The organism is Pseudomonas floridensis (assembly GCF_002087235.1).
Lineage (GTDB): Bacteria > Pseudomonadota > Gammaproteobacteria > Pseudomonadales > Pseudomonadaceae > Aquipseudomonas > Aquipseudomonas floridensis.
The window spans coordinates 1-43081 of the sequence record NZ_MUIO01000097.1 but is presented as its reverse complement, the minus strand read 5'-3'; the positions used below and the strand labels follow the sequence as shown (position 1 = coordinate 43081).

38 protein-coding genes, 2 tRNA genes and 1 pseudogene are annotated in these 43081 nt (G+C 58.8%); 18 read left to right on the top strand and 23 right to left on the bottom strand.

The features are described 5' to 3' along the window. Positions 1–156 precede the first annotated feature (156 nt). Together BZK31_RS22855 and BZK31_RS22850 are read left to right on the top strand one after the other, a co-directional pair. On the top strand, positions 157–1872 hold the full coding sequence (locus tag BZK31_RS22855) for a proline--tRNA ligase (RefSeq protein WP_083185575.1): 1716 nt from the start codon (positions 157–159) through the stop codon (positions 1870–1872). 68 nt (positions 1873–1940) lie between these two features. Further along, positions 1941–2897, top strand: coding sequence for a hypothetical protein (locus BZK31_RS22850; RefSeq protein ID WP_083185574.1), 957 nt, complete (start codon positions 1941–1943; stop codon positions 2895–2897). Positions 2898–2942: 45 nt separating this feature from the next. Here BZK31_RS22850 and dinB read toward each other — a convergent pair whose 3' ends face one another. Further along, a complete protein-coding gene (gene dinB, locus BZK31_RS22845) occupies positions 2943–4004 on the bottom strand; it encodes a DNA polymerase IV (RefSeq protein ID WP_083185573.1) in 1062 nt (353 codons plus the stop codon). A gap of 261 nt (positions 4005–4265) precedes the next feature. On the opposite strand from dinB, the gene BZK31_RS22840 reads away from it, so the two are divergent. From BZK31_RS22840 to BZK31_RS22825, 4 genes are all read left to right on the top strand, one after another. Next, positions 4266–4342: transfer RNA gene (locus BZK31_RS22840), tRNA-Met, on the top strand. Between the two features lie 182 nt (positions 4343–4524). Beyond that, positions 4525–4601 (top strand) — tRNA-Met (locus BZK31_RS22835). Positions 4602–4952: 351 nt separating this feature from the next. Beyond that, complete coding sequence (mprF, locus tag BZK31_RS22830) at positions 4953–7595, top strand: bifunctional lysylphosphatidylglycerol flippase/synthetase MprF (protein WP_083185572.1); 2643 nt, start codon at positions 4953–4955, stop codon at positions 7593–7595. Then, on the top strand, positions 7595–8941 hold the full coding sequence (locus BZK31_RS22825) for a virulence factor family protein (protein WP_083185571.1): 1347 nt from the start codon (positions 7595–7597) through the stop codon (positions 8939–8941). Before mprF ends, BZK31_RS22825 begins: the two co-directional genes overlap by 1 nt. Before the next feature lie 86 nt (positions 8942–9027). Here BZK31_RS22825 and BZK31_RS22820 read toward each other — a convergent pair whose 3' ends face one another. Next, a complete protein-coding gene (locus BZK31_RS22820; protein ID WP_083185570.1) occupies positions 9028–10923 on the bottom strand; it encodes a potassium transporter Kup in 1896 nt (631 codons plus the stop codon). A gap of 566 nt (positions 10924–11489) precedes the next feature. Here BZK31_RS22820 and BZK31_RS22810 point away from each other — a divergent pair. The 6 genes and pseudogenes from BZK31_RS22810 to tsaA form a co-directional block, all read left to right on the top strand. Continuing rightward, positions 11490–11924, top strand: a pseudogene (locus BZK31_RS22810) (T3SS effector HopA1 family protein); the annotation flags it as partial. Between the two features lie 298 nt (positions 11925–12222). Beyond that, positions 12223–13566 carry a 30S ribosomal protein S12 methylthiotransferase RimO gene (gene rimO / locus BZK31_RS22800; RefSeq protein WP_083185568.1) on the top strand — a complete coding sequence of 448 codons (1344 nt, stop codon included), beginning with the start codon at positions 12223–12225 and terminating at the stop codon, positions 13564–13566. A gap of 103 nt (positions 13567–13669) precedes the next feature. After that, on the top strand, positions 13670–14110 hold the full coding sequence (locus BZK31_RS22795; protein WP_083185567.1) for a GNAT family N-acetyltransferase: 441 nt from the start codon (positions 13670–13672) through the stop codon (positions 14108–14110). A gap of 94 nt (positions 14111–14204) precedes the next feature. Next, positions 14205–14915 (top strand): rRNA pseudouridine synthase, encoded by a 711-nt coding sequence (locus tag BZK31_RS22790; RefSeq protein ID WP_083185566.1) that lies wholly within the window; start codon positions 14205–14207, stop codon positions 14913–14915. A gap of 67 nt (positions 14916–14982) precedes the next feature. Continuing rightward, a complete protein-coding gene (locus BZK31_RS22785) occupies positions 14983–15444 on the top strand; it encodes a YehS family protein (protein WP_083185565.1) in 462 nt (153 codons plus the stop codon). A 13-nt stretch (positions 15445–15457) separates the two neighbouring features. After that, positions 15458–16204: a tRNA (N6-threonylcarbamoyladenosine(37)-N6)-methyltransferase TrmO gene (gene tsaA, locus BZK31_RS22780; protein ID WP_083185564.1), complete on the top strand. Its 747-nt coding sequence runs from the start codon at positions 15458–15460 to the stop codon at positions 16202–16204. A 10-nt stretch (positions 16205–16214) separates the two neighbouring features. Here the strand turns inward: tsaA and fpr are convergent, their stop codons facing one another. After that, the gene (gene fpr, locus BZK31_RS22775) at positions 16215–16994 is read right to left on the bottom strand and encodes a ferredoxin-NADP reductase (RefSeq protein ID WP_002554680.1); all 780 of its coding nucleotides are present in this window, start codon (positions 16992–16994) and stop codon (positions 16215–16217) included. A gap of 123 nt (positions 16995–17117) precedes the next feature. Between fpr and BZK31_RS22770 the strand changes: the two genes are divergently transcribed. Beyond that, entirely contained in the window at positions 17118–18044 is a 927-nt protein-coding gene (locus BZK31_RS22770; RefSeq protein ID WP_083185563.1) for a LysR family transcriptional regulator, read from the top strand. Positions 18045–18059: 15 nt separating this feature from the next. On the opposite strand, the gene BZK31_RS22765 is transcribed toward BZK31_RS22770, so the two are convergent. The 3 genes from BZK31_RS22765 to BZK31_RS22750 all read right to left on the bottom strand — a co-directional run bounded on the left by BZK31_RS22765 (position 18060) and on the right by BZK31_RS22750 (position 20102). Then, entirely contained in the window at positions 18060–18425 is a 366-nt protein-coding gene (locus BZK31_RS22765) for a diacylglycerol kinase (protein ID WP_083185562.1), read from the bottom strand. A gap of 81 nt (positions 18426–18506) precedes the next feature. Next, positions 18507–19154 (bottom strand): response regulator transcription factor ErdR, encoded by a 648-nt coding sequence (gene erdR / locus BZK31_RS22760; RefSeq protein ID WP_083185561.1) that lies wholly within the window; start codon positions 19152–19154, stop codon positions 18507–18509. A 237-nt stretch (positions 19155–19391) separates the two neighbouring features. Further along, entirely contained in the window at positions 19392–20102 is a 711-nt protein-coding gene (locus tag BZK31_RS22750) for a tRNA-uridine aminocarboxypropyltransferase (protein ID WP_083185576.1), read from the bottom strand. Positions 20103–20323: 221 nt separating this feature from the next. On the opposite strand from BZK31_RS22750, the gene BZK31_RS22745 reads away from it, so the two are divergent. Continuing rightward, positions 20324–20740 carry a quorum-sensing-regulated virulence factor family protein gene (locus BZK31_RS22745; RefSeq protein WP_083185559.1) on the top strand — a complete coding sequence of 139 codons (417 nt, stop codon included), beginning with the start codon at positions 20324–20326 and terminating at the stop codon, positions 20738–20740. A gap of 349 nt (positions 20741–21089) precedes the next feature. Beyond that, positions 21090–22208, top strand: a complete 1119-nt coding sequence (locus BZK31_RS22740; protein ID WP_083185558.1) for an LOG family protein — start codon at positions 21090–21092, stop codon at positions 22206–22208. 2 nt (positions 22209–22210) lie between these two features. On the opposite strand, the gene recX is transcribed toward BZK31_RS22740, so the two are convergent. The 3 genes from recX to BZK31_RS22725 all read right to left on the bottom strand — a co-directional run bounded on the left by recX (position 22211) and on the right by BZK31_RS22725 (position 24342). Then, the gene (recX, locus tag BZK31_RS22735; protein ID WP_083185557.1) at positions 22211–22678 is read right to left on the bottom strand and encodes a recombination regulator RecX; all 468 of its coding nucleotides are present in this window, start codon (positions 22676–22678) and stop codon (positions 22211–22213) included. Positions 22679–22683: 5 nt separating this feature from the next. Continuing rightward, positions 22684–23748: a recombinase RecA gene (gene recA / locus BZK31_RS22730; protein ID WP_083185556.1), complete on the bottom strand. Its 1065-nt coding sequence runs from the start codon at positions 23746–23748 to the stop codon at positions 22684–22686. 93 nt (positions 23749–23841) lie between these two features. Continuing rightward, complete coding sequence (locus BZK31_RS22725) at positions 23842–24342, bottom strand: CinA family protein (RefSeq protein ID WP_083185555.1); 501 nt, start codon at positions 24340–24342, stop codon at positions 23842–23844. A gap of 485 nt (positions 24343–24827) precedes the next feature. Here BZK31_RS22725 and mutS point away from each other — a divergent pair, with 485 nt between their 5' ends. Beyond that, positions 24828–27395, top strand: coding sequence for a DNA mismatch repair protein MutS (gene mutS, locus BZK31_RS22720; protein WP_167378087.1), 2568 nt, complete (start codon positions 24828–24830; stop codon positions 27393–27395). A gap of 246 nt (positions 27396–27641) precedes the next feature. Continuing rightward, on the top strand, positions 27642–27965 hold the full coding sequence (gene fdxA, locus BZK31_RS22715; protein ID WP_083185553.1) for a ferredoxin FdxA: 324 nt from the start codon (positions 27642–27644) through the stop codon (positions 27963–27965). 512 nt (positions 27966–28477) lie between these two features. On the opposite strand, the gene rpoS is transcribed toward fdxA, so the two are convergent. From rpoS to BZK31_RS22675, 8 genes are all read right to left on the bottom strand, one after another. Continuing rightward, positions 28478–29488 (bottom strand): RNA polymerase sigma factor RpoS, encoded by a 1011-nt coding sequence (gene rpoS / locus BZK31_RS22710; RefSeq protein WP_083185552.1) that lies wholly within the window; start codon positions 29486–29488, stop codon positions 28478–28480. A 103-nt stretch (positions 29489–29591) separates the two neighbouring features. Next, positions 29592–30458, bottom strand: coding sequence for a peptidoglycan DD-metalloendopeptidase family protein (locus BZK31_RS22705; protein ID WP_083185551.1), 867 nt, complete (start codon positions 30456–30458; stop codon positions 29592–29594). Positions 30459–30661: 203 nt separating this feature from the next. Next, positions 30662–31297: a protein-L-isoaspartate(D-aspartate) O-methyltransferase gene (locus tag BZK31_RS22700; RefSeq protein ID WP_208617227.1), complete on the bottom strand. Its 636-nt coding sequence runs from the start codon at positions 31295–31297 to the stop codon at positions 30662–30664. A gap of 41 nt (positions 31298–31338) precedes the next feature. Then, a complete protein-coding gene (surE, locus tag BZK31_RS22695; RefSeq protein WP_083185549.1) occupies positions 31339–32088 on the bottom strand; it encodes a 5'/3'-nucleotidase SurE in 750 nt (249 codons plus the stop codon). Next, positions 32076–33134 (bottom strand): tRNA pseudouridine(13) synthase TruD, encoded by a 1059-nt coding sequence (truD, locus tag BZK31_RS22690; protein WP_083185548.1) that lies wholly within the window; start codon positions 33132–33134, stop codon positions 32076–32078. The genes surE and truD overlap by 13 nt, the downstream gene beginning before the upstream one ends. Then, complete coding sequence (gene ispF / locus BZK31_RS22685) at positions 33131–33604, bottom strand: 2-C-methyl-D-erythritol 2,4-cyclodiphosphate synthase (RefSeq protein ID WP_083185547.1); 474 nt, start codon at positions 33602–33604, stop codon at positions 33131–33133. Before ispF ends, truD begins: the two co-directional genes overlap by 4 nt. A 98-nt stretch (positions 33605–33702) precedes the next feature. Beyond that, positions 33703–34548 (bottom strand): S-formylglutathione hydrolase, encoded by an 846-nt coding sequence (fghA, locus tag BZK31_RS22680; RefSeq protein WP_083185546.1) that lies wholly within the window; start codon positions 34546–34548, stop codon positions 33703–33705. Between the two features lie 60 nt (positions 34549–34608). Beyond that, entirely contained in the window at positions 34609–35721 is a 1113-nt protein-coding gene (locus tag BZK31_RS22675; RefSeq protein WP_083185545.1) for an S-(hydroxymethyl)glutathione dehydrogenase/class III alcohol dehydrogenase, read from the bottom strand. Between the two features lie 104 nt (positions 35722–35825). Here BZK31_RS22675 and BZK31_RS22670 point away from each other — a divergent pair, with 104 nt between their 5' ends. Continuing rightward, on the top strand, positions 35826–36722 hold the full coding sequence (locus BZK31_RS22670) for a LysR substrate-binding domain-containing protein (protein WP_083185544.1): 897 nt from the start codon (positions 35826–35828) through the stop codon (positions 36720–36722). Between the two features lie 12 nt (positions 36723–36734). On the opposite strand, the gene ispD is transcribed toward BZK31_RS22670, so the two are convergent. The 6 genes from ispD to tilS form a co-directional block, all read right to left on the bottom strand. Then, positions 36735–37445, bottom strand: a complete 711-nt coding sequence (gene ispD, locus BZK31_RS22665) for a 2-C-methyl-D-erythritol 4-phosphate cytidylyltransferase (protein WP_083185543.1) — start codon at positions 37443–37445, stop codon at positions 36735–36737. Positions 37446–37459: 14 nt separating this feature from the next. Then, positions 37460–37738 carry a cell division protein FtsB gene (gene ftsB, locus BZK31_RS22660; RefSeq protein ID WP_083185542.1) on the bottom strand — a complete coding sequence of 93 codons (279 nt, stop codon included), beginning with the start codon at positions 37736–37738 and terminating at the stop codon, positions 37460–37462. Between the two features lie 189 nt (positions 37739–37927). Next, positions 37928–39214, bottom strand: a complete 1287-nt coding sequence (gene eno / locus BZK31_RS22655) for a phosphopyruvate hydratase (RefSeq protein WP_083185541.1) — start codon at positions 39212–39214, stop codon at positions 37928–37930. Positions 39215–39352: 138 nt separating this feature from the next. After that, positions 39353–40198: a 3-deoxy-8-phosphooctulonate synthase gene (gene kdsA, locus BZK31_RS22650; RefSeq protein ID WP_083185540.1), complete on the bottom strand. Its 846-nt coding sequence runs from the start codon at positions 40196–40198 to the stop codon at positions 39353–39355. 15 nt (positions 40199–40213) lie between these two features. Continuing rightward, a complete protein-coding gene (locus BZK31_RS22645) occupies positions 40214–41845 on the bottom strand; it encodes a CTP synthase (protein WP_083185539.1) in 1632 nt (543 codons plus the stop codon). Positions 41846–42110: 265 nt separating this feature from the next. Then, on the bottom strand, positions 42111–43081 hold a 971-nt coding region (gene tilS, locus BZK31_RS22640; protein WP_102136520.1), incomplete at its 5' end, for a tRNA lysidine(34) synthetase TilS.

Below are 43081 nucleotides of genomic sequence, written 5' to 3'. Positions count from 1 at the left end.
AGTGAACAGCATTACGGCACATGCCGGGCTTTCTGTATTGCCCCCCTCGAACGCACTTGCGCACAACCGCACCGCCCGTCCCGCCCTGTACGCGACCGGCACATCACCGTACAATCGCGAGTCATTTCCAGTCTCAGCAACCGACAACGGCCAACCATGCGCACCAGTCAATTTTTGCTCGCCACACAGAAAGAAACCCCTTCCGACGCGGTCGTGGTCAGCCATCAGCTGATGCTGCGTGCCGGCATGATCCGCAAGCTGGCCTCAGGCCTTTACACCTGGCTGCCGATGGGCCTGCGCGTGCTGCGTAAAGTAGAAGCCATCGTCCGCGAAGAAATGGACGCCGCCGGCGCGCTTGAAATTCTCATGCCTGGTATCCAGCCTGCGGAACTGTGGCAGGAATCCGGCCGCTGGGTACAGTACGGCCCGGAGCTGATGCGTCTGGTGGACCGCCACAATCGTGACTTCTGCCTGGGCCCGACCCATGAAGAGGTCATCACTGATCTGGCGCGCAACGAGCTGAATAGCTACAAGCAGTTGCCGATCAACATGTACCAGATCCAGACCAAATTCCGCGACGAGATCCGTCCGCGTTTCGGCCTGATGCGTGGCCGCGAGTTCGTCATGAAAGACGCCTATTCCTTTCATGCCGATCATGCGTCGCTGCAGGAAACCTACGACCGCATGCACCAGGCGTACAGCAACATCTTTACGCGCCTGGGCCTGAAGTTCCGTCCTGTCGAAGCTGACAACGGCTCGATCGGCGGCGCAGGTTCACACGAATTCCACGTGCTGGCCGAATCCGGCGAAGACGACATCGTGTTCAGCGACGGCTCCGACTACGCCGCCAACATCGAGAAAGCCGAAGCGGTGCCGCGCGAGACCTCCCGCCCTGCCGCTACAGAAGAGCTTCGCCTGGTGGACACGCCGAACGCCAAGACCATTGCGCAACTGGTCGAAGGCTTCAACCTGCCAATCGAAAAAACCGTCAAGACACTGGTGGTGCATGCGGCGGAAGAAGGCAAGCTGATAGCGCTGATCATTCGTGGCGATCATGATCTCAACGAGATCAAGGCCAGCAAACTCGAGCAGGTCGCAAGTCCACTGGTCATGGCGTCCGAAGCCGAACTGCGTGACGCCATTGGCGCAGGCGCAGGTTCTCTGGGCCCGCTCAATCTGCCACTGCCATGCGTCATCGATCGCTCGGTCGAACTGATGAGCGACTTCAGTGTCGGCGCCAATATCGACGACAAGCATTACTTTGGGGTCAACTGGGAGCGCGATCTGCCGGTTCCGACCGTCGCCGACCTGCGCAATGTCGTTGCAGGCGACCCAAGCCCGGATGGCAAAGGCACGCTGGAAATCAAACGCGGCATCGAAGTCGGCCATATCTTCCAGTTGGGCACCAAATACAGCGAAGCGATGAAGTGCCAGGTGCTGGGCGAGAACGGCAAGCCGGTGAACCTGTCGATGGGTTGCTACGGCATTGGCGTATCCCGCGTCGTCGCCGCAGCCATCGAGCAGAACAGCGACGAAAACGGCATCATCTGGAACGACACCCTGGCACCGTTCCAGATCGCCCTGATACCGCTGCGCTATGAAACCGACGCCGTGCGTGAAGCCACAGACAAACTGTACGCCGATCTGAAAGCCGCCGGTTTTGAAGTGCTGCTCGACGACCGCGACAAGAAAACCAGCCCCGGCATCAAGTTTGCCGACATGGAATTAATCGGTATCCCGCATCGCATCGTTGTCAGCGACCGCGGCCTGGCCGAAGGGAATCTGGAATACAAGAGCCGTACCGAGTCGCAACCGCAAGCCATTGCGGTCGCTGACGTGCTGTCGTTCATCCAGGGCCGCGTGAAACGCTGAGTCGGAAGGCGCGCCGACCTGCGTCGGCGCGTTACTCATCACCTGCCCCATCCGCATCAAGAGATCCCATGCTCAAACGAAGCACCTTAAGCCTCGGCAGCGCCGTTCTCTGCGGCACCTTCCTCGTCGGCGGCTGCGCCAATCAGTTGTCGCAGCGCAGCGAGCACGAAGAACGCGTCGAGCGAAAACTGCTCGAGCATACGCTGCAGGTCGATATCGGCGAGCCCAAGACGCTGGAATTGCCCCAACGTCGTGTGCGCATTCACGAGCACAAATCGTTCGAAGTCACCGACTTCGAAGTAACGCGTCATTATGATCGCTACACCCCTTATCAACCCTGGCGGGAAATCTATGAGATTCCGCTGGGTGCCGTCGCGGTCGTGGCTGGCGTGGGTGCCAACGTGGTCAACGTATTCGCGCTGGGCAGTCTGCCCGAGAGCGTGACCAAGGACTGGATCAGCTACGGAGTCGCCGGACTGAACCCGTTCATGAACGCCCCGTCCCACGGTCGCGCCCAGCAGAACCTGGCCGGCATCGATGAAGTCCAGAAGGACAAACGCATCGAGAACTCGACCCTGCCCTGGAACGAGCGCTCGGTGATGGTCAAGGCTGGCAATGAAACCCATGAGATGGCCACCGACCGCAACGGCGTGCTGCGCCTGAACCTGCTGGACAGCCCGTTTGCCGAGCAGGACCTGAGTCGCGTCACGCGTCTCTATATAAATGTAGAAGACGAGCAGGATAATGCTCACGCCAACGCCAGCCTGCCCATCAGCCACTCGCTGCGTGGCAAACTTCTGGAGGCCCACGCATTGATCTACGACGATCTGGAAGATGACGAAGTGAGCCAGTGGGTGCATCGGGTCAAGCGTTTGTCGGACCTGGGTCTTGAAGAAGAGGCCAGCGAGCTTGAACAAAGCCTCATCGAGCTGACCCGCAACGATCCGCAACTGCAGAACGAGTTTCTGAAGTCACTCGCCAAGGACGCCGGCCGCCTGGTTGCAGTCCCGGCCGAAGCACCTTGAGTCCTGAGGCTCCGTGCTTGCGCGGAGCCTCAGGATTGCCGACTGTCAGCGTGCGAACAGCTCAAGCTGCTCATGCGCGGCGCGCAAGTCGTGCAACCGCACACCCACGCCTAACAGCCGAACCGGCTTCCCTCCCCGCGCGAAGGCTTGCGACAGCAGTTGCTCATAGCTGCCCAGGTCTCTGCCCGCACCGGTCTGCTCCAGCGTGGTCTGCGTGAAATCATGGAATTTGACTTTGACGAACGGTTTGCCGGGGCGGTACTGGCCTTCCATGCGTGCCATTCGGTTGCTCAGTGTCTCCAGCAAGGCCGGCAGCTTTTCAAGGCAGCTGGCGAGATCAGGCAAATCCTTGTCGTAGGTGTTTTCCACACTGACCGATTGCCGTCGGCTGTCATTCTCCACAGGCCTGTCGTCGATGCCGTGGGCAAGACTCCAGAGCCGCTCGCCGAAACTGCCGAACTCGCGGACCAGCGCAAGCTTGTTCCGGCTGCGAAGATCCGCGCAGTCAACGATACCCAGCCGCCCCAGTTTGTCAGCGGTGACCTTGCCTACTCCATGCAGCTTGTTGACGGGCAGCGAAGCAACGAAATCCTCGACCTGATCGGGCGTAATCACAAACAGTCCGTTGGGCTTTTTCCAGTCACTGGCGATCTTGGCCAGAAACTTGTTGGGTGCCACGCCTGCTGAGACGGTGATGTGCAACTGATTCGACACCCTGCGCCGGATATCCTGAGCGATACGTGTCGCACTGCCCGAGAAGTGGCTCGCGTCGGACACGTCCAGAAAAGCCTCGTCCAGGGACAGGGGCTCGATCAGGTCGGTGTAATCGCGAAAGATGGTCTGGATTTCCCGCGACGCTTCCTTATAGGCATCCATGCGCGGCTTGACGATGGTCAGGTCCGGACAGAGCTTGAGAGCATGACGGGAAGACATCGCAGAACGCACACCGTAAGCGCGTGCTTCGTAATTGCAGGTCGCAATCACCCCTCGCCGCTCCGCCGAGCCCCCTACCGCCAGTGGCTTGGCGGCAAGACTGGGGTCGTCGCGCATTTCGATGGCTGCATAAAAGCAGTCACAGTCGATGTGGATGATTTTGCGCTGCGTCATGACCTGATGAGATTTTGATATCCATGGCCGCGCAGTATCTCACTGCTATCAATTCGTGACACGTCCGTCCTGAAGATGGGCGATGAAATGGCAACCCAGATGGCTTTTTAGCCATGCCAATAGTGCTGAAAGCCCCATAGAACGGGCGTCAACAGTCATTCTCCCCTGCGTTTCGTCTCGCTAACCATTTGAAGGAAAAGCAGTTTTTCAAAACTAAACGTTGACAGCCCGCCAACTCTCTGTAGAATGCCGCCACACAGACGCGGGATGGAGCAGTCTGGTAGCTCGTCGGGCTCATAACCCGAAGGTCGTCGGTTCAAATCCGGCTCCCGCAACCAAACATCAAAAAAGGCTACTCGAAAGAGTGGCCTTTTTTGTGCGCGTCGATAAAACCTCTGTTCACGCCTCAACCGCAGGCAAACGCTTATTGCCGAACAGCCTGCGGATCAGAGTTATTTTCAGATTTCCAGCATTAAGACTTGACACTTTGGTGTTCGGCTGTAGAATGCCGCCACACAGACGCGGGATGGAGCAGTCTGGTAGCTCGTCGGGCTCATAACCCGAAGGTCGTCGGTTCAAATCCGGCTCCCGCAACCAAACATCAAGAAAGGCTGCTCGAAAGAGCGGCCTTTTTTGTGCCTGATGAAAAATCCTCTCGCATCACCCGTAACTGTCTGACAAAAAAGACTATTTGATCCAGGCGCTGAAGCCCTATCATCACTGCCGTCACGCAATGTTTTCATTTGCGACAGTTTTTTCACATCCTGCCGATAGGCTTATAGCTAAGCTGAATCAGACCTGAATCACGGCTGAACAGCGGCGACCCGGTCTATTCGCTATTCGCTCGTTAGGCGTTGACGCGCTAACATCCTGAAATATTTTTTGCGTAGGGATTGGTAACTTGGCTGTATACCTCCATCCTGTCGCGCACGATCCAAGGAGTGATTGATGCGCGACAACACGTCAGATTCCAATGAAGCAGTAAATGCCGATCAACCTGGCAAACCCGCACGCCTGAGCTGGCGCGAGTTGCTGAGCAAGTACCGTCAGCCCATCGGACTGGCCGTCATGCTGCTGCTGTTCGGACTGGCGCTTATCGCCTGTCGGCACATGCTGATCGAGATGGACTGGTATGCGCTGCATGACGCGCTGTTTGCAGTGCCCCTGCCCTCTCTGGGCGGCGCACTGCTGGCAGCGATCATCGGCTATGTGATCCTGATGGGTTACGAGTTGTCTGCCAGTCGCTATGCAAACGTCGACCTGCCGACCAAAACGCTCATTCTCGGTGGCTTTACCTCGTTTGCCATCGGCAATGCGGTCGGGCTGTCGATGCTGTCCGGCGGATCGGTGCGCTATCGCCTGTATTCCCGGCATGGCATCGGCGCGATTGAAATTGCCCGCATGACAGTGTTCGCCAGCCTTTCGCTGGGCTGCGCCTTACCACCGCTCGCCGCACTGGCGACCTTGAGCAACCTGTCCGGCGCATCGCTGGCCCTCAAACTTCCGGTCGAGGTCCTCGCCGTGGTCGCGACAGCAGTGCTGGTCGGCAGTATTTTGCTGGCCGTCGCCGTCTACCGCCGCCGCCTGCCGGAGCAGGACATTCCCCACAATATTCTGGTGCGCCTCGGTCGCCGCACCTTGCGCCTGCCAAACCTGCGCCTGACACTGATCCAATTGGTGATCACGGCTCTGGACGTCGCCGCGGCCGCTCTCGTGCTTTATATGCTGCTGCCTCACGCGCCGCCGCTGGGCGCGTTCATGCTGATTTACCTGTTGGCACTGGCCGCAGGCGTACTCAGCCATGTGCCGGGCGGCGTCGGGGTTTTCGAAGCGATCCTGCTGGCCGCCTTCGCCAATGAGCTGGGCGCTGCACCACTGGCCGCTGCGCTGCTGCTGTACCGCCTGATCTACGTGGTGCTGCCGCTGTTGCTGGCGTGCCTGACGCTGCTGTTCACTGAAGCACAGCGATTGCTTCCGACCCGACAGGCGATGCGTGTTGCGTCAGGGCTGGCGGCACCGATCCTGGCACTCCTGGTTTTCTTGTCGGGGGTGGTGCTGCTCTTCTCTGGTGCCACCCCTGAAATCGATACCCGACTGGAAAACGTCGGCTTCATGATCCCCCATCGCCTGATCGACGCGTCGCACTTCGGGGCCAGTCTGGTGGGCGTTCTGTGCCTGCTGCTCGCTCAAGGTCTGCGCCGGCGATTGTCCGCTGCATGGATACTGACGGTGATTCTGCTCGTGGTGGGAGCGGTGCTGTCGATGCTGAAAGGCTTTGACTGGGAGGAAGCCAGCCTTCTGCTGCTCACCGCCGTCTTGCTGATGACCTTCCGCCGCTCGTTCTATCGCCCGAGCCGACTGTTCGAAGTGCCCTTCTCGCCGCTCTATCTGATCGCCAGCGTTTGTGTGGTCGGCGCGTCGATCTGGCTGTTGCTGTTCGCTTACCAGGACGTGCCTTACAGCCATCAGCTGTGGTGGCAATTCACCCTGGATGCCGATGCACCGCGCGGTCTTCGGTCGGCACTGGGCAGTGCCGTTCTGCTGGTGGTGGTCTCGCTAACCTGGCTGCTGCGCACGGCACGGCCGGTGATCAAGCTGCCCGACGCCACTGACCTGGATAAAGCCGCCGCGATTCTCAAAGCCTCCAATCAGCCTGATGGAGGCCTGGTGCTGACCGGTGACAAGGCAATCCTGTTTCACCCAGCGGGCAATGCGTTCCTGATGTACTCGCATCGCGGTCGCAGTCTTGTGGCACTTTATGACCCGATCGGCCCGACGCAACAGCGTGCCGAGTTGATCTGGCAATTCCGTGACCTGTGCGACGTGCACCATGCACGGCCCGTGTTCTACCAGGTGCGCGCCGAAAACCTGCCGTTCTACATGGACATCGGGCTGACCGCCATCAAGTTGGGCGAAGAAGCACGCGTCAACCTGCTGACCTTCGACATCGATGCCAAAGGCAAAGAGATGAAGGACCTGCGCTATACGTGGAATCGCGGGGGCCGGGACGGTCTTTCACTGGAGATCTACGAGCCGGGCCAAGCGCCAATCGATGAGCTGAGGGCAATCTCCGACGCCTGGCTGACTGGCAAGAACGTGCGCGAGAAAGGCTTTTCGCTGGGCCGCTTCAACCCCGATTACCTCAAGTACTTCCGTATCGCCATCGTTCACTTCCAGGGCAAACCAGTCGCGTTTTCCAACCTTCTGGAAACCGACAGTCACCAGTTGGCCAGTCTGGACCTGATGCGTTCACACCCTGACGCGCCCAAGTTGACCATGGAATTCATGATGGTGGGCCTGATTCAGCACTATAAAGCCCAGGGCTACGCACGCTTCAGCCTGGGCATGGTGCCCCTGTCGGGCCTGCAACCGCGACGCGGTGCGCCACTGACCCAACGTCTGGGATCAATGATCTTCCGCCGCGGCGAGCAGCTCTACAACTTCCAGGGTCTGCGCCGCTTCAAGGACAAGTTCCAGCCTGATTGGGAACCTCGTTATATGGCCGTGCCCGCCGGACTCGATCCGCTCGTGGCCTTGGCTGACACTGCCGCCCTGATTGCGGGCGGCCTGACTGGATTGGTGAAACGCTGATGATTCGACGCTCCTGGCGCATTTTGCTCGCAGCTCTGGTAATTGTTCTTTTAATCGTTGCACTGGGCGTCTGGATCTGGAGCCGCCCTGCCCCGCCCGCCGACCTTGAACACCTGAACCTGGATGACGGCGCTCCACTGACGAGCGTGACACCGGCAACACGGATCAAGACGCGCATCGCACTGGCCGTTACCGCTGAAGAAATGCTCACTGACAAACAGTTGCTGGCCATCAGCAAAGACGCGTCGGCTCGCATCGTTCAGGTGGTGCTGCCCAAAGATGACTGCGTGATACAACAGAAGACCTTTCAAAGCGCACTTGAAAAACTTGACGGCCCGGCGCTTGTCGTCGGCGGCATTGGCCCCGGCGCAACGCTGGCGTGGCGCTGGCTGGCCACGCAGACCGACGACAAGGCACAGGCCATTTCCGTAGGCTTCGCCCTGGAACATGTCTCCAACCCGCCGCCAGTCGTGGAAGAAGGCGACACCCCGCCTCGCATCTGCGACGTGCCACTGCCACAGAAGGCGCCGCATGGCCACTGGCTGGCCGCATGGAACGACGCGCCGGATGATCCGAGCGCAGCCTTCGTGCGCGATCAGAGCAACGCCGACACCAGCATCAGTGACTACGACATTCCGTTGCCACAGGTGCTGAATACCGAACTGCGTCATTTGCTGCTCGGTGAAAACGACGGCGGCGGCCTGGGCATTCCGGTCGTCGAAGTACCGGCCAGCCAGCCTTCCGATACCGTCACGCTGTTCATGTCCGGCGACGGCGGCTGGCGCGACCTGGACAAGGTCGTGGCAGGCGATATGGCGAAAATGGGCTACCCGGTGGTCGGCATCGACGTGCTGCGCTACTACTGGGAGCACAAGACGCCGGAGCAGACCGCTGTCGACCTCACCGACCTGATGAACCACTATCGCCAGAAATGGGGCACCAAGCGCTTCATTCTGGCCGGTTACTCGTTCGGTGCAGACGTCATGCCAGCGATCTATAACCGACTGGCCACGGACGATCAGAACCGTGTCGACGCTATTATCCTGCTGGCCTTCGCCCGCTCCGGCAGCTTCGAAATCCACGTCGACGGCTGGCTCGGAAACGCAGGCAAAGAGGCGACCACCGGGCCGGAGATGGCCAGGCTACCGGCTGCCAAGGTGCTCTGCGTATACGGCATCGAAGAAAAGAAAGACAGCGGCTGTACCGACACCACTGCCGTGGGCGAAGCTGTTCAGCTACCGGGCGGCCATCACTTTGACGAAGACTACCCGGCTCTGGCCAAGCGCCTGATCGACGCCATCAACAAGCGTCAGGGCAAGACGGGCACTCAGACCAGCGCTCAATAACCGGTCCGTTTCCCGAGTCCAAAAAAATCCCGGCACCGTGAGGTCGCCGGGATTTTTATTAGCTGATCAGCCGTGAGGCCAGAAGCTTACATCTCGACCTGCGTCCCCAGTTCGATCACCCGATTGAAGGGCAGCTTGAAGAAACGCAGGTTGCCATTGGCGTTCTTGAGCATGAAAGCGAACAACGCCTCGCGCCATCGAGCCATGCCGACCATCTTGGACGGAATCACCGTCTCGCGACTGAGGAAGTACGTGGTGCGCATTGGGCTGAAGTCCAGCTCCGCCAGATGGCACAGGGCGAGCGCAGCGGGGACGTCAGGCTCGTCGATGAAACCGAAATGCAGGATCACCCGATAGAATCCTTCCCCGTACGACTCCACCTCAAAGCGCTGCTGCGCCGGCACCCTCGGGGAGTCCTCGTAAACCACCGTCAACAGCACTACCTGCTCATGCAACACCTGGTTGTGCAGCATGTTGTGCAACAACGCGTGAGGCACGGCATCGGAACGGGCTGTCAGGAACACTGCCGTGCCCTGCACCCGATGCGGCGGCTGCACGCGGATACTGCCGATGAAGATCGGCAGTGGCAGGCCGCCCTCATCAATACGCTCGGCCAGCAACTGTTTGCCCCGCTTCCAGGTGGTCATGAGGATGAACAGCGCCGCGCCCGCCAGCACCGGAAAAGCCCCGCCCTGAAAAATCTTCGGCACGTTGGCCGCAAAGAACAGACCGTCTACCAATAGCAGGCACACCAGCAGCGGAATGGCCAGCAACGGCGGCCACTTCCACAACAGCAGCATCACCGACGACACCAGAATGGTGGTGCAGAGCATCGTTCCGGTCACCGCAACGCCATAGGCCGAGGCCAGTGCGCCGGACGACTCGAAACCGATCACCAGCATGATCACACCCGCCATCAATGCCCAGTTGACGGCACCAATGTAGATCTGGCCCTGCGCATCGCTGGACGTGTGCTGGATATACATTCGTGGGATGTAGCCGAGCTGAATCGCCTGCAGGGTCATCGAAAACGCACCGGAAATCACCGCCTGCGAGGCAATGATCGTCGCCATGGTCGACAGCCCGATCAGCGGCAGCAGCGCCCAGCCCGGAGCCAGCAGGTAGAACGGGTTGCGCACGGTTTCAGGATTGCCGAGCACCAGCGCACCCTGACCGAAATAGTTGAGCAGCAATGCGGGCAGTACCAGGATGAACCAGGCCCGGGAGATCGGCTTGCGCCCGAAATGCCCCATGTCTGCATACAAGGCTTCGGCACCGGTCAACGCCAGTACCACAGCGCCGAGGATCGCAACGCCGATACCCGGATGAATAATGAAGAAGCGCACCCCCCACGCAGGATTCACCGCCTTGAGCACTTCCGGGGACTGCATGATGCCGTAGACGCCCAGCGCACCGAGCACCACGAACCAGGTGACCATCACCGGTCCGAACAGCACACCAATGCGCGCGGTTCCGTGTCGCTGAATCAGGAACAGCCCGATCAGCACCACCAGCGCCATCGGAACGATCCAGTGTTCCAGGCCATCGAACGCCAACTCCAGGCCTTCCATCGCCGACAACACCGAAACGGCGGGCGTGATCATGCTGTCGCCGTAAAACAGCGCAGCTCCGAACAGACCGAACACCACCATCAGCATCTGCAGTCTGGGGTACTTGGCAGTGGCCCGCCGCGCCAGCGCCGTCAAGGCCATGATGCCGCCCTCGCCCTGGTTGTTGGCGCGCAAAATGAAGACCATGTATTTGAAAGACACGACCCAGATCAGCGACCAGAAAATCAGCGACAACACACCCAGAATCGCGTCATGCGTGACCTCGACCCCGTATCCACCCTGAAACACCTCTTTGAGTGTGTAGAGCGGACTGGTGCCGATATCGCCATATACCACACCCACGGCCGCGACCAGCAACCCGATGGGTTTTGCAGTACTTGCAGCACCTGCATGACTGTTTGCTTGACTCATCCACTACTCCCGGAAACCAGACATGAGGCTCAAAGCACTATGAACTTCACAACGCGTAACAATTCAGATCCGCCCAGACATTGACACGCCTCGACACAATGGCGCGAAGCATAACGCAGAGGTGCAGGTAATTCTCTCCCTAACACGGCAAGAGGGGCTCATCATCGTTATGACACAGCGCAGGCCAGCGCCCCGCCCAGCCACTCAAACGCACTTACCACGCCTTGCAAGGCGCGAAGGGAAGGATCTTTTGTGAGTCGGGCATGGAACCTGATCAAGCCATAGTGGGCAGAAGCCGCTGAGAAAGCGGGTTTAAGCGACGAGTACACCATCTATGAGATGTATAAAAACAACGTTCCAGGCACGCTACCTATGGGTCCAAGGCAGCAGTATCACTACCTGGAGGCCTTACGAACGCTTAATAACGAGAGTCAACTGATCATCCGCCCGCAGAGCCAGGATCATCTGCGTGTCAAAGAACGGAATCTGGATGCATATATGGCTGAACGCGCAGAATCCAGGGTCGGTTTCTATCGACTTGAGCCGGAAAAGAACGCGCTCCCGGCAAAGATACCGGACGCCTCACTGTGGGCGTACAACCCAAGTATGCGACACAGCTGGCTCGCGCAATGTGTGCATTGATCGAGAAGGAAAAGTCCGTGACCTCGGGCAAAGTCGCGGGCCCGGCCAACTACGGCAAACGGACGGACTCCGCCATCCTTTATATAAATGGCGATATTGAAACGGCGGCGCGATTGGCAGAGGAATTGAGAACGCTGAGCGGTATATCAGCAGATGGTTTCATCGAACATACACCGCTGAGTATGCAGTCGACCGGACGTGGTTTTTCCTATGCCGAGGACGCTGATAAAAAACAGGAGAGCCACGGACTTAGCAGAACACGCGTTATTGTAGACGCTCTAAACTTGAGGGACCGCTGGACGCCATACTTAAAACGGCACTGGCGGCACACGGATTTGACACAGACAATCCGGCACTAAAAAAGCGGAAGTGAATGACGACATCGGACAGAGCGAATCCTCAACCTGAGGATCGACTCGATGACTGCATCAGGAACCAGCAACGACAAGGCGTCAGCGCCGTGGCGACCCCCTCTGCGACACCTGCATATCGCTAACAGTGCGGCTCCCTGCCAGCACTCGTCGTAAATCTTGTCCAAACGCTGGTCATCGCGTCCGCTCACCGCTAGAATTGCGCACTTTTTGATCAGAGGCGCAGCCAAGCGCCCAATCGGTGCCTGCGCGTGTTGTCCAGGCACTCTTCACGCCGAGGTTCGCCATGTCCACCGTCACCACGCCATCCGCCCCCAAGGTTGGATTCGTTTCTCTGGGTTGTCCGAAAGCGCTCGTCGATTCCGAACGCATCCTGACTCAGTTGCGCATGGAAGGTTACGAAGTCGTCCCCACGTACGAAGATGCCGACGTGGTTGTCGTCAACACCTGCGGCTTCATCGACACGGCCAAGGCTGAATCGCTGGAAGTGATCGGCGAGGCGCTGGCAGAGAACGGCAAAGTGATCGTGACCGGTTGCATGGGCGTGGACGAGAACGTCATTCGCAACGTGCACCCCAGCGTTCTGTCGGTGACCGGCCCGCAGCAATACGAGCAAGTGGTCAATGCCGTGCATGAAGTGGTGCCGCCGCGTCACGATCATAATCCGCTGATCGATCTGGTGCCGCCACAAGGCATCAAACTGACCCCACGTCACTACGCTTATCTGAAGATTTCCGAAGGCTGCAACCACAGTTGCAGCTTCTGCATCATCCCGTCGATGCGTGGCAAGCTGGTCAGCCGTCCGGTGGGCGATGTGCTGGATGAAGCCAAGCGCCTGGTCAAATCCGGCGTGAAGGAACTGCTGGTCATTTCTCAGGACACCAGCGCCTACGGCGTCGATGTCAAATACCGCACCGGTTTCTGGGATGGCCAGCCGGTCAAGACCCGCATGACCGAGCTGTGTCAGGCGCTGGGCTCCATGGGTGTCTGGGTTCGTCTGCACTACGTTTACCCGTACCCGCACGTCGACGAACTGATCCCGCTGATGGCCGCTGGCAAGATCCTGCCGTACCTGGACATCCCTTTCCAGCACGCCAGCCCCAAGGTCCTCAAGCTGATGAAGCGTCCGGCGTTCGAAGACAAGACCCTGGCCCGCATCAAGAACTGGCGCGAACAGTGCCCGGACCTGATCATTCGCTCGACCTTCATTGTCGGCTTCCCGGGTGAAACCGAAGAGGACTTCCAGTACCTGCTGGACTGGCTGACCGAAGCGCAACTGGACCGCGTGGGCTGCTTCCAGTACTCGCCCGTTGAAGGTGCGCCGGCCAATCTGCTGGACGCCGCCGTCGTGCCGGACGACGTCAAACAGGACCGCTGGGACCGTTTCATGGCCCATCAACAGGCCATCAGCGCTGCGCGCCTGCAGATGAAGATCGGCCGTGAGATCGAAGTGCTGATCGACGAGGTCGATGAACGCGGCGCGGTAGGCCGCTGCTTCTTCGACGCACCCGAGATCGACGGCAACGTGTTCATCGGTCTGGAAGACGACAGCACTGTTAAACCCGGCGACAAAATCATGTGCCGCGTCACGGATGCAGACGAATACGACCTGTGGGCCGAAATCATCTGATCCCGTGACCTGTCGCCTGAAAAAGCCCTGCCCTTCAAAACGGCAGGGCTTTTTCGTTTAATCTCGCGGTCTATGCACAGACAGGTCCACGGGAGCACACGTGATGGAGCTCTACTTTCCAGACAAGAACGATTACCCGCAACTGGTGGATGTATGGGAGCGCTCGGTCCGGGCGACCCACGATTTTCTGCCGGATGCCTACATCACGCTCTTGAAGGATCTGCTGCTAAGGCAGTACCTGGACAGCGTGACGCTCTTCTGCATACGCGATGCGCAACTCGCCATCAGCGGCTTTGCCGGGGTTAACCGCGCCAAGCTGGACATGCTGTTCATCGATCCGGCACACAGAGGACAAGGCCTGGGGACGCAACTGCTGACTTACGCCATCTCGCACTTTCACATTCACGAACTGGATGTGAACGAACAGAACCCGAAGGCGTTGGGTTTTTACCTCAAACACGGCTTTCAGGTGGTCAGCCGCTCCGAAGTGGATGGTCTGGGCAATCCTTATCCAATGCTCAGAATGCGCCTGAATCGACGGTAATGAAGTCGCTGGCGGTGCATTTGCAATGTTGCCGCGATTAACCCGACGCAGGCGGTTACAATGGCGCCTTTCTCATCAGTTAACGGCTTCTTTCATGACAGACCCCATTCGCCTCTCCAAACGCCTCATCGATCTGGTCGGCTGCTCCCGCCGGGAGGCTGAACTGTTCATTGAAGGCGGCTGGGTCACCGTGGATGGCGTAGTGGTCGAAGAACCGCAGTTCAAGGTCGACACTCAGAAGGTAGAGCTGAGTCCGGACGCCAGGGCCGACTCGCCCGAACCGGTTACCCTGATTCTGCACAAACCGGCCTCGGCCACCGTCGAAAGCGCATTGCAGATGATCACCCCAGGTACGCTTTCTGAAGAACACAGCTATGGCAAGCGACCGCTCAAGGGTCATTTTCTGCGTCTGGAGGCGATCTCCACCCTGCAGGACAACGCCAGCGGTTTGATGGTATTCAGCCAGGACTGGAAAATCCTCCGCAAACTCACCGACGACCGCAGCAAGATCGAGCAGGAGTATGTGGTGGAAATCTCCGGTGAGATGGTTCCGCACGGCCTCAATCGCCTGAACCACGGCCTGACCTACAAGGGTAAGGAACTGCCGAAAGTGAAGGCCAGCTGGCAGAACGAAAACCGTCTGCGCTTCGCCATGAAGAACCCGCAGCCCGGTGTTATCGCCCAGCTTTGCGAGGCGGTCGGCCTGAAGATTGTCTCCATGCGCCGCATCCGCATCGGCGGTGTGTCGATGGGCAAGCTGCCCGAAGGCCAATGGCGCTACATGACCACCAAGGAAAAGTTCTAACCCCCTCATTACACAGCGCGTGCGATGTGATCGCGCGCCCTCAAAAGACTTACAGGACTCACGCCTCATGATGAACAACGATGTATTGCGCAGCGTGCGCTACATGCTCGATATCAGCGACAGCAAGATCGTCGAAATTACCGGACTGACTGGCTTCGAAGTTGCCAAAAGCGACGTTGTCGCGTTCATGAAGAAAGAGGAAGAAGAAGGCTATCTGGACTGCAGCGATGAGTTCATGGCGCACTTTCTGGATGGTCTGGTCTACTTCAAGCGCGGCAAGGACGAGAGTCGTCCACCTCAGCCCATTGACCTGCCGATCACCAACAACATCGTACTGAAGAAGCTGCGCGTCGCCTTCGAACTGAAAGAAGACGACATGCATGCGATTCTCAAATCGGTCGATTTCCCGGTGTCCAAGCCCGAACTGAGCGCGTTGTTCCGCAAAGTGGGCCACACCAACTATCGGGAATGTGGCGACCAGTTGCTGCGCAACTTCCTCAAGGGCCTGACCCTGCGCGTTCGCGGTTGAGCCGTCGTACACCATGACCTACACCGTTTCGCCTGTCGGCTATGTGCGCTCGTGCTTCAAGGAGAAATTTGCCATTCCGCGCCAGCCACATCTGGCGCCAGCGGCGCGTGGCGTGCTTGAACTGGTCGCGCCGTTCAATCAGAGCGACGCGGTGCAAGGGCTGGAACAGGTCAGCCATGTGTGGCTGCTGTTTATGTTTCATCTCGCCCTGGAAGACAAGCCGCGCCTGAAAGTACGACCGCCTCGCCTCGGTGGCAACCAGTCTATGGGTGTATTCGCCACGCGCGCCACCCATCGCCCCAATGGCATCGGCCAGTCCGTGGTCAAACTGGATAAGGTCGAGGCCGGCCGCTTGTGGTTGTCAGGCATCGACCTGCTGGACGGCACACCTGTGCTGGACATCAAACCCTACGTGCCCTACGCCGACATGATCGACGACGCCAGCAACCTCATCGCCAGCGCAGCACCGGCGCTGATCCCTGTGCGCTGGCAGAACGTCGCTCTGACTCAGGCGCATGAACATGCCTTGCGACTGGGCGAGCCGCTGACCGAATTGATCGAACAGTGTCTGGCTCAGGATCCACGCCCGGCCTATCAAGTGCCTACGCCCGAGCGCCGCTACGGCGCACAGTTCTGGGATCTGGACGTGCGCTGGCACTACCCGGAGCCCGGCGTCATCTGCGTGCTGGAAGTAGCCCCGGCGCAAAACCCGGGACAAAAAAAAACCCGCCTCATCCAGACAAGGACGAGGCGGGTTTAGTCAACCGGTCTTACTTCTCGACGAATGCACGCTCGATCAGGTAATCACCAGGCTCACGCATACGCGGCGAAACGGTCAGACCGAAGCTGTTGAGCACTTCGCTGGTCTCGTCGAGCATGCTCGGGCTGCCGCACAACATGGCGCGGTCGTCCTGAGGATTGATCGGCGGCAGACCGATGTCGCTGAACAGCTTGCCGCTGCGCATCAGATCGGTCAGGCGCCCTTCGTTCTCGAAAGGCTCGCGGGTGACGGTCGGGTAATAGATCAGCTTGTCGCGCAGCGCTTCGCCGAAAAATTCGTTCTGTGGCAGATGCTCGGTGATGAACTCGCGATAGGCGACTTCATTCACGTACCGCACGCCGTGGCATAGGATCACCTTTTCGAAACGCTCGTAGGTTTCAGGGTCCTGAATGACACTCATGAACGGCGCCAGACCGGTACCGGTGCTCAACAGATAAAGATGCTTGCCCGGCTTGAGGTCGTCGAGTACCAGCGTGCCCGTAGGCTTTTTGCTGATGATGATCTCGTCACCTTCCTTCAAATGCTGCAACTGCGAAGTCAGCGGACCGTCCGGCACCTTGATGCTGAAAAACTCCAGATGCTCTTCCCAGTTGGGGCTGGCGATCGAATAGGCACGCATGAGCGGACGACCGTTCGGCTGCTGCAGACCGATCATGACGAACTGACCGTTCTCGAAGCGCAGACCTGGGTCGCGGGTGCACTTGAAACTGAAGAGGGTGTCGTTCCAGTGGTGGACGCTGAGGACACGCTCGTGGTTCATGTTGCTCATGTACGTGGGAACTCCTGAATATTTCGTGCGCGCAGGGGCACAGCGCTATTGCGCGACATTCTAGTGGCAGACACAATATCTGTTAAATGAATTATCAAGATATGGGTAATCGGTTATATAGATATGCGATTCACTCTCCGTCAACTTCAGGTATTTGTCGCCGTCGCCCAGCAGGAAAGCGTGTCGCGCGCGGCTGTGCTGCTTTCGCTCTCGCAGTCGGCGGCCAGCACGTCGATCACCGAACTGGAACGTCAATCCAGCTGCCAGCTGTTCGACCGTGCCGGCAAGCGGTTGAGCCTCAATGCCACCGGCCGCCAGTTGCTGCCGCAGGCTGTCGCCCTCCTCGATCAGGCCAAGGAGATCGAAGACCTGCTCAACGGCAAATCGGGTTTCGGCTCGCTGGCGGTCGGGGCGACGCTGACCATAGGCAATTATCTGGCGACCTTGCTGATTGGCGGTTACATGCAGCGCCACCCGGAAAGTCAGGTCAAGCTGCACGTCCAGAACACCGCACACATCGTGCAGCAGGTGGCGCACTACGAAATCGATCTGGGGCTGATCGAAGGCGATTGCAGCCATCCCGACATTGAAGTGCAATCCTGGGTGGAGGATGAGCTGGTGGTGTTCTGCGCGCCGCAACATCCGTTGGCCACGCGTGGCCAGGCGACGCTGGAGGAACTGACGCATGAAGCCTGGATCCTGCGTGAACAGGGCTCCGGTACTCGGCTGACGTTCGATCAGGCCATGCGGCATCATCGCAATGGCCTGAATGTGAAGCTGGAACTGGAGCACACCGAAGCGATAAAGCGAGCGGTGGAATCCGGACTGGGCATCGGCTGCATTTCAAGGCTGGCGCTGCGCGATGCGTTTCGTCGCGGCAATCTGGTCGAACTCGCGACGCCGGATCTGGACCTGTCGCGACAGTTCTACTTCATCTGGCACAAGCAGAAATACCAGACGTCTGCCATGCGCGAGTTCCTCGAACTCTGCCGGGCGTTCACCGCAGGGGTGCAACGCAGTGACGAGATCGTACTGCCCAGCCTGTACTGAACAGCGGGCTGCCGGTCAGCCGAACAGAACGATGCCCCACACCAGACCGATCATGCTCAGGGCAATCAGCTGTGCGGCGCTGCCCATGTCCTTGGCGTTCTTGGACAGGGGATGCAGGTCCAGCGAGATCCGGTCGATGGCCGCTTCGACGGCCGAGTTGAGCAGTTCGACGATCAATGCCAGCAGGCATACCGCAACCAGCAACGCGTGTTCGCCTTTGCTGACATTCAGAAAAAAAGAGACAGGGATCAGTACGACATTGAGCAGGACCAATTGACGGAACGCCGCCTCGCCTTTGAAAGCGGCGGACAGACCATCGAGCGAATAACCTGCGGCATTGAAGATGCGTTTCAGACCGGTTTGGCCTTTGAAGGGCGACATAGAGAGGCTGCTGTACAGTGAGGATGAGAAAAGCTAAGGGAACACAGGTCAAAAAAGCGTGAACATTTATCTGACTGGCCGTTAGCTGGCTGAAATGGATTCGAGTTGTTGCAACAACAACGCGGCCTGGGTCCGGGTCCGTACGCCAAGCTTGCGAAAGATCGCGGTCACGTGAGCCTTGATCGTGGCTTCGGAAACACTCAGCTCAAACGCGATCTGCTTGTTCAACAGCCCTTCACAGACCATGGTCAACACCCTGAACTGTTGCGGGGTAAGACTGGCGAGACCGGCGCTGGCCGCCTTGGCTTCGTCCGACACACTGATGACTTCATTGACCTGCGGCGGCCACCAGACATCGCCTTCCAGCACTGTGCGCACCGCATGCTGGATCGCCTCCAGAGAACTGGATTTGGGGATGAAACCGCTGGCACCGAACTCTCTGGATCGAACCACGATCGACGCTTCTTCCTGCGCTGAGACCATCACCACAGGAATCTGCGGGTATTGCCCACGCAACAGGACCAGACCCGAGAAGCCATACGCGCCGGGCATATTCAGGTCCAGCAGCACCAGATCCCAGTCAGCCTTCTGCGCCAGATGAGACTCCAGCTGGGCAATGCTCTCTGCCTCGACCAGCCGCGCGTCGGGTCCCAGCCCGATGCTCAACGCCTGACGCAGCGCGCTGCGAAACAGGGGGTGATCGTCGGCAATCAGGATGTCGTAGGTCATGTGTTGATCCTGTTTTCATAGTGAGGACCCGCAACGCGGATCGCTCAGCAAGGCATTCGCAAATGCCGGCAAATTCACATTACCCAGATGGGCAGGCGCAGCGCCAAACCCGGTGAATCGGCGTCCAAGCGGCGCCAAGCATGCCCAGCAACACCATGCCGGTCAAGCGTGAAGCGCCTGACCTGCGACGATGAGATGGCAATCAGCCAACAGGTGCGGGAGCAGAGGCTTCAGTGCCTATAAAAAAGCTTTCAGATGAGTATGAGCCGCATCGTCCGGATCAACCGGCCGCTGATATTTGGCCCCCAGATAATGGGCACTGAATACATCCAGATAAGCATCCAATACGCTACTGGCACTGACATCATCCGCCAATTCCAGACACAGCGCGGCCACTTCGGCCGTACAGAAGTGGTCGTCGCGCCTGGAACGGCGCAGGCGGTAGCGCGAGATCTGCTCAGGCTCCAGACTCAGCACCGGAAATCTCTCCAGATACGGGCTTTTGCGAAACATTTTGCGCGCTTCGGTCCAGGTCGCGTCCAGCAGAATGAACAACGGACGCTTGCCCTCTACCCGTGCCACCTCAGTGACCACCCGTTCCCTGGCGACGAATTCGCCGGGAAAAACGATATACGGCTGCCACTGTGGATCATCCAGCAACGCCAGCAACTGCTCATCCACGTCAATGCGGGACCAGCCAAACGCATGGGTATCCTCGATGACATCGGCGATCAGCCAGCCTGTATTGGTCGGTTTCAACGGCTCAGTGTCGTACATGAGCAGGCACATGCCCGAGTCGGCGGCGACTTTTGGACGCCATGCACATAGACAGTAGCTGAAGATGACCCGGCAATCCGGGCAGCGAGGTGCACGCGAACCCCGCGCGATAAAGGGTTTGGTACTGCGGGCCAGACGCTCGTCGCGCAGGCGGGAAACAGCGTGACCCATTACAGAGCGCGCCAACTGAAAGAATGCATCGACACCACGAGAACCCGGCAGCCATAAGGAAAGTGCGCGCAGTTTATCAGAGCCTTGACCGTTCAACCCTAGGCTGTGTGAAGAGTCCTGTCTTATACTGCTGCGCCTTGCAACCCGCAGTCGGCAGGTTATCCCGGAACGCACTTTGAAGTCGCTGGTCCAACGGCCAGCTACTTAATCAGGAGAGTTTAATGCTGCGCCTCATCGCCCCTACCCTTACGCTTTTGCTCGTTGCTCCGCTGTGCGCCCAAGCGGCGTCGAAGCAGGAGTTCGAACTCAGCAAGATGCTGGAAAAAGTCGCGAAGGAAAGCAGCGTTGGTACGCCTCGGGCGATCAACGAAGACATTCTGGATCAGGGCTACACCGTCAATGGCGACGAGTTGATCAACCACCTGAGCGTACGCGAAGGCCTGGCGCAGCAAATGCGTGCTAACCCGGACGTGATGCGCAATCAACTGGGCAACAGCGTTTGCCACAACAACGGCTTCCGTCAGTTGATGACCAAAGGTGCCGTACTCAAGTATCAGTTCACCGAGTACAAGACCAACAGCCAGATCGTCACCCAGACCTTCCAGGCCTCGGACTGCACGGTCAAACCGAAAAAATAAACAGCCTGACTCATCCCTCCTGTGCGCCTGCCCGTCAGGCGCACGCTGTACTCATTTCGAGACATCCTGCAACGCCTTGCTCCTGAAGACGCCTGTCGAGTCGATGGCCTTTTAGAAGCAACCGGCCCATCATCGACTCGACAGGAAAGACCGGCTGGCGCTATAAATTTCCTACAGCTGAGCTTTAATTTTCAGGCACAAGGGCAACAGGAGTGACACGCCCCTGTGCATCAATCGTTTCTTGACCCAAGGAAACAGACGGAATCCATACGATCGGGCGATGGCGCGATGTCGTTCCTGCCAGTTTGCCAAAACCGGATCAGTGATTCTGCAGGAGGAGAAATCTTGAATGCCGTATGTACCTAACGATCTTCTGTCGCAACACTTTCAAAGCAACGGGCTGAACCTGACCAGCAAGATTGAAGAGCACATCCATCAGGTCGCCCCCGGCAGCCAGAACCTGGCACTTTACCGAGACATGATGCTGACCGTCCTGCGCATGGCGCAAGATGATCGCAATCGCTGGAACGCCAAGATTACCCTGCAAACCCTTCGCGAACTCGACAGCGCTTTCCGCGCACTGGAACGCTTCAAGGGTCGGCGCAAGGTCACGGTGTTCGGCTCGGCCCGCACGCCCGTTGAACATCCGCTCTATGCACAAGCCACGGAGCTTGGTGAAAAGCTCGCGCAATCCGACATGATGGTCATCACCGGCGCAGGCGGCGGCATCATGGCGGCGGCCCATGCTGGCGCGGGTCTGAAGCACAGCTTGGGGTTCAACATCACCCTGCCCTTCGAACAACATGCCAACCCAACGGTTGAAGGCACGGAAAACCTGCTGCCGTTCCACTTTTTCTTCACACGTAAACTGTTCTTCGTCAAGGAAGCCGATGCCCTGGTGCTATGCCCGGGTGGCTTTGGCACGCTGGATGAAGCCCTGGAAGTGCTAACACTGGTTCAGACCGGGAAAAGCCCGCTGGTGCCCATCGTACTTCTGGATACACCAGGCGGCAGCTTCTGGCAAAGCGCGCTGGACTTCATCAAGACCCAACTGCAGGACAATCACTACATCCTGCCGGCGGACATGAAGCTGATGCGGCTGGTCTACAGCCCCGACGAAGCGGTCGAGGAAATCAGCCAGTTCTACCGTAACTACCATTCCAGCCGCTGGCTGAAGAACACCTTCGTGATTCGCATGCACCACCCACTCAGCGAGCAAGCACTCCATCACCTGCAGGACGCGTTCGCCGATCTGTGCCTTAGCGAAAATTTCCAACAGCATGGCTATCAGGGTGAAGAACATGACGAAGCGCAATACAGCCATCTGAAACGGTTGGCATTCACGTTCACTGGACGTAATCAGGGCCGGCTTCGCGAGCTGGTGGACTACATCAACCTGCCGAAAAACTGGTTAGCGCCATCGAACGAAGAACAGGCAGCCCAGGCACGCAAACCACTGAAAGCCTGAGTTCAGTCATCCCCGCCACGGCCGCTCAACAGGCGGCCGATCAGGTCCAACGGATAACCTCGATAGCTGAGAAAGCGCCCTTGCTGGGCACGCTCACGCGCATCGGCAGGCATCTTTCCGCCAAACTTACGCTGCCAGGTTTCCTGAAGTTTTTCTTGCCAATCAACGCCGCACTCTCTGAGTGCCTGTTCGATATCAGGACGCTGCAAACCGCGCTGGTTCAGTTCTTCCCGGATACGTACCGGTCCATAGCCAGAGCGCGCCCGGTAGGAGACAAAACTTTCAAGGTAACGGGATTCGGACAGCAAACCGTCTTCGACCAGACGGTCAAGCGCTGCTTCGATGTGTTCGGGAGAGGCGCCGCGCTGACGCAGCTTTCGCGTCAGCTCGACCCGACCGTGCTCGCGTCGTGCGAGCAGGTCCATTGCAGTGCGCCTTACGGCGACGGGTGTATCAAGCACGGCAGACATGGATATCAGATATCGGCGTCTGCTTCGGCCATGTCATCGGCTACTGCTGCTTCGCGGGAACCGACTGCCTTGGTATCGACACCAGGTGTCAGCAGCTTGTCGCGAATCTGCTTCTCGAGGGCGTTGCCGATTTCCGGATTATCCGCCAGGAACTTGGCCGAGTTGGCCTTGCCCTGACCGATTTTGCTGCCCTGATAGCTGTACCAGGCGCCGGACTTCTCGAGGAAACCGTGCAGCACGGCCAGGTCGATGATCTCGCCGTTGAGGTAGATGCCCTTGCCGTAAAGGATCTGGAACTCAGCCTGACGGAACGGCGGAGCCACTTTGTTCTTCACGACCTTGACACGGGTTTCGCTGCCGACCACTTCGTCGCCTTCCTTCACCGCGCCGGTGCGACGGATGTCCAGACGTACCGATGCATAGAACTTCAGCGCGTTACCACCGGTGGTGGTTTCCGGGCTGCCGAACATTACGCCGATCTTCATACGGATCTGGTTGATGAAGATCACCAGGCAGTTGGCGTTCTTGATGTTACCGGTGATCTTGCGCAGCGCCTGCGACATCAGACGCGCCTGCAGACCTACGTGCATGTCGCCCATCTCGCCTTCGATCTCGGCCTTCGGCACGAGTGCGGCGACGGAGTCGACCACGATCACGTCGATGGCATTGGAGCGCACCAGCATGTCGGTGATCTCCAGCGCCTGCTCACCAGTGTCCGGCTGCGAAACCAGCAGGTCGTCGACATTGACGCCCAGCTTGCCCGCGTACTCGGGATCGAGCGCGTGCTCGGCATCGACGAACGCACAGGTTGCACCCATTTTCTGGGCCTGAGCGATGACAGACAGTGTCAGGGTGGTTTTACCCGAAGACTCAGGACCGTAGATTTCAACGATCCGGCCTTTTGGCAGACCGCCAATACCGAGTGCGATATCCAGACCAAGCGAACCGGTGGAGATGGCAGGAATTGCCTGACGGTCATGGTCACCCATGCGCATCACGGCACCTTTACCGAACTGACGCTCGATCTGACCCAAGGCCGCAGCCAAGGCTTTCTTCTTGTTGTCGTCCATTGAAGTCCTCACGTAATCAAATTCAATTAGGGCCTTGATGGCCACAACACCTGTATAAGTAGACAGTATTATTCCACAGGGATCGACGCTCGCCTACCCCTGTTTTGGCTTTTCTGCGCCAGCAAGCTCGATCAGCCCCTCTAACGCGGCCTTTACCGTTTGTCGGCGTACCTGCTCGCGGTCGCCGTCGAACAGACAGCGCCGAGTAACGAGCCGATCGCCATCGCCCCAGGCGATCCAGACCGTGCCCACCGGCTTGTCCACCGAACCACCGCCCGGCCCGGCCACACCGCTGACTGCCACGCCGAACCGGGCACCGCTCTTGAGTTGCGCGCCCCGGGTCATGGCTTCCACCACCGGCTGACTGACCGCACCGTCGGTGCTGAAGAGCCCATGCGGGACATCCAGCTGTCGGGTTTTCTGACTATTGGAGTACGTGACGTAGCCGGCCTCGAACCAGCCGGAGCTGCCATCGATGCGCGTAATGGCCTCAGCGATACCGCCTCCCGTACAGGACTCCGCAGTGGTCACCTGAGCGCCGATTGACTGGAGGAGCTTGCCAAGCGAGGCGGCAAGCCGGGTGATTTCATCCACAGTACCTTCCTGTTCGAACCTGACGGTCCGTAAAGATCCAATCGTGAATACAAGCGGCCGCATGAACAGCCGCTTGCCTGATCATGGCCGCCGTCTATCTTTCGAGACCGGCTTTCTCACCGTTTCGACAGTGGTTTCCCTTGGCCTGCGCTTCGCCTCTTCCAACGGTATGAAGCGCCCGTTTACAGAATCCCTTGCTCGTTTGTTCACCATATAAAAGTCCTTTTTCATATTCCGCGTCCGACGATCGGTGGCGGTTTGCGAAGTCTATACAGCAACCGGACATCCAGGGTCGTCCTGAAACCCGGGGTCACGATTGAGCATTCACCAAACCGGAACTGCGCCCGCGCAATGTGCGTGATAACCTTGCGCCCATCGCAAACACTCGACAGACATCCCTCAGTACACGGAGGGATCGCACGTCGCACCTCGAAGTTTGCCCCACTTTTCTCAAGAACTTGCCTAACCTACTGATGAATAAAGCAATTTCCGACCTCTCTTCGCACACACCCATGATGCAACAGTATTGGAAGCTGAAGAACCAGCATCCAGACCAGCTGATGTTCTATCGCATGGGCGACTTTTACGAGATCTTCTATGAAGACGCCAAAAAAGCCGCCAAGTTGCTGGATATTACGCTCACGGCGCGGGGCCAGTCAGCGGGCCAGAGCATTCCCATGTGCGGCATCCCCTACCACGCAGCCGAAGGTTATCTGGCGAAGCTGGTAAAACTGGGCGAATCGGTGGTGATCTGCGAACAGATCGGCGACCCCGCCACCAGCAAAGGCCCGGTTGATCGTCAGGTCGTGCGCATCATTACACCAGGCACCATCAGTGATGAGGCGTTGCTCGATGAGCGCCGGGACAATCTGCTTGCTGCCGTGCTCGGTGACGAACGCCTGTTCGGTCTCGCCGTGCTGGACATCACCAGCGGCAACTTCAGCGTGCTTGAGATCAAGGGCTGGGAAAACCTGCTCGCCGAGCTTGAACGCATCAATCCGGTCGAACTGTTGATTCCGGATGACTGGCCACAAGGCCTGCCCGCAGAGAAGCGTCGCGGCTCACGCCGTCGCGCGCCATGGGATTTCGAGCGCGACTCGGCGCATAAAAGTCTGTGTCAACAATTTGCGACGCAGGACCTCAAAGGCTTCGGCTGCGAGACATTGACCCTGGCCATTGGCGCAGCAGGCTGCTTGCTCAGCTATGCCAAGGAAACCCAGCGCACCGCCCTGCCGCACCTGCGCAGCCTGAGGCACGAGCGTCTGGACGAAACGGTGATTCTGGATGGCGCCAGCCGTCGCAACCTTGAGCTGGACACCAACCTTTCGGGCGGACGCGACAACACCCTGCAGTCGGTCATGGACCGCTGCCAGACCGCGATGGGCACACGCCTGCTGACGCGCTGGCTGAATCGCCCGCTACGCGACCTGACAATTCTGCAGGCACGTCAAAGCTCGATCACCTGTTTTCTGGAGCGTTACCGGTTCGAAAGCCTGCAACCGCAGCTTAAAGAGATCGGCGACATCGAGCGGATTCTGGCTCGTATCGGCCTGCGCAACGCCCGACCACGCGACCTTGCCCGCCTGCGCGATGCCTTGAGCGCACTGCCTGAACTGCAACAGGCCATGAGTGAACTGGAAGCGCCACATTTGCAGCAACTGGCTCGCACCGCCAGCACTTATCCCGAGTTGGCCGACCTCCTGCAGAGAGCAATCATCGATAACCCGCCTGCGGTGATTCGCGATGGCGGCGTGCTGAAGACCGGCTATGACGCTGAGCTCGACGAGCTGCAATCACTGAGCGAGAACGCAGGCCAGTTCCTCATCGATCTGGAAGCGCGCGAGAAAGCCCGCACCGGGCTGGCCAACCTGAAAGTCGGCTACAACCGCGTGCACGGCTACTTCATCGAGCTGCCGAGCAAACAGGCCGAGCAGGCGCCCGCCGACTATATTCGCCGCCAGACGCTCAAAGGTGCCGAGCGCTTCATCACGCCGGAACTCAAAGAGTTCGAGGACAAGGCACTGTCGGCCAAAAGTCGCGCGCTGGCTCGAGAGAAAATGCTTTACGAAGCCTTGCTCGAGGACCTGATCGGCCATCTCGCGCCGCTGCAGGACACCGCGGCAGCGTTGGCCGAGCTGGATGTGCTGAGCAACCTCGCCGAACGCGCACTGAATCTCGACCTCAATTGCCCGAGATTTGTGGCCGAGCCCTGCATGCGCATCGAACAAGGTCGTCACCCGGTGGTCGAGCAGGTGTTGTCGACGCCCTTCGTGGCCAATGATCTGGCACTGGACGACAGCACGCGCATGCTGGTCATCACCGGTCCGAACATGGGCGGTAAATCGACCTACATGCGCCAGACGGCCTTGATTGTCTTGCTCGCCCATATCGGCAGTTTCGTACCTGCAGCTCAATGCGAGCTGTCACTGGTGGACCGGATATTCACGCGGATCGGCTCCAGCGACGACTTGGCGGGCGGGCGCTCGACGTTCATGGTGGAAATGAGCGAGACAGCCAACATCCTGCACAACGCGACCGACCGCAGCCTGGTGCTGATGGACGAAGTCGGCCGCGGGACCAGCACCTTCGATGGCCTCTCCCTCGCTTGGGCTGCGGCAGAATGCCTCGCCCAGTTGCGCGCCTACACCTTGTTCGCCACTCACTATTTCGAGTTGACCGTTCTGCCGGAAAGCGAACCACTGGTCAGCAACGTGCATCTGAATGCTACCGAACACAACGAGCGAATCGTATTCCTGCATCGGGTTCTGCCAGGACCTGCCAGTCAAAGCTACGGCCTGGCAGTCGCACAGTTGGCCGGGGTTCCAGGCAAAGTCATCACCCGCGCCAAAGAGCATTTGCAGCGCCTTGAGACCACCAGCCTGCCCCACGAGCAGCCGCGCGCCAAACCGGGAAAGCAGGCAGCGCCGATGCAAAGCGATCTGTTCGCCAGCCTGCCTCACCCGGTGCTCGATGAACTGTCGAAGGTCAAGGTCGACGATCTCACGCCGCGTCAGGCGCTGGATTTGCTATACACATTGCAAACTCGACTGTGACGCGAGCCGTTACATGCTGTTAGAATCCCGCGCGGTCTGGGATGCGCTCGACTTTTAGCCTGGTCGAGTAGCCGTTCAAGCCGCGTGAAGACGCAGCGAACCAAGGATGGGTGGCAGGCGATGCAGTCAGACTGCCTCAAGGCCGCTCATCAAAAGCACGTGTTTTCATAGGGCCGGGAACCGTCCCGAACCTGGCAACCCTGTCTGGAAGGGCTCTGCCGCAGCCGCCTGAGGAGAGAATTAGAAATGACCTTCGTCGTCACCGACAACTGCATCAAGTGCAAGTACACCGACTGCGTGGAAGTCTGTCCGGTGGACTGCTTCTACGAGGGCCCGAACTTCCTGGTGATTCACCCGGACGAGTGCATCGACTGTGCACTGTGCGAGCCTGAATGCCCCGCCCAGGCGATCTTCTCGGAAGACGAGATTCCGGCTGGCATGGAAAACTTCATCGAGCTCAACGCCGAGCTTGCCGAGGTATGGCCGAATATCACCGAGAAGAAAGACGCGTTGCCAGACGCAGAAGAATGGGACGGCAAGACAGGCAAGATTGCAGATCTGGAACGCTAGAATCCAGACAACGAAAAAGGCCCTCGAGAGAGGGCCTTTTTTGCATCTTGAATCCGGTGGAACGCATATAAAAAGGGGCGGTATGACCCGCCCACATTTTTCCTTAATCCCTGTAATCCTTTTTCATCGTCCTGATGAATCGCCTCCTGCGATGTCCTTGGCTCTCGTCCGTGAAAGCCTGTACCGATCCGTTGGCACAGCCCTGATAGTAGAGATTTGACGCGAAGGATCAACTGGCCAAGCACGCCAAAATATTTCCGCTGCCGCCGGGCTCGTTTTATAAAATCCTGTATATCAATGAGTTAAATAAACAAGCACGTGTGACCTGCATGAAATCTCACTTATAAACACTTGATCACCTACACCCGCTGTACGCAATGACGTACATCCTGTGGGTATTCAATCGCTGTGATCCGGAAAGTAGCGCACGACTTTTAATGATACGCATCATATAAAAAGCCGACATAAACAGTGCTGTTCATGTCGGCTTTTGTGACGCGGTCAGAGGATTTCTACTGGAAGAGCGACTCGCTGGACAGACCGTTTTTTTCGAGAATCTCACGCAGGCGCTTGAGACCCTCAACCTGAATCTGCCGGACACGCTCACGCGTGAGCCCGATCTCCAGCCCGACATCTTCAAGTGTGCTGCTCTCATGCCCTCGCAGACCGAAGCGGCGTATGACAACCTCGCGCTGCTTTTCGGTCAGCTCTGAAAGCCATTGATCGATACTCTGCGAAAGATCGTCATCCTGCAGCAACTCGCAAGGGTCTGTAGGACGGTCATCGGTGAGCGTATCGAGCAACGTTTTGTCCGAATCAGGGCCAAGCGATACGTCGACCGAAGAGACACGCTCGTTGAGCCCAAGCATGCGCTTGACCTCACCCACCGGTTTTTCCAGCAGGTTGGCGATTTCTTCAGGAGACGGCTCATGATCGAGCTTCTGCGTCAGTTCCCTGGCAGCGCGCAGGTAGACGTTCAGCTCTTTGACGACGTGAATCGGCAACCGGATGGTCCGGGTCTGATTCATGATCGCACGCTCGATGGTCTGACGAATCCACCATGTCGCGTAGGTAGAAAAACGGAAACCGCGTTCAGGATCGAATTTTTCGACAGCCCGGATCAAACCCAGGTTGCCTTCTTCGATAAGGTCAAGCAATGACAGCCCACGATTGACATAGCGTCTGGCGATTTTCACCACCAGCCGCAGATTGCTTTCAATCATGCGTTTGCGCCCGGCCGGATCCCCACTTTGCGACAACCGCGCAAAATGCACTTCTTCTTCCGGGGACAACAGAGGAGAGAACCCTATTTCATTGAGATACAACTGGGTAGCGTCGAGCGCCCGAGTGTAATCAATATATTTGTGTTGTTTGAGCGATGACGACGGCTTGGCCTTTGCGCGGCCCGAGGCGGCAGTAGACGACTGCTTCTCGTTAGGCGACTGCTCCAGGACAATGCCAGATTCCATCAGGAGCACGTCATCATCGATGTCAAACTCCGGCGCTTCGTTGCTAAGAGCCATTGTTATAGTCCTTTGGTGAGTTCGACCTCAAGCTCCAGCGACGCCTATATCCGTGGCAACGCTTGAGCCTGTTCCTTCTGCGCCAGGAACAGGCTGGCAACAATCAACGACGTGGCAAGAATTCCAGCGGATCTACAGGTTTACCTTGTCGGCGAATCTCAAAATGCAGTTTCACCCGGTCAGTTCCTGTTGACCCCATTTCGGCAATCGTCTGCCCTGCCTTGACCTGCTGCCCTTCCCGTACCAAAAGCCTGCGGTTATGACCGTAGGCGCTGACGTAGGTATCGCTGTGTTTGATGATGATCAATTCGCCGTAGCCCCGTAATCCACTTCCGGCGTAAACAACTGAACCATCAGACGCTGCCAAAACAGGCTGTCCCAAATCACCGGCGATATCAATTCCTTTATTCAAACTACCGTTTGAGGAAAATTTCCCTATCAATATGCCGCTCGATGGCCAGGTCCAACCGCTCGGAGACTTGCCCGCCGGGCCTGTCGCGGTGGTTGCTGAAGGCGGTATGACCACAGGTACAACCGCAACCGGCTTGGACATTACAGTGGTTTTCACCGAGCCGGAATTGCTGGTCGTGGTGGAGGTGCTGGTCACCGGACGTCCTGTCGCAGGCGCAGAAACGACGTTTGGCGTTGAAGAGGAGCGCCCGTCAAAGCGAATCGTCTGACCCGGTTTGATGGTGAAGGGCTCGGGGATCTGGTTGCGGGCAGCCAGCGCTTTCCAGTCCCAGCCGTAACGAAAGGCAATGGAAAAAAGCGTGTCACCGCGTTTCACCACATACTGACCCGTCGTGACCGTCGGACGTTGAGCCACCGCGTTACCGTTTCGATCGACCACGCGCACGCCACCTGAAGGCGAACTCGAGCAGCCGACCAAGAGGACACTGAGCGCAATGCCAATCAACAGACGCTGATAACTTCTTGAAGACCTGAGCTGCTGAATGACTGTGTGACTCACCCGCCACTCCCTTTACTGGTGACTGAATTCAAAGATGCCTATTGTGCCGCAAGAACGGCGGGCAGCCAGTGCTTAAACGCATCTAAAACGGTGTTATGACAGATCCGGTCCGCGATTCGATGCAATTTTGCCATCGTTCTCATGAACAGACGGTTGTAGACCGATGACAGGCGCCAGAATTCACTCGTGACCTCTGGCGTTTTTCAGGCAAGGGGTCCGTTCAACAGCGGTACGAACCGCACAGCCCCCAGTACGTGTCGCGAAAAGCCATTTTCTTCGCGGATGATCAGCATCAGTTGCTGGACCTCGCCCGACCCGACCGGTATGACCAGTCGCCCGCCCGGAGCCAATTGATCGAGCAAGGCCTGCGGCACGTCGGTTGCGACCGCAGTGACGATGATGCCGTTGTAGGGTGCCAGCGCCGGCCATCCTTCCCAGCCATCCCCCCAGCGGAACACCACGTTGCGCAGGTTCAGTTCGACCAGACGCTCCTTGGCGCGATCCTGCAGCATCTTGATACGCTCGACCGAGAATACCCGCTCGACCAGTTGCGCCAGCACCGCAGTCTGATAGCCAGAACCAGTTCCGATCTCCATGACCTTGTCCAGCGGCCCCGCCGCCAGCAGGAGCTCACTCATGCGAGCAACCATGTACGGCTGGGAAATGGTCTGGTTGTGCCCGATGGGCAACGCGGTGTCCTCATAGGCACGATGCGCCAGCGCTTCGTCGACGAACAGGTGCCGAGGCGTCTTGCGAATCACGTCCAGCACATGGTTGTTCGATACACCTTCTTCGTACAGGCGCTGAATCAAGCGCTCGCGAGTGCGCTGCGAGGTCATCCCGATCCCGCGACGTAACAGATCATCTTGCTCGCGTGACATCAGCGCAGGCCCTCCAGCCAGGTGTTCAGGCTGCCGAATCCATCCTGATAGGTCCTATCCAGTTGCAGCGGCGTAATAGAAACGTAACCTTGCATGACGGCATGAAAATCGGTGCCCGCGCCGCCGTCCTCGGCGTCTCCAGCCGCGGCGATCCAGTAACCCGCCCGCCCGCGTGGATCGACCACCCTGATCGGTGCCGCAGCCCGGGCGCGATGGCCCAGCCGGGTCAGCTGGATGCCGCGAATGTGCTCCAGCGGCAGGTTCGGAATGTTCACGTTCAGCACCGTGCGCGGCGGCAGATCGAGTTGCTCGTGCGCCTCGACCAGCAGGCGTGCGTAATGCGCAGCTGTGGCCAGATTGTCCGGCTGACGCGACAGAAACGAGAACGCAAACGAAGGCCGCTGCAGAAAGCGCCCTTCGAGCGCAGCGGCGACCGTGCCGGAATACAGCACATCGTCGCCCAGGTTGGCGCCCAGATTGATGCCTGAAACCACCATGTCCGGTTCACGCTCCAGCAGCCCGTTGAGCCCCAGATGAACGCAGTCGGTCGGCGTGCCGTTCAGGCTGATAAAACCGTTGGCCAGCGTCTGCGGATGCAGAGGCCGGTCCAGAGTCAGCGAGCTGCTCGCACCGCTCTTGTCTTGATCGGGGGCAATAACCACGCATTCAGTGTAGTCCGCCAACGCCGCATAGAGCGCCGCAAGACCGGGCGCACTGACCCCGTCATCGTTTGAAATCAGAATACGCATGGGCTGTCCGTCTGCCCAACCGGCACCAGATCGACGAGCTCACGCACCAATACGGTGGCAAAGCATCCAGGCGGAAGGACGAATTCCAGTTGCAGAATGTCAGGCTCGGGATAATGCCACGTCAGCCGCCCAATGGGCAGCCGCAGGATGCGACGTTCGTGTTCCATTCCCGCTCTGATCAGCCAGTCGCGAAGCGCCGGATGATCGGCGACAACGGCATTTTCCAGTTCGGAGGTCGCGCCCGAAGCGGGCGAAGGACCTGCGCCCCACTGCGGACCGGTTGGATGCAGATCGAGAATCGCCAGCCGTGGATCGCTGCACTCATCGACACCGGCAGGAAAAAAGCTGCGGCTGTCGGTGAAGGCCAGCAGATCTCCAACTTGCGCGCGCTGCCAACTGCCGTCGGCCACCCGCGCCGCCAGCACCTGATTGAACAGGTAGCTACGAGCCGTGGACAGCAGACGCGAACGCACCGCGCGTTGCTCGGGCAGCGCCTGGCGGGACGCGTAATCGCGGGCCTCGCCCAGATTGCCACCCTGATAGCCAAAACGCTGAGCCCCAAAATAATTGGGAATACCCTGACGGGCGATCAACTCGAGACGCTGATTCAGCGCGTCCTGGTCAGCCTGCAGTTGAGTCAGGCGCAACGTGAAACCATTGGCGGCATGTGCGCCGCGCTGCAATTTGCGCTTGTGACGGCTGCTCTTGAGGATCTGCAGTGTCTCGTCCTGCGCCGCCGACAGATCAGGGTCCGCCTTGCCCGGCAATTGAATGCTGAACCACTGACGGGTGAGCGCCTGCCGGTCCTTCAAGCCGGCATAGCTGACCGTGCGAAGTTGCACACCGGCAGCGCGGGCCAGACGACGTGCGGCTTCTTCGGTATTGAGACCGCGTTTCTCGACCCACAGCCATAGATGCTCACCATCGCCCGACAACGGGATATCAAGCACTTCGTCGACCTGAAAATCTTCGGCAGTCGCCTTGAGAACGGCGCTTCCCAACGCATCGCCATAGGCCATCGGGCCCAACAGTTCCAGTTCGGTCATGCGGGCAGCAACAATGCGACAGCATGTACCGCGATGCCTTCTTCACGGCCTGTAAAGCCGAGCTTTTCGGTGGTGGTGGCCTTCACGTTGACCTGATCCGGCTCGACCTGCAAATCTTCGGCAATCAGTGCGCGCATGGCATCGATGTGCGGCGCCATTTTAGGGGCCTGGGCGACGATGGTGGCGTCGACGTTTCCGACCTTCCAGCCTTTGCCCTGTACCTGTTTGAGCACATGGCGCAGTAGCACTCGACTGTCCGCGCCCTTGAACTGCGGGTCGGTATCGGGGAAATGCTTGCCAATATCACCCAGCGCCGCGGCACCCAGTAGCGCATCGCTCAACGCATGCAGCAGGACGTCACCGTCGGAGTGGGCCAGAAGACCGAAACCGTGCGCAATCCGCACCCCGCCCAAGGTAATGAAGTCGCCTTCAGCGAAACGGTGCACATCATAGCCGTGGCCAATACGCATAAAAAAACGCCCTGAAAAAAGTCAGGGCGTGATTCTACCTGCTTTGGCACAGATTAGGTTTGCCAGAGACGCCAGCGGCGAGGGTCTGGACCGAACCTTCAACCGTACAGGGCACTGGCGTGATGACGCAGGTGATCTTCGATGAAGCTCGATATGAAGAAATAGCTGTGGTCGTACCCCGGCTGCATTCTCAATGTGAGTGGGTGTTGCGTGGCCTTGGCGGCCTGTACCAATGTTTCTGGCTTGAGTTGATTGACGAGAAAATCATCCCGATCACCCTGATCAACCAAAATCGGCAGCTTCTCCGTGGCTTCGGCGATCAGTACGCTGGCATCCCATTCTCGCCAGCGCAAGCGATCCTCGCCCAGGTAACGGGAAAACGCTTTTTGCCCCCAGGGACAGTCCATCGGATTGCTGATGGGTGAAAACGCCGAGATCGATTTGTAGCGCCCAGGATTGCGCAGCGCGCACAGCAGAGCACCGTGCCCGCCCATAGAATGACCGCTGATGCTGCGCGCCTCCGACGCCGGAAAATGAGCCTCGATCAGAGCCGGCAGCTCGGTAACCACATAATCGTGCATCTGGTAATGACGGGCGTAAGGCTGTTCAGTGGCATTGAGGTAGAACCCGGCACCGAGACCGAAATCCCAGGCACCGTCCGGATCGCCCGGCACATCGGGTCCGCGAGGGCTGGTGTCGGGAGCAACGATGATGAGGCCAAGCTCTGCGGCAATGCGCTGGGCTGCGGCTTTCTGCATGAAGTTTTCGTCGGTACAGGTCAGGCCGGACAGCCAGTACAGCACCGGCAACTTGCCGCCCTGCTCCGCTTGCGGTGGCAGATATACCGCAAACACCATGTCGCAGCCCAGCACCTGAGAATGATGCTTGTAACGTTTGTGCCAGCCGCCGAAGCTCTTCTGGCAGGAAATGTTTTCCAGGGTCATGGTCGACTCCGAACCCAGGGCGGCAGACGCTCGTTCGAGCCTGCCGCCCCAGGCTGCTGTTTAGAAGTGGATGACGGTACGAATGCTTTTGCCTTCATGCATCAGGTCAAAGGCTTTGTTGATGTCTTCCAGACCCATGGTGTGGGTGATGAACGTTTCCAGAGGGATTTCCCCGGTCTGCGCCATATCGACGTAGCTTGGCAGTTCGGTACGACCGCGTACGCCGCCGAACGCCGAACCGCGCCAGACGCGGCCGGTCACCAACTGGAAAGGACGCGTGGAGATTTCCTGACCGGCACCGGCGACACCGATGACGACCGATTCGCCCCAGCCTTTGTGGCAGCATTCAAGGGCAGCACGCATCAACTGCACGTTGCCTATGCACTCGAATGAGAAATCCACGCCGCCATCAGTCATGTCGACGATGACTTCCTGGATTGGACGGTCGAAATCTTTCGGATTCACACACTCGGTGGCACCCAGTTGCTTGGCGATCTCGAACTTGGCCGGGTTGATGTCGATGGCAATGATCCGCGACGCCTTGGCTTTCACCGCACCGATCACAGCCGACAGACCGATGCCGCCCAGGCCAAAGATAGCCACGGTGTCGCCCGGCTTGACCTTGGCGGTATTGAGTACCGCGCCAATACCGGTGGTGACGCCACAACCGAGCAGGCAGACCTTTTCCAGCGGTGCCTGTTTGTCGATCTTGGCGACCGAGATTTCCGGAACCACGGTGTATTCGGAAAAGGTCGAGGTGCCCATGTAATGGAAAATCGGCTCATTTTTGTAGGAAAAGCGCGTTGTACCGTCCGGCATCAAGCCCTTGCCTTGAGTGGCGCGAATGGCCTGACACAGGTTGGTTTTACCCGAACGGCAGAATTTGCACTGACGGCATTCCGGGGTGTACAGCGGAATCACATGATCGCCCACGACCACCGAGGTGACGCCTTCGCCCACGGCTTCGACGATAGCGCCGCCTTCATGGCCCAGGATCGACGGAAAAATACCTTCGGGGTCAGCACCGGAAAGGGTGTACGCATCGGTGTGACAAACACCGGACGCCACGACCCGCAGCAGCACCTCGCCGGCTTTGGGCATCGCGACATCGACTTCCACGATTTCCAGTGGTTTCTTGGCTTCAAAGGCGACAGCAGCACGTGACTTGATCATCAATCTTCTCCGGCGAACTAAAACAAGGTACGCAGTGTAGTACAGTGCCAATTGGCGAGTAATACGGCCAAAAGCAAAACATTAATGCTGTACAGGGATAATCGATGTACACCAATCGCTGGGAAGGCCTCGACGAATTCGTCGCCGTGGCCGAATGTGGTCAGTTCACGGCGGCAGCGCAGCGCCTGGGTGTCTCGTCGTCGCATATCAGCCGTCAGATCGTTCGTCTTGAGGAGCGACTTCAGACGCGCCTGCTGTATCGCAGCACACGCAAGGTCGCCCTGACCGAGGCCGGACAGACTTTTTTGCATCATTGTCAGCGTCTGCAGGATGGACGCGAAGAAGCGCTGAGAGCGGTGGGTGATCTGGCCAGCGAGCCTAAAGGCTTGTTGCGCATGACCTGCGCGGTGGCTTATGGAGAGCGCTTCATCACGCCATTGGTAACACGCTTCATGGACGTTTACCCCCACTTGCGCGTCGACATTGAGTTGAGCAACGAGACGCTCGACTTGGTTCATGAAGGCATGGACCTGGCGATTCGACTCGGACGCTTGCAGGATTCGCGTCTGGTCGCCACGCGCCTGGCGCCCAGGCGCATGTACCTGTGCGCCTCGCCTTCTTACATCGAGCGATACGGCCGCCCGCACAGCCTGTCGGAACTGAGCCGCCACAACTGCCTGATCGGCAGCAGCGATACCTGGCTGCTTCAGCAGAACGGACGTGAATTTTCCCAGCGCGTACAGGGCAACTGGCGGTGCAACAGCGGTCAGGCGGTTCTGGACGCCGCCTTGCATGGCGTCGGACTTTGCCAGCTACCCGATTACTATGTGCAGAAACACCTCACGAGCGGCGCATTGATCTCCTTGCTGGAAATGCATCAACCGCCCAACACGGCGGTCTGGGCGCTGTATCCGCAACAGAGGCACCTGTCGCCCAAGGTTCGCAAGCTGGTGGACTATCTGAAGGAAGGACTGGCGATGCGCGACGAGTATCGGCAATAGCGCGCCGACACCTTAGCGGCCGAACTCACTCCGGCGCTGACGCAACCACTCCAGGTCTTCAGGGCGAGTGACTTTGATGTTATCGGACCGACCTTCGATCAGGCGGGGCGACTGACCCGCCCACTCGATGGCCGACGCCTCGTCGGTAATGCTCACATTCGACACCAGACTGTCGGCCAATGCGCGGTGCAGAGCGCCGAGTCGAAACATCTGCGGCGTGTAGGCTTGCCAGATCTGGCTGCGGTCAACCGTTTCAGCCACCCGACCGTCACTGTTCGCACGCTTCAGGGTGTCGCGTGCCGGGACCGCCAGAAGGCCACCGACCGGATCATCCGCCAGTTCGCTGAGCAGCGTATCCAGATCGCTGCGGGCCAGGTTCGGACGTGCTGCATCATGCACCAGCACCCAGTCTTCGTCACTGGCGCCCTGCGCATGAAGATGCAGCAGCGCATTGAGCACCGACCCTGAACGCTCTTTACCGCCCTCGACCCGCTGAATTCGCGAATCCAGCGCACAGGGCAGTGCGGGCCAATAAGGATCGTGCGCAGCAAGGCTGATCACCAAACCCTTGAGCCGGGGGTGATCGAGAAAACTCAGAAGACTGTGTTCGAGAATGGTCAGACTGCCCAGTTGCAGGTACTGCTTGGGGCGGTCAGCTGCCATGCGGGTACCGATACCCGCTGCAGGAATCACTGCCCAGAAGGCAGGAAGGAAATCTTTCATGACGCCTACTTTTATTATTGTGCCAACTGATAAAGAGTTTCGCCGTCCTTGACCATGCCCAACTCATGACGGGCACGCTCTTCGACGGTCTCGAGTCCCTTTTTCAATTCCATGACTTCGGCATCGAGCACGCGATTGCGCTCCAGCAAGACCTGGTTTTCGGCATGCTGATCTGCGATCTGCTGATTAAGGCTCGCCACTTGCGCCAGACTGCCGTTGCCCACCCACAGGCGATACTGCAAGCCAGCCAGCAACAGAAGCAGCACGAGGAACAACCAGTTAGGACTGCGCATTGAAATATCAGGTACCCAGTAGAAAAGACGGCAGAGCCAACACAATAGACAAACGACTGAGGGCATTGAGCCTGACATAAGCCAGGCTCAATCACTCCAGATTACAGCGCAGCGTCAGCATCGACGTTACGGGCAGCACCGGATGAACCGGTTTTTCCGCAACGCCCTGCGTCTTTTACCATCTATGGCTCAGCCGCGAAACTCGGCGCGACCACGATAAACGGCTTTGGAGCCCAACTGCTCTTCGATGCGCAGCAACTGGTTGTACTTGGATACGCGGTCGGAGCGGCACAGCGAACCGGTCTTGATCTGACCCGCAGACGTGCCCACGGCCAGATCGGCAATGGTCGAATCTTCGGTCTCACCGGAGCGGTGCGAGATCACGGCGGTGTAACCGGCAGCCTTGGCCATCTGAATGGCTTCCAGCGTTTCGGTCAGGGTGCCGATCTGATTGAACTTGATCAGGATCGAGTTTGCGATCTTCTTGTCGATGCCTTCTTTCAGGATCTTGGTGTTGGTCACGAACAAATCGTCACCGACCAGCTGGATCTTGTCGCCGATCTTGTCGGTGAGGATTTTCCAGCCAGCCCAGTCGGACTCGTCCAGGCCGTCTTCGATGGAGATGATCGGGTGCTTGCTGACCAGATCGGCCAGGTAGTCGGCAAAACCGGCGGAATCGTACTCGCCTTCTTCGCTGAGCTTGTACTTGCCATCCTTGTAGAACTCGCTCGCCGCGCAGTCCAGCGCCAGGGTCACATCGGTGCCCAGTGTGTAGCCCGCGTTGGAAACGGCTTCGGCGATGGCGCTGAGTGCCTCTTCGTTGGACGCCAGGTTTGGTGCGAAACCGCCCTCGTCGCCCACGGCGGTGTTCAGGCCACGCGCCTTGAGTACGGCTTTAAGGTGATGAAAAATTTCGGTGCCCCAGCGCAGGCCTTCAGCGAAGGTCTTGGCGCCCACAGGCTGAACCATGAATTCCTGGATATCGATGTTGTTGTCGGCGTGCTCGCCACCGTTGATGATGTTCATCATCGGAACCGGCATCGAATAGACGCCCGGCGTACCGTTGAGATTGGCGATGTGTGCGTACAGCGGCAGATCCTGGTCCTGCGCGGCAGCCTTGGCAGCCGCCAGAGACACCGCCAGGATGGCGTTGGCGCCCAGGCTTGCCTTGTTCTCGGTGGCATCCAGCGCGATCATCGCGTGGTCCAGTGCCTTCTGGTCTACCGGGTCCTTGCCCAGCAGCAGGTCACGAATCGGACCGTTGATGTTGGCGACCGCTTTCAGAACGCCCTTGCCCATGTAACGGCTCTTGTCGCCATCACGCAGCTCCAGCGCTTCGCGCGAGCCGGTTGAAGCACCCGACGGCGCGCAGGCGCTGCCGATGATGCCGTTATCGAGGAGCACATCTGCTTCCACGGTGGGATTGCCACGGGAGTCGAGAACTTCACGACCTTTGATGTCGACGATTTTTGCCATTGTTGTAAACACTCCAAGATTGACGAAAACGACGCAGCTGGAAAACGAGACGCGCAATCAGACACAGAAAACGGCAGGCCTGAATGCGACAACCCCGTCACGAATGACGGGGAACGGCACTTTACCGGAGAACCCTGTTCAAGCGGTCTCTACGATCGGAAAACTTTTCACAAGTTCATCCAGCGACTTGAGCTGAGCCAGGAATGGCTCGAGCTTGTCCAGACGCAGGGCGCAAGGACCATCGCATTTGGCATTGTCGGGATCGGGATGCGCCTCAAGGAACAGCCCCGCCAGCCCCTGACTCAGACCGGCCTTGGCCAGATCCAGCACCTGAGCGCGACGGCCACCGGCAGAATCGGCGCGGCCACCCGGCATCTGCAGGGCATGGGTGACATCGAAGAATACCGGAAACTCGAACTGCTTCATGATGCCGAAACCTAGCATGTCCACCACCAGGTTGTTGTAACCGAAGCTGGAACCGCGCTCGCACAGGATCAGTTGATCGTTACCGGCTTCCTGGCACTTGGTCAGGATGTGTTTCATCTCCTGAGGGGCCAGGAACTGGGCTTTCTTGATGTTGATGACCGCCCCGGTCTTCGCCATGGCAACCACCAGATCGGTCTGGCGCGACAGGAAGGCCGGCAACTGGATGATGTCACAGACTTCCGCAACCACGGCAGCCTGCTCGGGCTCATGCACATCGGTGATCAGCGGCACGTTGAAGGTGCGTTTGATCTCTTCGAAGATGCGCATGCCTTCTTCGAGGCCAGGACCACGGTACGACGTCACCGAAGAACGGTTGGCCTTGTCGAAGCTGGCCTTGAAGACATAAGGGATACCGAGCTTTTCGGTAACCCGTACGTATTCTTCACAGACCTGCATGGCCATGTCCCGGGACTCGAGAACGTTCATGCCGCCGAACAGTACCATTGGCTTGTCGTTGGCGATCTCGATAGAGCCGACGCGGATGATTTTCTGAGCCATCTACTGATTTTCCCTTCAGACGTTCTTTTGACGTTGAGCCAGAGCGGCCTTGACGAAACCACTGAACAGCGGGTGGCCGTCACGCGGCGTAGAGGTGAACTCCGGGTGGAACTGGCAGGCCACGAACCATGGATGATCCGGCGCTTCGACCACTTCAACCAGCGCGCCGTCACCCGAGCGACCGGAAACCTTCAGGCCGGCTTCGATCAGTTGTGGCAGCAGGTGGTTGTTTACTTCGTAGCGATGACGATGGCGTTCGACGATCACGTCATTCTTGTAGCAATCGTGAACCAGCGAGCCGGACTCCAGCTGACATTCCTGCGCGCCAAGGCGCATGGTGCCGCCCAGGTCAGAGCTTTCGGTACGGGTTTCAACCGCGCCGGTGGCATCTTCCCACTCGGTAATCAGACCGACCACAGCGTGTGCACTGGTGCGGTCGAACTCGGTGGAGTTGGCGTCTTTCCAGCCCAGTACGTTACGGGCGAACTCGATGACCGCCACTTGCATGCCCAGGCAGATGCCCAGGTACGGAACCTTGTTTTCGCGAGCGAACTGAACGGCGGTGATCTTGCCTTCCACGCCACGCAGGCCGAAACCGCCGGGTACCAGGATTGCGTCCACGCCTTCCAGCAGGCCGGTGCCCTGATTCTCGATGTCTTCGGAGTCGATGTACCTCAGGTTGACCTTGGTGCGATTGGTGATACCCGCGTGGCTCATGGCTTCGATCAACGATTTGTAGGCGTCGAGCAGTTCCATGTACTTGCCGACCATCGCGATGGTGACTTCGTGTTCAGGGTTGAGCTTGGCATCGACGACCTTGTCCCACTCGGACAGGTCGGCGCCACCGCATTGCAGACCGAAACGCTCGACGACAAAATCGTCCAGACCCTGCGAATGCAGGATGCCTGGGATCTTGTAGATGGTGTCGGCGTCTTCCAGCGCGATGACCGCACGCTCTTCGACGTTGGTGAACTGGGCGATCTTGCGGCGCGATGAGGTGTCGATCGGATGATCGGAGCGGCACACCAGAACGTCCGGCTGCAGACCGATGGAGCGCAGTTCCTTGACGGAGTGCTGGGTCGGCTTGGTCTTGGTCTCGCCTGCGGTTGCAATGTACGGCACCAGCGTCAGGTGCATCAGCATCGCGCGGCGTGCGCCGACTTCGAAACGCAACTGGCGAATAGCTTCGAGGAACGGTTGCGATTCGATGTCGCCCACCGTCCCGCCGATTTCCACCAGCGCCACGTCGGCATCGCCCGCACCTTTGATGATACGGCGCTTGATCTCGTCGGTGATGTGCGGAATGACCTGAATGGTCGCGCCCAGATAATCACCACGGCGCTCTTTGCGCAGCACGTGTTCGTACACACGGCCGGTGGTGAAGTTGTTGTTCTGGGTCATGGTCGTGCGGATGAACCGCTCGTAGTGCCCCAGGTCCAGGTCGGTCTCGGCACCGTCGTGAGTGACGAACACTTCACCGTGCTGGAACGGGCTCATGGTGCCTGGGTCCACGTTGATGTAGGGATCCAGTTTGAGCATGGTGACTTTAAGCCCCCTCGCCTCCAGGATGGCCGCCAATGAAGCCGAGGCAATGCCTTTCCCCAATGAAGAAACAACACCGCCCGTGACGAAGATGTAGCGCGTCATGAAAAACCCTAGAAGTCTGCGTTAAAGCGGTCAGAGCCGCCGGGGAAAGCGAAGGAAGGCCGAAGCCCCCGATTACCGACAAAATTCACGGTGCACTCCCGAAACTGCTGCGTTGGAACCGACCGGCCGAAAGCCTGCCTATTGCGCGCCACATTTTAAGAAATCGCCCAGTAAATACTGGTTGGTAACCGGCAACTTGTGTTGTTTCAAAAGAACCAACAGAAGCTGTATCAAGAAGGGAGCGTAGTCTACCTGAAAGGCCCTTTCAGCTCAAACTTTGGTCGCTCGTCGGTGTCACCCACTGTAAACGCCAGCTTCCATTGGCTGAAGCGTCCAGTCCGGACAGACCGGCCACCCCCAGCAACTGCTCATCACGGTACAGCAGCGGCAATCTGCCGCGGACGAACGAAGGTACGCCCTGTTCGTTGAGCAGCCGCTTGAGATCGCGATGGCCACGCCCTGCCAACATCAGCACTTCAGCACCCTGACGATAGCGCACCTGAAGCGATCCCGAGGGCGCATCGCCCTGCATCGAAAGTCGTCCGTTGCCGGGCAGGTTCAGCACCTGGCCGGGATCGACCCAGTTGAAAACACCTTCGCAAGGTTGAAGCCACGGCCCGGCCAGCCACCAGAGATGCCCTTGGGTGCGATGCAGTTCGCCGTCGGCCAGTCGCCAGACAGGCTGCGCATCCTGGCCCGCATCCCGCAAAGCGTCCCAGCCGGCCCAGTGGTCGGTATCCGGCAGACGGGTCAGCGCTGCCAGCCAGTGGCGCAACGCATTGCGCTGCCGGATAACGGACAACCGTGCAAGCGGCTCAAGGGCCAGCACCGGCACGCCGAGCCAGGCAAACGGGGTAGTGGCTTGCGCGGCCGTGAGATCCTGCTCGGCCAGATCGCTCAGCAGTTGCTGAGCTTCGCCCAGATGACTGGCCGTACGCGCCAGACTGGAAACCGCCTGCGGCCACCGTGAAATCAGCAACGGTAACACCTGCGCACGCAGGAAATTGCGTGAAAAGCGCACGTCGTCATTGCTGGGGTCTTCGATCCAGCTCAAGCCGTTCTCAAGGGCATAGCCTTCAAGCTCGCTACGTGAAAGGCCCAGCAAGGGTCGCACCAGATACCCTTGCCCCAGCCCGCGCTGTACCGGCATCGCGGCGAGCCCACGCACTCCGGCGCCGCGCATCAGGCGAAACAGCAACGTCTCGGCCTGATCGTCGCGGTGCTGCCCGGTCAGCA

Bases quoted from the DNA above. Each gene is read 5' to 3' on its own strand.
- BZK31_RS22855 (WP_083185575.1), top strand. From the start codon at position 157: ATGCGCACCAGTCAATTTTTGCTCGCCACACAGAAAGAAACCCCTTCC.
- BZK31_RS22850 (WP_083185574.1), top strand. From the start codon at position 1,941: ATGCTCAAACGAAGCACCTTAAGCCTCGGCAGCGCCGTTCTCTGCGGC.
- dinB (WP_083185573.1), bottom strand. From the start codon at position 4,004: ATGACGCAGCGCAAAATCATCCACATCGACTGTGACTGCTTTTATGCA.
- mprF (WP_083185572.1), top strand. From the start codon at position 4,953: ATGCGCGACAACACGTCAGATTCCAATGAAGCAGTAAATGCCGATCAA.
- BZK31_RS22825 (WP_083185571.1), top strand. From the start codon at position 7,595: ATGATTCGACGCTCCTGGCGCATTTTGCTCGCAGCTCTGGTAATTGTT.
- BZK31_RS22820 (WP_083185570.1), bottom strand. From the start codon at position 10,923: ATGAGTCAAGCAAACAGTCATGCAGGTGCTGCAAGTACTGCAAAACCC.
- rimO (WP_083185568.1), top strand. From the start codon at position 12,223: ATGTCCACCGTCACCACGCCATCCGCCCCCAAGGTTGGATTCGTTTCT.
- BZK31_RS22795 (WP_083185567.1), top strand. From the start codon at position 13,670: ATGGAGCTCTACTTTCCAGACAAGAACGATTACCCGCAACTGGTGGAT.
- BZK31_RS22790 (WP_083185566.1), top strand. From the start codon at position 14,205: ATGACAGACCCCATTCGCCTCTCCAAACGCCTCATCGATCTGGTCGGC.
- BZK31_RS22785 (WP_083185565.1), top strand. From the start codon at position 14,983: ATGATGAACAACGATGTATTGCGCAGCGTGCGCTACATGCTCGATATC.
- tsaA (WP_083185564.1), top strand. From the start codon at position 15,458: ATGACCTACACCGTTTCGCCTGTCGGCTATGTGCGCTCGTGCTTCAAG.
- fpr (WP_002554680.1), bottom strand. From the start codon at position 16,994: ATGAGCAACATGAACCACGAGCGTGTCCTCAGCGTCCACCACTGGAAC.
- BZK31_RS22770 (WP_083185563.1), top strand. From the start codon at position 17,118: ATGCGATTCACTCTCCGTCAACTTCAGGTATTTGTCGCCGTCGCCCAG.
- BZK31_RS22765 (WP_083185562.1), bottom strand. From the start codon at position 18,425: ATGTCGCCCTTCAAAGGCCAAACCGGTCTGAAACGCATCTTCAATGCC.
- erdR (WP_083185561.1), bottom strand. From the start codon at position 19,154: ATGACCTACGACATCCTGATTGCCGACGATCACCCCCTGTTTCGCAGC.
- BZK31_RS22750 (WP_083185576.1), bottom strand. From the start codon at position 20,102: ATGGGTCACGCTGTTTCCCGCCTGCGCGACGAGCGTCTGGCCCGCAGT.
- BZK31_RS22745 (WP_083185559.1), top strand. From the start codon at position 20,324: ATGCTGCGCCTCATCGCCCCTACCCTTACGCTTTTGCTCGTTGCTCCG.
- BZK31_RS22740 (WP_083185558.1), top strand. From the start codon at position 21,090: ATGCCGTATGTACCTAACGATCTTCTGTCGCAACACTTTCAAAGCAAC.
- recX (WP_083185557.1), bottom strand. From the start codon at position 22,678: ATGTCTGCCGTGCTTGATACACCCGTCGCCGTAAGGCGCACTGCAATG.
- recA (WP_083185556.1), bottom strand. From the start codon at position 23,748: ATGGACGACAACAAGAAGAAAGCCTTGGCTGCGGCCTTGGGTCAGATC.
- fdxA (WP_083185553.1), top strand. From the start codon at position 27,642: ATGACCTTCGTCGTCACCGACAACTGCATCAAGTGCAAGTACACCGAC.
- rpoS (WP_083185552.1), bottom strand. From the start codon at position 29,488: ATGGCTCTTAGCAACGAAGCGCCGGAGTTTGACATCGATGATGACGTG.
- BZK31_RS22700 (WP_208617227.1), bottom strand. From the start codon at position 31,297: ATGACCTCGCAGCGCACTCGCGAGCGCTTGATTCAGCGCCTGTACGAA.
- surE (WP_083185549.1), bottom strand. From the start codon at position 32,088: ATGCGTATTCTGATTTCAAACGATGACGGGGTCAGTGCGCCCGGTCTT.
- truD (WP_083185548.1), bottom strand. From the start codon at position 33,134: ATGACCGAACTGGAACTGTTGGGCCCGATGGCCTATGGCGATGCGTTG.
- ispF (WP_083185547.1), bottom strand. From the start codon at position 33,604: ATGCGTATTGGCCACGGCTATGATGTGCACCGTTTCGCTGAAGGCGAC.
- fghA (WP_083185546.1), bottom strand. From the start codon at position 34,548: ATGACCCTGGAAAACATTTCCTGCCAGAAGAGCTTCGGCGGCTGGCAC.
- BZK31_RS22675 (WP_083185545.1), bottom strand. From the start codon at position 35,721: ATGATCAAGTCACGTGCTGCTGTCGCCTTTGAAGCCAAGAAACCACTG.
- BZK31_RS22670 (WP_083185544.1), top strand. From the start codon at position 35,826: ATGTACACCAATCGCTGGGAAGGCCTCGACGAATTCGTCGCCGTGGCC.
- ispD (WP_083185543.1), bottom strand. From the start codon at position 37,445: ATGAAAGATTTCCTTCCTGCCTTCTGGGCAGTGATTCCTGCAGCGGGT.
- ftsB (WP_083185542.1), bottom strand. From the start codon at position 37,738: ATGCGCAGTCCTAACTGGTTGTTCCTCGTGCTGCTTCTGTTGCTGGCT.
- eno (WP_083185541.1), bottom strand. From the start codon at position 39,214: ATGGCAAAAATCGTCGACATCAAAGGTCGTGAAGTTCTCGACTCCCGT.
- kdsA (WP_083185540.1), bottom strand. From the start codon at position 40,198: ATGGCTCAGAAAATCATCCGCGTCGGCTCTATCGAGATCGCCAACGAC.
- BZK31_RS22645 (WP_083185539.1), bottom strand. From the start codon at position 41,845: ATGACGCGCTACATCTTCGTCACGGGCGGTGTTGTTTCTTCATTGGGG.